This is a genomic window from Bradyrhizobium sp. 25ACV (genome assembly GCF_054863005.1).
Genome location: NZ_JAVAYO010000003.1, coordinates 1 through 55,792 on the forward strand (window position 1 = coordinate 1; position 55,792 = coordinate 55,792).

Sequence of the window (55,792 nt, forward strand, 5' to 3'; positions counted from 1 at the left end):
TGACTCTCCGGGGGTTCGAGTGTGGAAACCCAAACCTACCGGAAAGGCCACGCTCACCACCCCATGGAATCTACGGGCTGTCGAAGTCGGAGCCTAATCCCCCGCCTTCAACCGGTACCCGATCCCCGTCTCGGTCAGCACAAATTGCGGCCGTTCCGGATCGGCTTCGATCTTCTGGCGGAGCTGGCGAACATAGACCCGCAAATATTGCGCATCGGTCAATTCGTCCCAGAGCTCCCTCAGCAGGAAGCGGTGGGTGAGCACCTTGCCGGCGTGCTGCACCAGCACGCGCAGCAGGTCGTATTCCTTCGGCGACAGTTTCACATCACGTTCGCCGACCTTGACGATGCGGCGGACGAGATCGACCGAGAGATCGCCGGTGCGGAACACCGGGCGTTCGCCCTGGACCTGAAGCTGGTGCCGCAGCGCCGCGCGCAGGCGGGCCAGGAGCTCGTCCATGCCGAACGGCTTGGTGAGATAATCGTCGGCGCCGAGATCGAGCGCCTGTACCTTGCCGGCTTCGTCGCCGCGGCTCGACAGCACCACGATCGGCACGCCTTCATTGCGGGCGCGGATGGTGCGCAGCAGCTCGTGTCCCTGAACGTCGGGCAGGCCGAGATCGAGGATGATCAGCGCCGGCTCCTCAACGAGTTTCTCCAGCGCGATCTTGCCGTTCGACGCTTCCAGGATCTCATAGCCTTGCGTCGTCAGCCCCATCCGCAGCAATTTGCGGATCGGCGGCTCGTCGTCGATGACCAGGACCTTGATCGGCGCAGCGCTCATGCGGCGGTATCCAATGCGCGGCTCTCTGCCGGAACGGGAAGACGGATGGTGAGGACGGCGCCGCTGCGGTCGCCGCGGTTGGCGGCCGAGATCGTGCCCCGCATCGCCTCGACGAAGCCGCGCGAGATGGCGAGCCCGAGCCCCGTGCCGGGTCGGACATGATCGCCTTTCTGCACGCGGTAGAACTTGTCGAACACGCTCTCGAGCTCGTCAGGCGGGATGCCGGCGCCCTCGTCCGCGATCTCGAGCACAACATGATCGCTGTCGCGCCGGCTGCGGATCGAGATGATGGTCTCGGGCGGCGAATATTTGGCGGCGTTGTCGAGCAGGTTGAACAGCACCTGCTCGAACAGCACCGCATCGAGCTGCAGCATCGGCAGATCGGCGGCCAGCACCAGCTCGACCTCGTGGGCGGTGAGAATTTTGGCTGCGCGCCGCAGCGCGCTGCCCACGATCTCACTGAGATCGTGCAGCGCCGCATTGGGCACGACGGCACCCGACTCGAGCTTGGTCATGTCGAGCAGATTGGCGATGAAGCGGTTCAGCCGCTCGGATTCGTCGATCACGGTCGCGAGCAGGTCGCGCTTCTCGGTGTCTGAGAGGGCGCTGGCGAGATCGCGCATGGTGGAGGCCGCTCCCAGCACCGAGGCGAGCGGCGTCTTCAAATCGTGCGAGATCGAGGTCAGGAGCGCGGAGCGCAAGCGCTCGGACTCGACGGTGCGCTTGACACGGTCCATGTCCTCGACCAGCAGCACGCGCTCGATCGCCAGCGCGCCTTGGTCGACCAGCGCATCGAGCAGGCGGCGCTGGTCCGGTGTCAGCAGCGGACCGGTGCGGTCGTCGTCAATGCCGATGACGCCGATCGGGCCGCGCCCGGTGCGCATCGGCAGGAACAGTCGTTTTGCACCCGGCAGCGTATCCGAGCCGCGGCCGGCGGGGCGGTCGTTGCTCCAGGCCCAGTTGGCGGCGGCAAGATCGGCCTGATCGAGTTCGTCCTCCGGCGGATAGCCGGATTTCACTGTGAGCAGACCTTCTTCCGGCAGCAGCAACACCACCCGGACTTTCAGCATCAACGCGATCTGGTAGGCCGTCGCCCACAGCACGTCGTCGAGCGTCGCGGTGCCGGCGAGCTTGCGGCTGAAGGCGTAGAGCTGCTCGCTCATCCTGATCCGGCCGATGGCGGCATCGGCCTGGGTGCGCACGCGCGCCGCGACATTGGAGACAATCATCGCCACCACCATGAACAGCACGAAGGCGGCGACGTTGGTCGGGTCGGTGATCGTGAAGGTGTGGATCGGCGGCAGGAAGAAGAAATTGTAACAGAGCGAGGCCGCGACAGTCGCCAGCAGCGACGGCCATAGTCCGTAGCGGACCGCGACCGCCACCACCGCCGTCAGCAGCACGAGGTCGACGTTCTCGATGCCGAACCGCGGCTGAATCAGCTCGGCGGCGCCAAGGCCGATCAGCACGATGCCGAGAGCCTTCAGATATGGCAACGGATTGAACGGCTCGGACCGCACGGCAGTTTGCACCGCCGTCTTGGGCGCCGCTTCGCCCGGCAGCTCGTCGCCGGCGATGACATGAACCGTGATGTTGCCGGCGCGGCGCACCAAATCGTGCACGACGGAGCCGCGTGTCATCTCGAACCAGCGCGAGCGCGTCGACTTGCCGATCACGATCTGGGTGACGTTGTTGCCTTGCGCAAAACTGACGACGTCATCGGCAATGCGGCGACCGACCGCCGGAATCGTCAACGCCTCGCCGCCGAGCGATTCCGCGAGCCGCAGCGTATCGGCCAGCCGGTCGCGCTGTTCATCGGACAATTGCAGCGAACGCCGCGTTTCGATCGAAACTGCGGTGAATGGCGCATGCAGCCGGTCCGCCAGCCGTTTGGTGTAGCGCACGAGACCGGCCGCGCGCGGATCCTCGCTGACGCAGACGAGGATGCGCTCGCCCGCAGCCCAGGGCCCGGGAATTGCATTGGCCTGCATGTGGTTGAGGAGCTGCTCGTCGACCCGCTCCGCCGTGCGGCGCAAAGCGAGCTCGCGCAACGCCGTCAGGTTCCCCGGCGAGAAATAATGCTCCAGCGCACGCTCGGCCTGCTTGGGCACATAGACCTTCCCCTCCTTGAGGCGCTGGATCAAATCGTCGGGCGTGAGGTCGATCAGCTCGATCGCGTCGGCGCGATCGAACACCGAGTCCGGCACGGTCTCGCGCACCCTGACATGGGTGATCTGCGCGACGACGTCGTTCAGGCTCTCGATGTGCTGGATGTTGACGGCGGTGTAGACGTCGATGCCGTGGGACAGCAACTCCTCGACGTCGAGATAGCGCTTGGGATGGCGGCTGCCGGCCGCGTTGGTGTGGGCGAGCTCGTCGACCAGAGCAATCTGCGGCCGACGCGCGATCACCGCATCGAGGTCCATTTCCTCGACGATCTGCCCGCGATAATCCAGCCGCTTTCGCGGGACCATCTCGAGCCCGCGCACCAACGCCTCGGTCTCGGCGCGGCCATGGGTCTCGACGAAGCCGACCACGACGTCGATGCCGGACTTGCGCTTGGCGTGGGCGCTTTGCAGCATCTCATAGGTCTTGCCGACGCCGGGAGCGGCGCCGACGAAGATCTTCAGCTTGCCGCTCGCGCTCCCTTCCCGCCGCGCTGCTTCCAGCAGCGCCTCGGGCGACGGACGTTGTTCGGGATCGCGGCGCTCTCGGACCATTTTGCCAATATAATCATCTGCCTGACGCGAGCCTAGACCGCTACCTGGCGGCGGCGCGATCCAGCGAGAGATTCAGTGCCAGAACGTTAACCCTGGGTTCGCCAATCAGGCCGAGCAAGGGGCCTTCGGTGTTGGCGGTCACGATCTGCTTGACCTGATCCTCCGACATATTCCGCGCCTTGGCCACGCGCGGCACCTGGAATTGCGCCGCTTCCGGCGAGATATCAGGATCGAGGCCGCTGGCCGACGTCGTCACCAGGTCGACCGGCACGGCAGCGTTCGGATTCTCAGCCTTGAGCTTGTCTACATCTTCCCTGAGCCGGTCGGCCAGCGCCTTGCTGGTCGGGCCGAGATTGGAGCCACCGGAATTGGCGGCGTTGTAGGGCGCGGGCACCGTCTTGGTCGAATCATTGGGGTCCGGCGCAACCGTCGCCGAGGGACGGCCGTGGAAGTATTTGTCGTCCCTGAACTCCTGCCCGACCAGGGCGGAGCCGATCACCTTGCCGTCCTTCTCGATCAGGCTGCCTTGGGCCTGCGCAGGGAAGAGCGCGCCGGCGATGGCCGTCATCGCCAGCGGATAGGCAAGGCCGGTGATGGCAGTGAGCACCAGCAAGAGGACGATGGCGGGGCGGATTTCTCTGAGCATGTTGGTCTCCTAAGTCTTCGTCATGGCGCGCGGCGCCTTGCGCCGCGCCAGGACGGTCAAGCCAGGTGCAAGGCGGTGACGACGAGGTCGATTGCCTTGATACCGATGAAGGGAATGACGATGCCGCCGAGGCCGTAGATCAGAAGGTTGCGCCGGAGCAGCGCGCCGGCACCGACCGCGCGGTAGGCGACGCCCTTCAGCGCCAGCGGAATCAGCGCAATGATGATGAGTGCGTTGAAGATGATCGCCGACAGGATGGCGCTCTGCGGGCTCGACAAGTTCATGACGTTGAGGACATTGAGCTGGGGATAGAATGCCAAAAACATCGCCGGGATGATCGCAAAGTACTTGGCGACGTCGTTGGCGATCGAGAACGTCGTCAGCGCACCGCGCGTCATCAAGAGCTGCTTGCCGATCTCGACGACCTCGATCAGCTTGGTCGGGTTGGAATCGAGGTCGACCATGTTGCCGGCCTCGCGGGCGGCTTGCGTGCCGGTGTTCATGGCGACACCGACGTCGGCCTGCGCCAGCGCCGGGGCATCGTTGGTGCCGTCGCCGCACATCGCAACCAGCTTGCCCTTGGCCTGCTCGTCGCGGATCAGCTTGAGCTTGTCCTCAGGGGTCGCCTGCGCCAGGAAATCATCGACGCCGGCTTCGGCCGCGATGGCGGCTGCCGTCATCGGGTTGTCGCCGGTGATCATGATGGTGCGGATGCCCATGCGGCGCAGCTCGGCAAAACGCTCGCGGATACCGCCCTTGACGATGTCCTTGAGCTGGATGACGCCGAGCAGCTTGCCGTCCTTAGCGACCGCAAGCGGCGTGCCGCCGGCCTTCGAGATATCGTCCGCGATGGTCTGGATCTCGCGGCCGAGGTCCGACAGTGCCGCCGGCTGGATCGCCCGCGCCGCGTTGCCCGAAGCAACCGCCAGCGGCGCGCCGCCGCCGACATAGTTCAGCATCGCATCGACCGCGCCCTTGCGCACCGACGAGCCACCGGCGTCGACCCCGCTCATGCGGGTCTGCGCCGTGAACGGGATGAAGGTCGCGCCAAGCTCCGCCATGTCGCGGCCGCGGATGCCGTATTTCTCCTTTGCCAGCACCACGATGGAACGGCCCTCCGGCGTCTCGTCGGCGAGCGAGGCGAGCTGGGCCGCGTCCGCGAGCTCCTGCTCGGTCACGCCGCGCACCGGTCGGAACGCGGTGGCCTGCCGGTTGCCGAGCGTGATGGTGCCGGTCTTGTCGAGCAGCAGCGTGTCGACGTCGCCGGCGGCCTCGACGGCGCGGCCGGACATTGCCAGCACGTTAAAGCGCACCAGGCGGTCCATGCCGGCAATGCCGATCGCCGACAACAGCGCGCCGATCGTGGTCGGGATCAGCGTCACGAACAGCGCGACCAGCACGATCACCGAGATCGAGCCGCCGGCATAGGCCGCATAGCTCGGAATGGTGACGGTTGCGAATACGAAGATGATGGTGAGGCCGGCGAGCAGGATGTTGAGCGCGATCTCGTTCGGCGTCTTCTGCCGCTCGGCGCCCTCGACCAGCTTGATCATGCGGTCGATGAACGTCGAGCCCTGCGCTGCCGTGATGCGGACGCGGATCCAGTCCGACAGCACCTGCGTGCCGCCTGTTACCGCCGATCGGTCGCCGCCGGATTCGCGAATGACGGGCGCGGACTCACCGGTGATGGCGGCCTCGTTGACGGAGGCGACACCCTCGATCACCTCGCCATCGGAGGGAATGGTGTCACCGGCCTCGACCAGCACGATGTCACCCACCTTGAGGCTCGTACCCGGCACCGTCTTGAAGGCCCGGCCCGCACCGGTCAGGAGCTTGGCCTGGCTCTCGGTGCGGGTCTTGCGCAGCGATTCGGCCTGCGCCTTGCCGCGGCCTTCGGCCACCGCTTCGGCGAAATTGGCGAACAACACCGTGAACCAGAGCCAGACGATGATCTGGAAGGTGAAGCCGAGGCCAGCGCCGCCGGTGACGACGTCGCGCAGGAAGATCACCGTCGTCAGCGCGGCTACGACCTCGACCACGAACATCACGGGGTTCTTCACCATCAGCCGCGGATCGAGCTTGGTGAAGGAGGCGCGGATCGCGGGCATCACGATCCCTGGGTCGAGCATTGCCGAGACGGCAGCACGTTTTTGCAGTTTCATCGTATCCATGGAGGTCACTCCAGACAATCAGAAGAGGTTGCCGGCGTTCATCGCCAGATGTTCGACGATCGGGCCGAGCGCGAGCGCCGGGAAGAAGGTCAGGCCGCCCATGATCAGGATGACGCCGACGACGAGGCCGACGAACAGGCCCCCCGTGGTCGGGAACGTGCCCGTGGACGGCGGGATCGACTTCTTCTCCGCGAGCGATCCCGCGATGGCCATGGCCGGGACGATCATGAAGAAGCGGCCGACGAACATCGCGCTTGCGAGCGTCAGGTTGTAGAAGAAGGTGTTGCCGGTGAGGCCTGCGAAGGCCGAGCCGTTGTTGCCGGCCGCCGAGGTGAAGGCATAGAGCACTTCGGTGAAGCCGTGCGGTCCGGCATTCGCCATCGAGGCGACGGCCGCCGGATAGACCACGCCGACGGCGGTCCAGCCGAGGATCATCAGCGGCAGCACCAGGATGGCCAGCATCGCCATCTTGACCTCGCGCGCCTCGATCTTCTTGCCGACATATTCCGGGGTGCGGCCGACCATCAGTCCGGCGACGAAGATCGCGAGGATGACGAACAGCAGCATGCCGTACATGCCGGCGCCGACGCCGCCGACGATGATTTCGCCGAGCTCGATGTTGATCAGCGGGATCATGCCGCCGAGCGCGGTGAAGCTGTCATGCATGGCGTTCACCGCGCCGCACGACGCAGCCGTCGTGACGACGGCGAACAGCGAGGACGCGACGATGCCGAAGCGGATCTCCTTGCCTTCCATGTTGCCGCCGGTCAGGCCCAGCGCATGCAGCATCGAGGTTCCGTTCGCTTCCGCCCAATAGGTTATGGCGACGCCTGCGACGAACAGCACGCCCATCACGGACAGGATCGCCCAGCCCTGGCGCTGGTTGCCGACCATACGGCCGAACACGTTGGTCATCGCGGCGCCGAGCGCGAAGATCGAAAGCATCTGCACGAAATTCGACAACGCAGTTGGATTTTCGAACGGGTGCGCCGCATTGGCGTTGAAGAAGCCGCCGCCATTGGTGCCGAGCATCTTGATCGCCACCTGGGAAGCGACCGGGCCGACCGCGATGGTCTGCCTGGCGCCCTCGAGCGTGGTCGCCTCGATATACGGGCCGAGCGTCTGCGGCATGCCCTGCCAGACCAGGAACAGCGTGTAGACCACGCAGATCGGCAGCAGCACGTAGAGCGTGCAGCGGGTGACGTCGACCCAGAAATTGCCGACCGTGCGCATCGAGGCGCGCGAGAAGCCGCGGATTAGGGCCATCGCCAGCGCGATGCCGGTTGCCGCCGAGAGGAAGTTCTGGGGCGTCAGGCCGAGCATCTGGACGAGATAGGACAGCGTGCTTTCGCCGCCGTAGTTCTGCCAGTTGGTGTTGGTGATGAAGGAGACCGCGGTGTTGAAGGAGAGATACTCGGCGACCGCGCCCTGCCCGGCCGGATTGAAGGGCAATACGGCCTGAAGCCGCATCACGCCGTAGATGACGAGGAAGCCGCCGACATGGAACAGCAACATGGCGACCGTGTAGGTCAGCCAATGCTGCTCGCGCTTCTCGTCGACGCCGGAGATCCAGTACACGCCGGCCTCGATCGGGCGCAGCACCGGCGACAGGAACGTCCGCTCGCCGTTGAATACGCGCGTCATGTACCAGCCGAGCGGCTTGGTCAGCGCAACAATAATGGCGCAAAACAGAATGATCTGGAGCCAACCGATCACAGTCATGGAATCAACCCTTCAGGCTTGGTGTCCGGCGCAACAGCGGCAGGAGCACCGTCAGCAGGCAGGCGACAAGCACGGCGTCCGCCAGCAGCAATTCGACGAGCAGCAGCACGGGTCAGAACCGCTCGGGCCGCAGCAGCGCATAGGTGAGGTAGACCAGCAGACCGAACGAGACGGCAGCGGCGAGCGCATAATCGAAGATCATGGTTTGCTCCGTCACAGCCGTTCGCAGGCATAGGTGTAGCCGATCGCGAGGGCGAAGAAGCCGAAGCCCAGCGCCAGCATCAGAATGTCCATCATGGCGATACTCCTCATTGCGCCGTCAAATCCGGCGCAACTTTCTCTCGGTGCCCCGGCGGCTCGCGAAGGAAATGATTTCCACGGGCGACAGCCGGGACTTTTGACCGTGCTGAAGTGCCACCCCGCTCATAGGTTTTCGAGATGAGGCCTATGGCGAAGATATAGGAATCTCATAAAGGCGGCGGTGCTGCTCGCCCAACCCTCCAGCCCCACACTTATGAAATCCCTATATCTCCCCCCTCTTCCCCATCTCGTTTTCAAATGCCTTTGAGGCCCATCCTGGCAACGCCGGCCGACTGACCGACGCCACTCCAGGAGGCCTGACATGACCGCCGCTCTCCGACGCCTCGATCCACCTTCCCTCGACCAGCAGCTTCGCGCGGCACCGGCGATGACCCGGCCGTTGATGCTCGACATCGTCGCGCACGCCTGCCGGCGCGTCGCCACGCTCGGCCAAGGCGAACGCACCGCACGCATCATGCGCCTGATCGACGTTGAAGCCTGGGCCGATGCGGCGCTGGCGCTGATCGAGCTCGAGCTGCCGATGTGGCAGGTCCGGCGCATCGGCTATGACGAGGGCGAGTGGCATTGTGCACTGTCGCGCGAACGAGAGCTGCCGGATTGGCTGGATGCCGCGGTCGAGGCGCGCCATTCCGACCTCGCGCTGGCTCTGCTGTCGGCCTTCGTCGAGGTTCGGGCGTTGGCCACAGACGTGCCGCGGCCAAGCGTTCCTTCCGTTCGTCCCGTGCCGGATCCGCTTTACGAGCCGCTCGCTTGCGACAATTTCGGCTAGGGGCAAGCCGGGCCCGCCGCGCGGTGGCGATGCCCGGTTGACGCCGCCATTCCCGCGGAAAAGACCCGGCCGATCTGGCGCAATTCTAGGGAAACGTGTAGAGCGGTTGCATGAGCACTGGCAATGTCAACGTCGTCGCCCACCCCCTGGTCCAGCACAAGCTTTCGCTGATGCGGGAGAAGGATCGCTCGACCAAGAGCTTTCGCGAGATCCTGAACGAGATCGGGATGCTGCTTGGCTATGAGGTGACGCGCGATTTGCCGCTGGAGCTGGTCGAGATCGAGACGCCGATCGCGCCGATGCAGGCGCCCAAGATCGCCGGCAAGAAGCTCACGCTGGCGCCGATCCTGCGCGCCGGCGTCGGCTTCCTCGACGGCATGCTGGCGCTGATGCCGTCGGCGCGCATCGCCCATATCGGGCTCTACCGCGACCCCGAGACGTTGCAAGCCGTGGAATATTACTTCAAGGCGCCGCAGGACCTCTCCGACCGCACCGTGATCCTGATGGACCCGATGCTGGCGACCGGCAACTCGGCCTGCGCCGGCGCCTCCCTGCTCAAGGCCCGCGGCGCCCGCGACATCCGCTTCGTGTGCCTTCTGGCCGCGCCCGAGGGCATCGCGCAATTCCAGAGCGAGCATCCTGACGTGCCGGTCTGGACCGCCGCGATCGACGAGCGGCTCAACGACCACGGCTACATCGTGCCGGGCCTGGGTGATGCCGGCGACCGGATGTTCGGCACCAAGTAGACAGGTTGGCGCGATCGGGTTACTCCCCTTGCCATGAGTGCCAACGCGTTTTCGCTGCAATCGCTGATCCGAACCGAGGCCGCCGCCGATCCCGCCTTCGTATTCGACGGCACGCGGGTCTCGCGAGCTGAGTTCTCCGAAAGGATCGAGCAGACCGCGGCCTGGCTTGCGGCGCAAGGCATCGGCAAGGGCGACGTGGTCGCTGTCTGGCTGGTCAATCGGATCGAATGGCTCACGCTGCTGTTCGGCGCCGCCCGCCTTGGCGCGATCGTCGCGGCCGTCAATACCCGCTACCGCAGCGCGGAAGTCGCGCATCTGCTTCGTTTGTCCGGCGCCAGGCTGATGGTGGTCGAGGCCGCATTCCGCTCGGTGGATTTTGCCGCGATCCTCGCGGATGTCGCCAAGGACGAAGTGCCGGCGCTGCAACGGCTTGCGGTGATCGGCGCGGATGCGATCAAGGCCAATTGGCCCTGTGTCCGCTTCGACGCTTTCGAAAAGCCCTATCCGGCCGCCTCTCCGATACGGGACGACGTCGACCTGCCCGTGCTGCTCTACACGACATCCGGCACCACCAAGGGGCCAAAGCTCGTCGCGCATTCGCAGCGGACGCTGGCGGGCCACGCCGTCTCCGTCGCCAAGGCGCTTCGGCTTGATCCGCTGCGTCATTCGCTGCTGGCCATGCTGCCGTTCTGCGGCACGTTCGGCATGACGAGCCTGCTCGGCTTCGTCGCGGCGGGCGCGACCGTCCATGTGCTCGACGCCTTCGAGGCGGCACCGGCACTGGAGATCCTCAGCACGCAGGGGATCACGCACGCCTTCGGCTCCGACGAGATGTTCCGGCGCATTCTCGCCTTCAGCGATGCGCCACGCCCATTTCCGCATCTCGAACTCTGCGGCTTCGCCGCGTTCCAGCCTGGCTGGCGCGAGCTTGCCGCGGAGGCCGAGGCGCGCGGCCTGCCGCTGTTCGGCCTCTACGGGTCGAGCGAGGTTCAGGCCCTGTTCTCGATCGCCCGCACCAGCGACACCTTTTCCGACCGCATCGAGGGCGGCGGCTGGCCGATGTCACCGGACACAAGAGTGCGCGTGCGCGACACCGAGACCGGCGAGCCGGCGACCGAAGGCATCTCAGGCGAGATCGAAATCAGCGCGCCGTCACTCTTCCTCGGCTATTTCAACAATCCGGATGCGACGCGCGATGCGCTCACCGCGGACGGGTTCTTCCGCACCGGCGACATCGGCCGGTTGCGCGGCGACGGTTCCTTCGTCTACGAGACCCGCGCGGGCGACGCCATGCGGCTCGGCGGCTTCCTCGTCGCGCCCGGCGAGATCGAGGACGAGCTCAAATCCTGTGCCGGCGTGGCCGACGCCCAGGTGGTTGCAGTCGATCTCAAGGGTCAGGCGCGCTGCGTCGCCTTCGTGATCCCGGCGAAGGAGCCGCCAATGCAGGAGACGCTGGTCGCGCGCCTGCGCGAGCGGCTCGCCGGCTACAAGGTCCCGGCGCGGATCTATGTCGTGGAGGCCTTCCCCGTCACCGATAGCGCCAACGGCGTGAAGATTCAGCGCGCCAGGCTTCGCGCCATGGCGATGGAGCGGATCGCCGCCGAATAGGCGGGCCCATTTGGTTTGCGCACAAGGCTCGTTCAGTACGACTTCGCGAGCCCCAGCACCTTCTCCGCGATGAAGCTGAGCGCGAGTTGCGGGCTGACCGGCGCGATGCGCGGGATCAGCACTTCTCGCAAGTAGCGCTCGACATGGAATTCCTTGGCGTAGCCGAAGCCGCCATGGGTCATCACGGCCTGCTCGCAGGCCGAGAAGCCCGCTTCGCCCGCAAGGTATTTTGCGGCATTGGCCGCAGCGCCGCACGGCATTCCCTTGTCGTATTGCCACGCCGCCGACATCACCATCAGCCAGGCCGCCTCGAGCTCGACCCAATTCGCCGCGAGCGGATGCTGAATGCCCTGGTTCTTGCCGATCGGACGGTTGAACACCACGCGCGTCTTGGCATATTCCGTGGCCCGCGCCAGCGCCAGCTTGCCAAGGCCGACCGCCTCCGCCGCGATCAGGATACGCTCGGGGTTCATTCCCTCGAGAATGTACTGAAAACCCTTGCCCTCTTCGCCGATGCGGTCCTCCATCGGGATCTCGAAATCTTCGAAGAACAGCTCGTTGGAATCGACGATCTTGCGGCCCATCTTCTCGATCTCGTGGACCTTGATCTTGGTGCGGTCGAAATCGGTGTAGAACAGGCTGAGGCCGTGGGTCGGCGAACGCACGTCCTCGAGCGGCGTGGTGCGGGCCAGCAGCAGGATCTTGTGCGCGACCTGCGCGGTCGAGATCCACACCTTCTGGCCGTTGACGATGTAGCGGTCGTTCTTGGCGACCGCGCGGGTCTTCAGCTGCGTGGTGTTGAGGCCGGTGTTGGGCTCGGTGACGGCAAAGCACGCCTTCTCGCGACCCTCGACCATCGGCGGCAGCATGCGCTTGCGCTGCTCCTCGGTGCCGAACACGACGACGGGATTGAGTCCGAACACGTTGATGTGCACGGCGGATGCGCCGGACATGCCGGCGCCGGATTCTGCGATCGTGCGCATCATGATCGCAGCTTCGGTGATGCCGAGGCCCGAGCCGCCATATTCCTCCGGCACGCAGATGCCGAGCCAGCCGGCGTCGGCAAGTGCTTTATGAAAATCGTGCGGGAAGCCGCCGTCGTGGTCCTTCTTCAGCCAGTAGGCATCCGGAAAGCCTTCGCAGATCTTGGCGATGGCATCGCGAATGGCTTCCTGCTGGTCGGTGAGCGCGAAATCCATGTTCTGATCTCCTTGTCGGAGAGCCGCGACCGCGCCATCTCCCGTCTCTTCGCGTTCCCCGCTCAAAGGCCGTGGCCGCTTGCTTCGCGCCCTGACGTGCCCCTGCCTGGGTTCTTAGCTCGAAAAACCGCGTACAGATACGTGAATTTGTCTATCAAGTGTGTCTACCATGCATAGGGTCATGCGACGTAAAGCTATGAGCGCGCCGTTATTTCGCAGGGAGGAAACCGCGATGGCCGGACTTTATTTCGAAGACTTTTCCGTAGGCCAGGAGTTCAGGCATCCGCTGACCCGGACCGTCACGGAGATGGACAACACCATGTTCAGCCTGCTGACGCTCAATCCGCAGCCGCTGCACATCGATGCGCATTTCGCCGAAAAGACCGAGTTCGGCCAGCGCATTTTCAACAGCCTTTACACCCTCGGCATCATGATCGGCATGACGGTCTATGATACGACCATGGGGACCACCGTTGCCAATCTCGGCATGACCGACGTGACCTTTCCAAAACCGGTCTTCCATGGCGACACGTTGCGGGCGACGACAAAGGTGCTCTCGATGCGGGAATCCAAGTCGCGGCCCAAGGCCGGCATCGTCGAGTTCGAGCACCATGCCTTGAACCAGAACGACGAGATCGTCGGCAAATGCCGTCGCATGGCGATGATGCACAAGAGGCCGGTCTGATGCGTTCGATGCTGTTCGTGCCGGGCGATTCCCCGCGCAAATTCGAGAAGGCGAGCGAAGGCAAGGCCGACGCGCTGATCATCGACCTCGAGGATTCCGTCGTCACCGAGAAGAAGGCGGAGGCGCGCGGGTTGACGCTGACGATGCTCAAGGGCCAACGCGGCTCGCACCAGCTCTATGTCCGCGTCAACGCGCTCGACACCGGCATGACACTCGCCGATCTCGCCGCGGTGATGCCGGGCAAGCCCGACGGCATCGTGCTGCCGAAATCGCAGGGCGGTGACGACGTAAGGCACGTCGCAACCTGGCTCGAAGCCTTGGAAGCCGCGGCCGGCACGGAGGTGGGCTCAACTCGCATCGTCTGCGTGGCGACAGAAACCGCGGGTTCGATCTTCGGCCTCGGCAGCTACAAGAGCTGCTCCCCTCGCCTCGCCGGCCTGATGTGGGGCGCTGAAGATCTCTCGGCTTCGCTCGGCGCCACCGAGAAGGCCTCCGGCGGCGTGTTCCACAGCCCCTATCGCCTCGCGCGCGATCTCTGCCTGATGGCGGCTGCCGCAGCCGAGGTCGCGCCGATCGACACCGTCTATACCGACATCGACAATCTCGCGGGCCTCGAAGCCGAAACCCGCGCGGCGCGGCGGGACGGTTTTTCCGCCAAGGCGCTGATCCATCCCAAGCACGTCGATGTCGTCAACGCGGCGTTCGAGCCGACCGAAGCCGAACAGACCTGGGCGCAAAAAGTGATCGCGGCGTTCGCCAGCAATCCCAATTCCGGCACGCTGCGGCTCGACGGCCAGATGATCGACAAGCCGCATCTTCGCGCCGCGAAGAAAATCCTCGGCCAGCCCTAGGATCGGCTATGGCCGAACGTGTCGGCATGAAGCTGCGGCCTCAGTCGAATCCCTGAACCGGCGGCGCCGAGGCTTGCGCCGGAACGGCGGGCGCGGCCTGAACCGGCGGAGCCGGATTGCCGGCAGTTCGCATCTGACCGTTGGCTGCCATCGCCTCGCGGGTGCGCGTCGGGCTCCTGGTCGCAGCCGCGCGGCGCGGCGGCGGCCGATGTCCTGCCGAGTGCGAACCTCTCATGCCCCAAGACCGAGCGATTGACGGTCCAGCGGTGTAGCCGATCAAGGCTCCGGCAACCGCACCGACTGGCCCCAGCACGACCGCGCCGGAGACGGCACCCAGCGCCGCATCGCCCGCGCGCTCTTGCGCAACCGCGCTCACGGGCACACACGCAAGCATTGCGACAGCAGTGATCAGAGCCTTGGTCATCGGAGCGCCTCCCTCGCGGGAAATCACTCGTTCCCAAATATGGCCACAGGAGGTTCGCTTGCCGGCCAACAAATGGCAATCGGCGGGTGGAACTCCCCTGGCGCAGGGCTGCCGCCGCCAACCGGCGGTTGCGACGGCGGCGTGGAGCTACACGATCTTGATCGACATATCAGGCAAGCCCTCGAGCTTGCACAGCAGCACGTCGCCCTTCACGACGGGACCGACATTCTCCGGCGTGCCGGAATAGATGATGTCGCCGGCTTTCAATTCGAAGGCTTCCGACAGCTTTGCAATCTGCTCGGCCACGTTCCAGATCATCTTGCTGAGATCCGAGTTCTGCTTCACCGTGCCGTTGATCGCCAGCGAAATGGCGCCCTTCTCGAAATGGCCGGTCATGCTGGCCGGATGAATCGGGCCGATCACCGCGGCGTGGTCAAAACTCTTGCCGATCTCCCAGGGCTTCTTCTCCGCGGCCATGCCGTTCTGGAGGTCGCGCCGGGTCATGTCGAGGCCGAGCGCGTAGCCATAGACGTGCTCGAGTGCCTTATCGACCGGGATATTGGTGCCGCCTGATTTCAGCGCGGCGACCAGCTCGACCTCGTGATGATAGTTCTTGGTCAATGACGGATAGGGATGATCGGCGACCTCGCCGACCGCGACGTTCTGGATCGCGTCGGTCGGCTTCTGGAAGAAGAACGGCGGCTCGCGGTTCGGATCCGAGCCGCGCTCGATGGCGTGCGCGGCGTAGTTGCGCCCGATGCAGTAGATGCGGCGGACCTGAAACACCTGGCTCTCGCCGACGATCGGGATCGTCACCATCGGCACTGGAAAGATGGGCTTCGGTCCAGCCTGCGCTGCGGCCGGCGCCGCTTCGGCGATGCCCGCCGCGGTCATCGCGGCTGCGGCAGTGAGCACGTCACGTCGAGACGTCTTCGTCATGGTTCTGTTCCCTGGCTTGGGGGAAGTTTCCTCAAGGGCGTTCTTAGAACCAAACGGTTCGCAGGCCAATGGCCCGTCTGCTACATCTTGAGTCGCGAGACGATCGACATCAGGATTTCAGCGAACTCTGCGCCGTCTCCGGCGCCATCAGCGTCGCGACGATCGTGATGATCGAGAGTGCGATGATGTAGACGGACACAGCCCAGTACGAGCCGGCCCACGCCAGCAGCCCGGCGGCAATCAGCGGCGAGAAGCCGCCGCTCAGCGCCGCCGCGACATTGGCGCCGAGCGAGGCTCCGCTGTAGCGCACCTGGGTGCGGAACAGCTCCGGCATGAACGCGGCCTTCGGCCCGAACAGCAGCGCATGGGTCAGCGTCATCGTGACGACAAGTGCCAGCGTGATCAGCGCCGGCTCCTTCGTATCGAGGAACCAGAACAACGGAAACGCCAACGCCACCGAGAACACGCCGCCAGCAAGGTATAGAGCCTTGCGGCCGAAGATGTCGGACAGCCAGCCGGCGAGCGGCAAGGTCGCGAACTCGACGAGGGCTGCATAGACCACGGCATCCAGGATCACCTGGCGCGGCAGCCCGAGTTTCGTCGTGGCATAGACCACGGTGAAGACGGTGAGGAGATAAGCAAGCCCGACCTCCGACACCGTGATGCCGATCGCCAGCAGGAAGCTGCGCCAGTCGCGGCGGAGCACTTCCAGCACCGGCTGCGCCAGCACCTCCTTGCGCTCGACCACCTCCTTGAAGTGCGGCGTCTCCGCAAGCTTGAGCCGCACGATGAAGCCGACACCGACGAGCAGGATGCTGATCAGGAACGGCACGCGCCAGCCCCAGCTCAGGAAATCGGCTTCGGGCAGCTTGGTCATCAAGCCGAAAATGCCGGTCGAAGCGGCAACACCGACGGGAAAGCCGATCTGCACCAGGCTGCCATAGAAGCCGCGGCGATTGCCGGCATGCTCGATCACCATGACGACCGCGCCGCTCCATTCGCCGCCCAGGCCGATGCCCTGGACGAAGCGCAGCACGATGAGCAGGATCGGCGCCCACACGCCGATCTGGCTGTAGGTCGGCAGGCAGCCGATCAGGAAGGTGCCGAGCCCCATCGCGATCATGGTCGCGACCAGCATGGTCTTGCGGCCGAGCCGGTCGCCGTAATGCCCGATGATGGCGCCGCCGATCGGCCGCGCCACGAAACCGACCGCATAGGTCGAGAACGCCGCCAGCGTGCCGACGAAGGGATCGAAGCTCGGGAAGAACAGCTTGTTGAAGACCAGCGCCGCCGCCGTGCCGTAGATCAGGAAGTCGTACCATTCGATGGCGGTGCCGAGCGCGCTCGCCCACACCACGTGCGCCGTCGTCGATTTCTCCGCCGCTACGGAGACTCCCGTTGCTGCCGTCATGCCCTGCCCCAGAGATTCCCGAGAGCATCATGGCCAATCGTGCCGAGGGTTGCAACCTGCAGGGGTGATGGCTCTCACAGGATAACAACGCGGGATTTTGTGCGCAGGTGTCGCAACATTCTTCGTTGCGAGGAGCTCTTGCGACGAAGCAACCAGGCTGCCTCCGTGGAGAAAGTCTGGATTGCTTCCGCCTTCGCCAAGGCTTCGGCGGACAAGTCGCTGCGCTCGCAATGACGGGTGCTGAAGCAGCGGTGCCCCTGTCGTCCGACCCGCCGAGAGGAACTCATCTCGACGCTGAATTCACGATTGACAAACTTATTTGCTTATATCTAATTTATCTCAAGAACAGCCAGCCGCGCCATGCGGCCAATAAAAGAGAGGAAATGACGATGAGAGGGCTTCTGGCCTGCGCCATGCTCGCGGCCATGACTTCGGCAGCCATGACCACAGTCGCCACCGCGCAAGTCTCCGACGACGCAGTGCGGATCGGCGTGCTGACGGATCTGTCGAGCTGGGGCCGCGACAACTCAGGGCCGGGCTCGGTCGAGGCCGCGAAAATGGCGGTGGAAGAATTCGGGCCGACAGTGCTCGGCAAGCCGATCGAGATCATCAGCGCCGATCACCAGATGAAGACCGACGTCGGCGTGCAGATCGTGCGCGGCTGGTTCGACAACGGCAAGGTCGACGCCGTCGTCGACATCCCCAATTCCGGCATCGCGATTGCCGTCCACAACATGGTGCGCGAGCGGGGCAAGGTCGCGCTGGTCTCCGGCCCCGGCGCAAGCTCGCTGACCGACGAGCTGTGCAGCCCGAACACCGTGCACTTCACCTACGATACCTATGCGCTGTCGAAGGTGACGGCCTCCGCCGTGATCAAGGAGGGTGGTAAGTCCTGGTACTTCATCACCGCGGACTACGCCTTCGGCCAGCAGCTCGAGAAGGACGCCACGCGCTTCGTCAACGAGATGGGCGGAAAGGTCCTGGGCGGCGTCAAGCATCCGACCAACACCGCGGACTTCTCCTCCTTCGCGCTCCAGGCGCAAAGCTCGAAATCCGACGTCGTCGCCTTCGCCAATGCCGGCCAGGACACCGACAACGCGATCAAGCAGTCAGGCGAGTTCGGCCTCGTCCAGGGCGGCCAGAAGCTCGTCGGCCTCTTGATGTTCGACACCGACGTGCACGCGATCGGCCTCAAGGCCGCGCAGGGCACCTACATGACCACGGCCTCGTACTGGGCCATGGACGAGGCAACCCGCGCCTGGTCGAAGAAGTTCTACGAGCGCACCAAGGTGATGCCGACCATGATCCAGACCGGCGTCTACGGCTCGGTGCTGCATTATCTCAAGGCCATCAAGGCGGCCGGCACCGACGATTCCGCCAAGGTGATGGCCAAGATGCGCGAGCTACCGATCGAGGATACATTCGTCCATGGCGGCAAGTTGCGCGAGGACGGCCGCGTCATCCGCGACATGTATCTCGCCAAGGTGAAGAAGCCCGAGCAGTCGAAGGAGCCGTGGGACTATCTGGACATCGTCAAGACCGTGAAGGGCGAGGACGCCTTCCGCCCGGTCTCCGAGTCCAAATGTCCGCTCCTGAAGAAGTGAGGCCAAGATGACCGGCAGCGAGCATAGCGCAATTGAAACTTACGAGTGCGATGTGCTCGTGGCCGGATCAGGCTGCTCCGGCATGTCGGCCGCGATCACCGCGCGCCATCGCGGCCTCGACGTGCTGATCGTCGAGAAGGAGCCGCGCTTTGGCGGCACCACCGCCCGCTCCGGCGGCTGGCTCTGGATTCCCGGCACCTCGCTGGCAAAGGCCTATGGCATCGCCGAGACGCCGGAGCAGGCCCGCACCTATTTGCGGCACGAGGCCGGCAACAATTACGACGCCGCGCGCGTCGATGCATTTCTCTCGGCCGGTCCCGAGGCCGTCGATTTCTTCACCACCAAGACCGCGCTCCGCTTCGACATGCCGCTGGTGTTTCCCGACTACCACGCCGAAGCACCCGGCGGCGCGCAAGGCGGGCGCTCCATGGTGACGCGCCCGTTCGACGGCCGCGAGCTCGGCGACCTCATCAAGACGCTGGGCATGCCGCTCCCCGAGCTGACCGTGTTCGGCATGATGCTCGGAAGCGGCAAGGAGATCATCCACTTCATGCGGGTGACGAAATCGCTGACCTCCGCGGTCTACGTCGCCAAGCGCTTGTCGCGTCACCTGATGGACGTGCTGCGCTACGGCCGCGGCATGACGTTGACCAACGGCAATGCGCTGGCCGGACGGCTGGCGAAATCCGCGCAGGATCTGAAGATTCCGATGTGGCTGTCCTCGCCGGTGCGCGAGCTGACGGTCGAGAACGGCGCGGTCACCGGCGCGATCGTTTCGCGCGAGGGACGCGAGGTGCGCGTCCGCGCGAGGCAAGGCGTCGTGCTGGCCTGCGGCGGCTTCCCGCATGACGTCGAACGGCGCAGAAAAATGTTTCCGCACGCACCGACCGGCAACGAGCATTTCTCGCCGGGGCCATCAGGCAATACCGGCGATGGATTGCGTCTTGCGGAGCGCGCCGGCGGACATGTCGAGGATCGTCTGCCGAACGCAGCGGCCTGGGTGCCGGTGTCGCTGACCACGCGCAAGGACGGCTCGAAAGGCGTGATGCCGCATTTCATCGACCGGGCCAAGCCGGGCGTAATCGCGGTGATGCGCGACGGCAAGCGCTTTGCCAACGAAGGCAATTCCTATCACGACTTCGTTCAGGCCATGATCAAGGCCGCCAAGCCCGGCGAGGAGATCGCCGCCTTCCTGGTCTGCGACCACCAAACGCTGCGCGAATACGGCCTCGGTTGCGTGCCGCCCTTCCCGATGCCGCTGGGTCATCACCTCGATACCGGCTATCTCATGCGCGGCGACACGCTGGAGGCGCTGGCGGCGAAGGCCGGCATCGATGCCAAGGCATTCGTCGAGACCGTCAGGCAGTTCAATGCCACCGCGCCGCAAGGCCACGATGTCGCTTTCGGCAAGGGCTCGAAGGCCTATAACCGCTACCAGGGCGATGCGCTGCACGGCCCGAACCCTTGCGTCGCGCCAATCGAGAACGGGCCGTTCTATGCCATCAAGATGGTGGTCGGCGACCTCGGCACCTATGCCGGCATCGTCACCGACGCGAACGCGCGGGCGCTCGATGCCGAGGGCCGGGTCATTCCCGGGCTCTATGCCGCCGGCAACGACATGGCGAGCATCATGGGCGGCAATTACCCGGGGGCCGGCATCACGCTTGGGCCGGCGCTGACCTTCGGCTACATTGCCGGCCGTCATCTCGCCGACAGCGCCGCCAAGCGCGACGCGGCGTAAGCCACGCCAGGAGGCGCATGAAGAGGGAAAGCCGCGGCATCCAGTCCATCGAGGTCGGCGGGGAGCTGCTCCGCGCGCTCGCAAGGTGCGGCGAGCCGATGATGCTGCGCGATCTCGCGCGCGAGGCCGGCATGTCGCCGGCCAAGGCGCACCCTTACCTCGCCAGCTTCTCCCGCATCGGGCTGATCGAGCAGGACGAGACCACCGGCCGCTACGAGATCGGCGCGCTGGCGCTGGAGCTGGGCCTGATCAGCCTGCGCCGCCTCTCCGGCGTGCGCATCGCAAGGCCGAAGATCGCCGCGCTCGCGAGCCAGATCGGACATGCGGTCTCACTGGCAGTCTGGGGAACGTACGGCCCGACCGTCGTCCAGCTCGAAGAGCCGGCCCAGCCGGTCCACATCGTGATGCGCGCGGGGTCGGTGATGGCGCTACTGGAGACGGCCACGGGCCGCGCCTTTGCGGCGTTCCTGCCGGAGAAGACCATCAACGCCGCGCTCGAAAGCGGCCTTGATCGTCACGGCGTCGGCTACAATCCGAAGCGGACCGTGAAGGGCGCGAAGATCGCCGAGATGCTGACGGAGGTCCGCAAGCACGGCCTCGCCCGCGCGCTCGGCGATCCCCTGCCCGGCGTCAATGCGTTCTCGGCGCCGGTGTTCGATCATTCCGGTCACGTCGCGCTGGTCATCACGGCGATGGGACCGGAAGGCACGTTCGATGCGCGCTGGGACAGCCCGATCGCGCATGCGTTGCGGGATTGTGCCGGCGGCATTTCGAAGCGGCTCGGCTATGGGATGACGGTTGCGGCGGAGTGAGGGCCTATTTCTCCTTCACCGGCACCGTGTAATTCAGGACCAGCCTTCCGCCATCCGGATAGATCGTCTGCCCCGTGATGTAGGACGCATCGTCGCTGGCGAGGAACGCGACGACAGAAGCCACCTCGCTCGGCTCGCCGCCGCGGCCGGCTGGCGTGCGGGACATCACGGTCTTGCGCGCGTCCTCGGAGGTGTAGATGGATGATGCCACCATGTCGGTCAGGATCGTGCCCGGTCCGACCGCGACGACGCGGATGTTGTGCGGGGCGAGCGCGACGGCGGCAACCGAGGTCAGCTGCTTCATACCGCCCTTGGACATCGCGTAGGTCGCCAGCGCCGGGATCGCCAGCAACGCGTTCACCGAGGACATGTTGATGATGACCCCGCCGCCGCCTTGCGCGATCATCTGCTTCGCCGCGGCCTGGACGCCGAAGAACGCGCCCTTCAGATTAATGCCGATGATCTCGTCGAATTCCTCCTCGGATATCTCCAAGATGTCCCGGTTGCGGGCGACGCCGGCATTGTTGACCATGATGTCGAGCCGGCCGAATTCCTTCACGGCGGTGGCGACGAGCTGGTCGACATCGGCGCGCTTGGCGACGTTGCCGACAACGGTGCGCAAGGCATCCGGATGTCCGAGCTCGGCCGCCGTCGCGGCGAGGCCCTCGGCATCGACATCCGAGATCACGACCTTGACGCCGTCATCCAAAAATCTCTTCGCGCAGGCCTTGCCGATGCCGCGCGCTGCGCCAGTGATGGCGGCGACCTTACCGGATAGCTTCATGGTCTCACTCCAGATAAGAGAACCTCAATTCGCCGCCGACTGCGTCGTCGCCGGCATGTAAATCTGCGCGTAGCCTTCCTTGATCGCGGCGGTGATGCGGTCGAGGCGGCGGTCGATGTGCTTTTCCAGCACGGAGACGCAAATCCCCTCGTCGCGCGCCTTGAGGCCTTCGACCACGGCGCGGTGCTCGCCTTGCGTGTTGGAGCGGTTGACGCGGTCCATGTCGATCCAGCGCACGAAGCGGATGCGGGCGTTGACGTTGCGCAGCACGCGCAGCATCTCGGCATTTTCAGACATCGCCATCAGCCGCTCGTGAAAGGTCTCGTCGAGCTCGACCTGCTCCAGCGAGGAGCGCTCGCCGGGATCGGGGCCGGTGGCTTCGAGGAACGTCAAGAGCGAGTCGATGTCTTCGTCCCTGGCGCGCTTGATGGCGAGGCGGATCGAGGCGATCTCGATCGACTTGCGCAGCTCGTAGAGATCGAAGATCTCGCGCGCGTCGAGCTCGCGGCAGAAGAAACCCTTGCCCGGCGTGAAGCGCAGGAAACCCTCGGTGTTGAGACGGTTCAGCGCCTCGCGCAGCGGGGTGCGGCTGACGCCGAGGCGTTTGGCCAGCTCGCCTTCGTTGAGCCGCTCGCCCGGTTTGAACGCGTAGCTCACGGCCATCGCCTTGAGTTGTTCATAGACACGATCAACGATGCTGTCGGAAGCCAGTTCCACGTTGCTCTTCATAGGTTGCATTTGCGCTCGAACACAGCCGAATATAGGGGGGACGCGGGCGCGATGGCAATGCGCGGGAGCAGAGCTAGCAGAAGTTGTTCAAGCCTTTGCGACGATCGGAATCACGCAAAGACGCGCGGGCGCAGTCCGGCGTGAAACCAGCTGATCATGGAATAGATGTCGTAGACCGGCAGGCCGACCTCGGCCTGAAGCGCTGCCGCATAAGGCGGCATGTTGGTGCATTCGAGCACGATCGCGCCGACATCGGGATTCTCAGCGACGAGCTCTTTGCCGGCCTCGACCACGTCGCGCTCGGCTTGCGCGATGTCCATGTCGTCCTTCTCGGCCTTGATCAGGACGCGGAAGAATTCCTTGCCGTTCTCGGTGCCGACCAGCGGCGTGTCGAGCGGTACCCCCGCGCCTTCGAGATGGGCCGGCGTCAAGGTCGAGCCCGACACCGTGACGAGGCCGACGCGCTTGCCCGGCGGCAGGGTCGCCTGCACCCACGGCACCTGCATCAGTGATGAGGTCGCAACGGGAACGCCGACCGCGGCGGCGATCTCCTTCTGGAACAGCGAGAGAAAGCCGCAATTGGTGGTGATGGCCTCGGCGCCGAGCCGGACCAGATCCTTGGCGGCATCGATGAAGTCGGGCAGCAGGCCCGCCGCGCCCTTCAGCACCACCTTCTCCGGCGAAGCCCCGCTCACCACGCGATAGAGCACGGGGAATGGCCAGGTCGTGCCGTTCCCCATGTCTCCGGGAATGCGGGGGAAGCGCGCCTCCAGCATCAAGATGCCGAGCGGCGCGCCATAGATGGCCTTGCCGCCACGAGCGATGCGGGAGGACGAGTTGGCTGAATGGGTCATGCTGCGACCTCAGAGGAAACGTTCAGGCGCAAACGGCGCCAGCGGAATCTCTGGCGCCTTGCCGCTGAGCAGCTGCGCGACCAGCCGCCCGGTACGGGCCGAACCAACCAGGCCGACATGGCCGTGGCCGAAGGCATAGACGATGTCGCGCGAGGCGCGCGCATAGCCGATGCAGGGACGCCCGTCGGGCATGCTCGGCCGATGCCCGAACCAGGTCTTGATGCGAGAGGCCGGAATATCCTTCGGCAGCTTTGGAAACATACTGATGAGGTGATTGCGCAAGATCTCGGCGCGCTTCCAGTTCGGCGCGGCCTCGAGGCCCGCGATCTCGACCGTGCCGGCGGCGCGCAGGCCCTTGTTGGTCCAGTTCACCACCATCTTGGCGTCGGATGCCATCATCGAGCTGCGCGGACCTGACTCCGGGTTCTCTATCATGACATGGTAGCCGCGCTCGGTCTCGAGCGGCAAGGGATCTCCGACCGATGCGGTGAGCTGCTTTGATCGGGCGCCGGCCGCGACGACGGCAGCATCACAGGCGATCTCGCCGGTCTCGGTAAGGACGGCCATGAGCTTGTCGCCATTCAACTTCAAGCCGGTCGCCTTGGCCCGCACATGCGTGACGCCGCTGGCGATCGCATGATTGGCAAGCGCCGCGACATAAGCACCGGGATCGCGGCAGCGCCCGGCCTCCTCCACCACCACGCCAAAGGTGTAGCGCGGATGCAGCTCAGGCTCGCGCTGACGCATCTCGTCGGCGTTGAGCTCCAGCCATTCGACGCCGACCTTCTTGCGCAGGCGCCAGCCGAGATCGTTGTCGAAATTGCCGCGCGACGGAAACACATGCATCACGCCGTTGCGCTCGATCAGTTCGGGCACGCCGGCCTCCTCCGCCAGCTTCCGGTGCAGCAGCGGCGCGTCCTTCAACAGGTCGCGCAGGGCAAACGCCGTTGTCTCGACGCGCGCCTCGGTCCAGCCCGAGAGCAGATATTTGATCAGCCAGGGCAGCGCCTTCGGCAAATACGACCAGCGGATCGCGAGCGGCCCGAGCGGGTCCATTAGATAGCCCGGCACCTTCTTCCAGATGCCCGGCTCCGCCGGCGGGATCACCGAATGCGACGACAGCCAGCCGGCATTGCCATAGCTCGCCGCCTGTTCGCCGCCGGGCTCGCCCGGATCGATCAGCGTGACGCGATGGCCCTCGCGCAGCGCCTCGATGGCGCTGATGACACCGACCGCGCCGGCTCCGATGATCGCAACATGGCGACCGGTCGTCATCGCCTAAGCCTTCACCGCGGGCGCAAAGTCCTTGCCGACCGAGATCGCGCGCGGGTCGATGATGCAGTGGAGGATCGACGGCTTGCCGGAGGCCAGCGCACGCTCGAACGCCGGCGCGAACTCTTCGGTGCGCTCAACGCGCTCGCCATGGCCGCCGAATGCCTTCGCGTACATTGCGAAATCAGGGTTCTTGAGCTGGGTGCCGACCACGCGGCCGGGATAGTCACGCTCCTGGTGCATGCGGATGGTGCCGTATTGCGAATTGTCGACCACGATCACGACCAGCGGCGCGTCATACTGCACGGCGGTCGCGAATTCCTGACCGTTCATCAGGAAGCAGCCGTCGCCGGCAAAGGCGACGACGGTGCGATCCGGATATTGCCGCTTGGCGAGAACTGCCGCCGGGACGCCGTAGCCCATCGAGCCCGAGGTCGGCGCCAGCTGCGCCGCAAAGCTGTGGAAGCGGTGATGGCGGTGGATCCAGCCGGCATAATTGCCGGCGCCGTTGCAGACGATCGCGTCCTTCGGCAGCCGGTCGCGCAGCCAGGTCATGACCTGGCCGTACTGGAACGTGCCCGGCAGCTCGCGGGCGTTCTCGGTCCAGGCGAGATAATCGGCGTGCGCCTTGGCGGCCTCGCCCTTCCAGGCCACCGCGCCTGATGGCTTGAGCGTCTCGACCGCGGCGGCGAACGCGGCGGGCGTCGCCTGGACCGCGAGCGCCGGCTGATAGACCCGGCCGAGCTCTTCGGAGCCCGGATGCACATGGATCAGCTTCTGCTGCGGGTTCGGGATATCGAGCAGTGTGTAGGACGAGGACGGCATCTCCGACATGCGGCCGCCGACGAGAAGGACGACATCGGCTTTGTCGATGCGCGCCTTCAGGCCCGGGCTCGGCCCGATGCCTAGATCGCCGGCATAGTGCGAATGGTCGGCATCGATCAGCGAGGCCCGGCGGAACGAGGTCGCGACCGGGAGGTCGAAGCGCTCGGCAAAGCGGGCGATGCTCTTGGTGGCCTCATCAGTCCAGCGCGAGCCGCCGAGGATGACGAGCGGCGCCTTGGCGCCGGCGAGCATGGCACCGAGCTTCTCGATATCCGCGGGCGCGGGCCAGCTCACGGCAGGCTCGATGCGCATGGCATCCGCAACGGCCGCGGTCTCGGTCAGCATGTTCTCCGGTAGCGAGATCACGACGGGACCGGGACGGCCCTGCATGGCGACGCGGAAGGCACGCGCCACCAGCTCCGGAATGCGATCGGGACGATCGATCTCGACCGCCCATTTCGCCATGGTACCGAACACCGCCTTGTAGTCGAGCTCCTGGAACGCCTCGCGCTCGCGCATGCCGGTGTCGACCTGGCCGACGAACAGGATCATCGGCGTCGAATCCTGCATCGCGATGTGGACGCCGTGGCTGGCGTTGGTGGCGCCGGGGCCGCGGGTGACGAAGCAGATGCCGGGCCGGCCCGTGAGCTTGCCATAGGCCTCCGCCATCATCGCCGCGCCGCCCTCGGCGCGGCAGATCATGACGTCGATCGGGCTGTCGTGCAGCGCATCGAGCGCGGCGAGATAGCTCTCGCCCGGCACGCAGGTGACGCGCTCGACGCCCTGGGCGACGAGCTGATCGATCAGGATCTGGCCCCCGGTGCGGGTGTTGCGGATGGTCATGACGGCTCCCTCAAGGCTCTGACGATCAAGGTTTGGGCGATGCGCCTCACCGCCTCTCGATCATTTGGTTCGACGCTGGCGTAGGACAGGCAGGTAGAGCGCGCAAGATCGAAAGGCTTTTCGCCCCCTGCGCAGGCGTCATGCCCGCCTTTGCCGTTTGCACGACCGCCCATTTGTCGGGCTTGGTGGAAGGATTGCGGTCGACATACTGGCGCCTGGGTGTCCCGGACGCGCCGCAACGCGCATAGCGCGTCGAAGGCGCGCGTGAACGCGCTTATGGCGTTGCTGCGCAGAGCCGGGACCCAGGGGCGGCACGGCGCGCGGCGACATGGGCCCCGGCTCTGCAGCGCACCACCCCGGACGATGCTGCGCATCGTCGGGCCGCTGCGCTGCGTCCGGGGCACGAGAGTTGCGAGTTTGGCGCGCTCTCTCCGCGTCATTGCGAGGAGCTCTTGCGACGAAGCAATCCAGAATCCCTTCGCGGAACGACTCTGGATTGCTTCCGCCTTCGCCGCCAGGCTTCGGCGGACAAGTCGCTGCGCTCGCAATGACGGAGCAAGGAGCGCCATCACGCTCCTTCGGAATCGCATCTCGATTCGCAGACATGCCTTCACCTTCTCGCGGCGCCTTTCGCCCGAGTTTTGCTGTCCGCTTCACGCCCTCTCCGAAGAAAAGGGCGCAGGGAAGGCCGGGTGCCGGCTGGCACCCGCAAGACCCCCGTGCGAAGACATTGCACACGCAATGCACGAGGGACACACAGGGCAGCCGATCATCCGGCCTTCCCTGCGCGATGGTCTGACGGCGTATGGCGCGCTCTCCCCGGAGACGAGTTCCTGCTTGCCTCCGTCACCCCGCGAATTGGCGGCGCGCTTCGCCCGGTCGGGCTCGGCGCACCTCCGCAAGGCTTGGCTGTAGCAACGACAGCCAGGACCACGCGATTTGGCCGTACGCATCAGCGCCGCTCGTCCGCACGAAGCCTGAACCTCACGGGGTTCATCCCGCCCTGCTCCCGCCTCTCGTGCACGACGCTGCTTGCGTCCACCGCTCCCCGATCCGCGGTTCGTGACGACGTACGACCGCCCCTTGTGCCGGATCAGGATAGGCGACACATACGCCGAACCCGAATTTCGGTAAAGTGGAATATTTTTGCGAGCGGCGATTGACAGAGGGCGACACAGGACGATGGCGTGGCCCGGATGGAGCGCCAGCGTAATCCGGGATGGTGTGAGATGCCGGGCGAAGGCCCCGGGTTACGCTAACGCTCCATCAGGGCTACGAGCGCTGAAATAATTAGGCCTGACGGTGCATTAAGCCGCAATCAAGCGATGGCTACCGCGCTTCGACGTCTTCGTTTACGATCCGGCCGAACCACATCGTCGAGGACACCGGAATGCAAACCATCGGTCTGATCGGGGGCATGAGCTGGGAGAGCACGGCGCTCTACTACAAGCTCATCAATGAGCGGGTCCGCGACCGCATCGGCAAGCTGCATTCGGCTCCACTGTTGCTGTATTCCTACGATTTCGAAGAGATCAAGCAGATGCAATACGCGGGTCGCTGGAGCGAGGCGGCGGCCAGCCTGGCGGAGGTCGCGCGGCGCCTTGAGGGCGCCGGCGCGCGGGCGATCGTGCTGTGCACGAACACGATGCACAAGCTGGCGCCCGACATCATCTCCAGCGTGACCGTTCCGTTCATCCATCTTGGCGACGCGACGGCCAAGCGGATCCGGGCGAAAGGATATCGGCGGGTCGGGCCGCTCGGCACCAAGTTCACGATGGAGGAGGACTTCTACATCGACCGGCTGCGCGCGCATGATCTCGAAGTGCTGGTTCCTCCCACTGAGGCCCGCGCCGACGTGAACCGCATCATCTACGATGAGCTGTGCCTTGGGGTTGTCGCCGATCCCTCGCGCCGCCGCTACCAGGAGGTGATGGCAGCGCTGGTCGCCGCCGGCGCCGAGTGCATCATCCTCGGCTGCACCGAGATCACGATGCTGGTCGGCCCTGACGACACATCAGTGGAGACGTTCGACACCACGGCCATTCACGCCGAGACGGCGGCAGATTTCGCCATCGGGTGATGCGATGTCGGCCGTCGCCGAGCCCGCCTCTATCACCGATGCTCGATCGCGCGGATCGCGCCGCGAAGCTCGGCGAGACCGCGCAGGCGGCCGATCGCGGTGTAGCCGGGATTGGTGCGTTTGGTCGCCGCGAGATCGTCGAGCATGCGGTGACCATGGTCGGGACGGAACACGATCTGCTTGTCGGGCGAACGCTTGGCGTTCTCCTTGAGCAACGCCTTGAGCACCGCGACCATGTCGACGTCACCGTCGAGATGATCGGATTCGTAGAACGACAGCCCGTCGGCCTCGCGCTTGGTGGCGCGGAGATGCGCGAACGCAATACGCGGGCCGAAGCGTTCGGCCATTTCGGGCAGATTGTTCTCAGCCCGCACGCCGAGCGAGCCCGTGCACAGGCAGATGCCGTTGGCCTTCGACGGTACGGCGTCGAATAGCGCCTGATAATCGTCGGCTGAGGAGGCAATGCGCGGCAGGCCGAACAGCGGCCTCGGCGGATCGTCCGGATGCAGCGTCAAGGATACCCCGAGTTGCTCGGCCACCGGCGTCACACGCCCGAGGAATTCGGCGAGATGCTGCCGCAGGATTTTTGGCGTGATGTCGCGATAGGTCTCCAGCCGGTCGCGGAATTGCGGGATCGTCATCGGCTCGGTGGTCGAGCCCGGCAGCGCGCTGGCGATGACCATAGCGAGATAGTCGATATCGGCCGGGCTCATCTTCTCGAACAGCGTTTTCGCACGCGCCTGCTGCTCGGGCGAATACTCCTGCACCGCGGCCGGCCGCTTGAGGATATGCAGCTCGAAGGCGGCAAAGCGGTCCTGGTCGAAGCGCATGGCGCGGGCGCCGTTCGGCAGCCCCCATTCCAGGTCAGTGCGGCACCAGTCGACCACAGGCATGAAATTGTAGCAGATGATCTTGATGCCAGAGGCCGCGACAGCTTCGAGGCTCGCGATCCAGGCCTCGATCGACTTGGTCGCCTTGCCGCCGAGCCGCTTGACGTCGTCGGGGATCGGAATTGATTCAACCACCGACCAGGTCAGCTGCGAGCGGCCGGGCTGGCCGCGCTCGATGAAGTTCTTGCGCTCCTCGACCGCCTTGCGCGTCCAGGCTTCGCCGATCGGCACCTGATGCAGCGCCGAGACGATGTCGGTCGCCCCGGCCTGCCTGACATCGTCGAGCGAGACCGGGTCATCCGGCCCGTACCAGCGCCAACCTTCGAGCATCATGTGCAATCTCCGATCAGTTCGCGGTCAGCACGACCTTGACGCTCTGCGAGCGGTCGAGCGCCAGCCTGAGCGCATCGGGCGCGGTCGACAGGGGACGCTCGGCGGTGACCAGCGACAGCACGTCGACGCTGCCATTGGAGATCAGTTCCACCGCAGTCATGAATTCGAAGCCGAAGCGGAACGAGCCGCGCAGGTCGATCTCCTTCGCCATCACCGCATTCGACGGCGTCGGGATCTGGCCGCCCGGCAGATTGCCGATCTGCACCACCACGCCGCCGCGCCTGACGATGCCAATGGCGCTCACAAGGCCCGCCGCCGTGCCTGAGACTTCAAACGCAACGTCGTAGGGACGCGACGCGGCCTGCGCCTTCAGACCCTCCTCGCCGGCCGAGACGTTCTCGACATGCGAAGCGCCGAGCTTGGTCGCAAAAGCCAGCGGTGCCGGCGCGATGTCGGCGACCGTCACATCGGCCATGCCGGCGCGGCGCGCGGCGAGCATGGTCAGAAGCCCGATCGGGCCGGCACCGAAGATGATGCCGCGCTTGCCCTCGATATTGCCGGCGCGCGCAACCGCGTGCAGGCAGACCGAAAGCGGCTCCGCCAGCGCTGCGGCCTGGTAGGACACATGGTCGGGAATCTTCACGCACTGCGCCGGGATCGCGTCGAAGTAATTGGCGAAACCGCCCTGCATGTGCGGCGTCTTCGAGGCCGAGCCCATGAAGTAGATGTTCTCGCACAGGTTCGGCCGGCCTTCGCGGCAGGCAACGCAATGGCCGCACCAGCGCGACGGATTGACGGCGACGCGGTCGCCGACCTTCAGGTTCACGGCAGGACCTGCGATCTCCACGACCTCGCCCGAGATCTCGTGGCCGAGCACCAGCGGCGACTTCACCACGAAATCGCCGGTGCGGGCATGGCGGAAATAGTGCATGTCCGAGCCGCAGATGCCGCCGGCGCCGAAGCGGATGCGCACCATGCCGTCCGCGAGCTTGTCGAGCGGATGCTCGACCATGCGCAGATCTTCGGGCCCGAACAGGGTAGCGGCGAGAGCGGTCGAGGTCATTTGGAAAGTCCCATGTATTTTGGCAGCCAGAGGGTCAGTTCGGGGATGTAGGTGATCGCGATCAGCGCGAGCATCAGCGGCACCAGCCAGGGCAGAATCGCGACCGTGGTGCGCTCGACCGAGAGTTTTGCCACGCGGGCGAGCACGAACAGCACCATGCCGAGCGGCGGATGCAACAGGCCGATCATCAGGTTCAGCGTCATGATCAGGCCGAAATGGATCGGGTCGATGCCGAGCTTGAGCACGATCGGCAGCAGGATCGGCACCAGGATGGTGATCGCCGCCGTGGTGTCGATGAAGCAGCCGACGAACAGGATCAGGATATTGGCGAGCGCCAAAAACACCCATTTGTTGTGGGTGACGCTGAGCATCCAGTCCGACAGCGTCTGCGCCGCCTGCGACACCGTCAGCAGCCAGGCGAAGATCGAGGCTGCGGTGACGATGAACAGCACCGAGGCCGTGGTCTCGATGGTGTCGAACGTCGCCTTCGCCACCGTCTGCAGCGTCATGGTGCGGTAGCGGACGAGACCGAGGAACAGCGACCAGATCACGGCGGCGACCGCGGCTTCCGTCGGCGTGAACCAGCCGAGCGTCATGCCGCCGATCAGGATCACCGGCGCCATCAACGCCATCACCGCCGAGAAGTCGAAGTACCAGTCGATCGCCAGCAACGTGCCGAGGCCGATCACCACGGCGACGTTGACCGAGAGGCCGGCCAGCACCATCAGCCAGATCGCCATCGGGAAAGACAGCACGATGAGGATCTCGAGCCCGGCCGAGCCGAGCTGCGGCCAGGAGAACGGCGTGTCGCTGCCCCATTTGTTCTTGTGCGCGAAATAGGTGACCGTCGCCATCATGAACAGCGTCAACACGACGCCCGGAACGACGCCGCCGAGGAACAGCGCGCCGATCGAGACGTTCGCCATCATGCCGTAGATCACGAAGGGCAGCGACGGCGGGATGATCGGCCCGAGCGTCGCCGAAGCCGCGGTGACGCCGACCGAGAACTCGGTGGAGTAGCCGTGGTCCTTCATCGCCTTGATCTCGATGGTGCCGAGACCGGCGGCGTCCGCGATCGCGGTGCCGGACATTCCGGAGAAGATCACCGAGCCGATGATGTTGACGTGGCCGAGGCCGCCGCGCATCCAGCCGACCAGGGCCACCGCGAACTTATAGATGCGGCCGGTGACGCCGGCGATGTTCATGAGATTGCCGGCCAGGATGAAGAACGGCACGGCGAGCAGCGGAAAGCTCTCGACGCCGGCGATCATGCGCTGCGCCAGCGTGACGTCGGGCGTCACGCCGCTGACCAGGATGTAGAGCAGCGACGACGCGGCCATGGCGATCGCCACGGGAACGCCGAGCAGCATCAGGATGAGAAAGCCTCCGAGCAACAGCAGCATGATGTCAAATCTCCGATCCGTCGTAGGCGCCGGGTCGTTCGAGGACCGAGTAGCCTTGCCGCCAGTGTTGCAGCGCCGCCTGCACCGAGCGCAGGAACATCAGCACGAAGCCGAGCAGCACGGCGTAATAGACGTAGTTCTTGGGAAAATTGATCGTCGTCATCTGCTCGTCGCCGATGATCTGGATGTAGACCCAGACCAGCTTGATGGCGTAGCCGAAGAAGGCGATCCGGATCAGGTCGATCACCGTCGACAGCGCGCGCGCCACGAGGTGCGGCAGATAGCGGTAGACGAGGTCGACCTGGATGTGCCGCGACAGCCGCACGCACATCGAGGCGCCGATGAAGACCACGCCGATCAGGCAATAGGTCGCGATCTCCTCGGTCCAGGCGTAGCTGTCGTTGAGCACGTAGCGGGTGAAGAACTGGAGGAAGACGGCGAGCGCCATCACCCAGAAGATCGCGAGCGCCACCCAGTCCTCGAACGCGTAGATGCCGAGGTCGACCTTCGGCGTCGCCTCCTCCTCGAAGGTATGGGCGATCTCGTCCGCGGTGATCTGCCGGTGTATTTCGGCGGTGGACATGGGTTGCTCCTCAAATCTCTCGATCGTCATTCCGGGGCGGCTCGAAGAGCCGAACCCGGAATCTCGAGGTTCCGGATTCGACGCTTACGCGTCGCTCCGGAACGACTTGGCATCGATTACTTGACCGCCTGGATCTTTTCCCAGTCGGCCTTGCGATAGCCGAAGGTCTCGAACGCGACGTTCTTCAGCACGGTGTCGCGGAACTCGTTCTTGTCGACCTCGGTCACGCTCAAGCCCTTCTCCTTGAAGAAGGCGACCAGCTTGGCCTCGTTCTGCTTGATCTCCGCGGTCGCCTTGGCGGCGGCCTCCTGGGCGACGTCGGTGAAGATCTTCTTGTCCTCGTCGGAGAGCTTCTTCCACAGCGCGCCCGCGACCACCGTGTTGAGGTGGTCGACGATATGGCCGGTCAGCACGATGTGCTTCTGCACCTCGTAGAACTTCTTGGCCTCGATCGTGGTCAGCGGGTTCTCCTGCGCCTCGACGGTGCCGTTCTGGAGCGCGAGGTAGACTTCGGCGAAGGCGATCGGCGCGGTGTTGGCGCCGCAGGCGCGCGGCATCGCGAGATAGGCCGGAACGTCGGGCACGCGCATCTTCAGGCCCTTCATGTCGGCGCAGGTCTTGATCGGCTTGTTCGACGAGGTCTGGCGCACGCCGTAATAGGTCACCGCGACGATGTGGTGGCCGCTCTTGTCCTCATAGCCCTTGGCGAGCTCCTTGAAGATGTCGCTCTTGGTGTAGGCGAGCAGATGATCGGCATCGCGGAACGTATAGGGATAATAGGTCACGCCGATCGGCGGGAAGCTCTTGGCCGCGAAGCTCGAGCCGGAGATGATGATGTCGACCGAGCCGAGCGACAGGCCCTGGTTGATGTCGGCTTCCTTGCCGAGCTGCGAGGCCGGATAGACGTCGATCGCATAGCGCCCGTTGGTGCGCTTGCCGATCTCCTGCGCGGCCCAGACCGAAGCGGTGTGGAACGGCTCCGAGGTCTCGTAGACATGGGCCCATTTGAGCTTGGTCTGCGCCATGCTGGCCTCGGTGGCCGCCAACAGCGTGGCGGCGGACATCACTGCTGCAATCGTCATTTTCTTCAACATCGACTTTTCCTCCATCGTTCAAGTCTGCTTCTTGTTCGCCCGCCCCGGCACGGATGCAGGCCGTACAATCTCATCGCCGGCGTGCGCTGCCGCTCTTGGCCTGCTTCTTCGGTGGTCGCTTTGGTGTCGCCGGCTTCGCCGGGGATCGCACGGTGCGGCCCCGCCCCGAAGACGTTCCTGCTGCTTTCTCGGCGCCGAAATTCTGCGCAAAGCGCTCCTGCGACCGCGCCAGATGCGCGCGCATCGCCTCGCGTGCAGCTTGCGGATCATGCGCCGCGATTGCCTCGCGCACGGCGCGATGCTCGTCGAGCGCGGTGCGCCAGGTGCCCGGGCTCTCGAAATAATGCGCGAGCTGCGCGAAATAGGGGTTGAGGCGCTGGTCGAACAGCTCGCCGACCACGCGCACCAGAACGGCATTGCCGAGGCTTCCGGCGATCGCGACGTGAAACGCGCGGTCATGCACCATCGAGGCTTCGCCGGGATGCTCGACATTCTCCATTGCGAGGAGCGAGGCGTCGATGCGGGCGATATCGTCCCTGGTCGCGACGCGCGCGGCCTGTTCGGCGATGGCGCTTTCGAGGAACTCGCGGGCGCGCAGCAGCTCGAACGGGCCCTCGATGACGGACGCGGCTGCGGGCGCGGCGATTGCGGCGGGCTCGATCACATAGATGCCGGAGCCGACGCGGATGCGCAGGCGGCCCTCGACCTCGAGCGCGATCAGGGCTTCGCGCACGGTCGGCCGCGACACCCTGAGCTGCTCGGCGAGCTCGCGCTCGGTCGGCAAGCGGCTGCCGACCGCGTACTCGCCGCTGTCGATCAGGCTTCGCAATTGATCGGCGACCTGGCGGTAAAGCCGTCTCGCCTCCACAGCTTCCAGCGGCACGCTGGTCCTCCCGAAAGGGTCGCGCGGGGCACCTGAAATGTCCACGGCCCGCCAATTTTGGAAAATTGGTCTTACCAATTGACCGAAGCATTGACCCGATACGGGCGCCATGTCAAGCAGCGGCAAAGCAAAGGGGAGACGTCCATGCGCCCAGGTTCAACGCGCCTTGGCTGCGCCAATCTCGACCGGCTGGCAGCTGGCGTTCGCCGTCCGGCCTACGACCGGTCGCGCATCACGCCCGGCATCGTGCATCTCGGCCTCGGCGCGTTTCATCGGGCGCATCAGGCCGTCGTCATCGACGATTGCCTTGCAGCCGGGGCCGCGTCATGGGGCATCGTCGGCGCCAGCCTGCGCAGCCCGGATACGCGCGACGCCCTCGCCCCGCAGGATCATCTTTACACCGTTGCCAAACGCGCCGCCGAAGGCACCGAACATCGCGTCATCGGCGCGCTGCTCGACAGCGTCGTCGCACGCCAAAATCCGGCTGCGCTGGTCGAGCGGATGGCCGATCCCGCCATTCGCATCGTCTCGCTGACGGTCACCGAGAAAGGCTATTGCCACACGCCGCAGACTGGCGATCTCGACGAGCGGCATCCTGACATCGTGCACGATCTCAACAATTTCGACGCGCCGCGCTCGACGCCCGGCTTCATCGTCGCTGCGCTGGCGCGGCGGCGCGCACTGGGCGCCCCGCCCTTCACCGTGCTGTGCTGCGACAACCTCGCCGCCAACGGCCACACCGTGCAGCGCATCGTGACGCAGTTCGCCGCGCTCCGCTCCAGGGAACTCGGCAAGTGGATCGTGGATAATGCCGCTTTCCCCTCAACCATGGTCGACCGCATCGTCCCCGAGACGAATGATGCCGACCGCGATGCGGTGGCGAACGCGCTCGGCATGCGCGACGCCTGGCCCGTGATGACCGAGCCGTTCACGCAATGGGTGGTCGAAGATCGTTTCACCGCGGGCCGGCCCGATCTTGCTGCAGCGGGCGTCGAGATCGTCACCGACGTCAAGCCGTTCGAGCTGATGAAGCTGCGGCTGCTCAACGCCAGCCACTCGGCGCTGGCCTATCTCGGCTATCTCTCGGGCTACGAGACCATCGCCGACACCATGCAGGATCCGCATTTCGCGCGGCTTGCCGCGCAAGTGATGGAGGAGGCCGCGGTGACGCTGACGATGCCTGTCGGCACCGACCTTGCAGCCTATCGCGCCTCGCTGCTCAAGCGCTTTTCCAATCCGGCGCTGCATCACCGCACCTGGCAGATCGCAATGGACGGCTCGCAGAAGCTGCCGCAGCGGCTGCTCGGCGCGATGCAGGATCGCCTCGCGAGGGGCCTGCCGATCGCAACGCATGCGCTCGCGGTGGCTGGCTGGATGCGTTACGTCAGCGGCGTCGACGAGCAGGGCCGCACCATCGACGTGCGCGATCCCCTCGCCGCCGAATTCGCCGCGCTGGCGCGCGAGGCGGGACCTGTTGCCGAGCGGCTCGCGTCTGCACTGCTCGGGGTCGAGAAGGTGTTCGGGCCGCTGGGCACTGATCCGCGCCTGCGCGAGGCCGTGACCGCGGCGCTCGGCCGGCTCTACAAGGATGGCGCGCGGCGTGCCGTAGAGACACACGTCTCCGTGTGACTACAAAGCGGGCAATGCTGCACTGCGTTCAAAGTCGACGGAAGTCGCGCTTGATTTTTGCCTGTCCTTGCCCCACCCGAGAGCGATGGCAAAGGACAGCAAGATCATCGCCGCCAACGCGGCCTTTTACGCCGCATTCTCGACCGGCGACTTCGACGGCATGGAACGGATGTGGGCGGACGACGACGGCATCTCCTGCATCCATCCCGGTTGGCCGGCCATCATCGGGCGCGCCACGGTGATCGGAAGCTGGCGCGACATCCTGCAAAACCCGGAGCGGCCGCAGATCGTCTGCGCCGAGCCGCAGGTCATCGTCGACGGCGACAGCGCCCGCGTGCTCTGCATCGAGATCGTCGACGGCACCGCTCTGGCCGCCGCCAACCATTTTCGCCGCGTCGGCGATGAGTGGCGCCTGGTGCACCACCAGTCGAGCCCTATCGCGCAGATTGTCGAGCAGGCTGAAGACGATAGAACAAGCCACCGGGTCCACTGAACGCGGCGGACACGCCGGCGTGATCTACTGTGCATGGGGTTGTTTTTCAGTTTTTTGTTTGCCCAGTTCCGACAGGTCATCCAGCACGGCCCGCGCCGTGGAAAAATCATCATCCGCAAAGAACATGCTCCGGGTGATCAGAACCGGGATGCCGGCGCGTGACGCTGCGATCAGCCCATTGGCAGAATCCTCTATTGCCACGCAGTCGGCCGCGCCGAGCTGCAGCCGGGCCAGCGTTTCCAGATAGACGTCCGGCGCGGGTTTCTTGTGCCTGACGTCGTCACCGGCGACGATCGCGTCGAACTCTGCAGCCCAATCCGCCCCCAGCGCCTGCGACAGCAGCGCATCGATGTTGCCATGGGAGGTCGTGGTCGCAATCGCAAGCCGCTGGCCGCGCGCCTTCGCCGCAGCGAGCAGCTCGATCACGCCCGGCCTTAGGGAACAGCAACCGGTTTCAACCAGCCCGGCGTAATGCGCGGTCTTGATGCGGTGAAGCGCGGCGATGTCCGCACCCGACAGAGCCGGCGCGATCCCTAGCCTTTCCTGGTAGGCGCGCATGCGCTCCTTGCCGCCGGTCACCCGCAGCAGGTCCTTGTAGACGGCGCGGTCCCACTGCCAGTCGAGACCGTGGCGCGCGAAGGCATGGTTGAAGGCCTGCCGATGCAGCTCCTCGGTCTCGGCCAGGGTGCCGTCGACGTCGAAGATCAGCGCGGCCGCGCGCCGGACCAGCTCATTGGCATCCGGCGGCACCAAGGCGAGCGCTTCTGCCTGCATGATCGATGCCTCCCTGTGACAGGCGAACATCGCCCGAGGCAGGAAACGAGACAAATCGCAATATCTTTTGCCGGACCCAAAAATCTCTTATGAGCAAACGACGCGCGACGGCGCGGACGGGAACTTTCGACCTGCACAGGAGACGCATGCGGCTGTTCATCCTTGGGCTCGGCTATAGTGCCCGGCATTTCGCCCGCAAACATGGCGGCAGCTTCTCGCATATCGCCGGCACTGTGCGCGATCCCGCGCAGCGGAACGACCTCGCCGGCATCGAGGTCCATGCCTTTTCCGGCAAGCCGTCGCGCGAGACGGTCGAGCAGGCTCGCGAAACCGATGTCCTTCTCATATCGATCCCGCCCGGTAGCAGCGGCGACCCCGCCATCGCCGCGTTCGGCGACGTGCTGGCGGCGGGCTGCCGCAAGATCGTCTATCTCTCCACTATCGGCGTCTACGGCGATCACGCCGGCGGCTGGGTCGACGAAAACACCCCGCCGCAGGCGACGCTCGACCGCGCCCGCATGCGGGTTGCCGCCGAGCAGGCCTGGATGGACATTGCGCACGGCGATGCCGCGATCCTGCGGCTTGCGGGCATCTACGGCCCCGGCCGCAACGCGCTGGCGACACTGCGGGCCGGGACAGCCCGCCGCGTCATCAAGCCCGGCCAGGTCTTCAACCGCATCCACGTCGACGACATCGCGAGCGCGATCATGGCCGCGATTCAGAACAAGTGCGGCGGGACGTGGAACGTCTGCGACGACGAGCCGGCGCCGCCGCAGGACGTGATCGCCTATGCGGCGAAACTGATGGGCGTTGCGCCGCCGCCCGAAGAGGATTTCGCGACGGCCGAGATGTCGGCGATGGCTCGCAGCTTCTATGCCAGCAGCGCCCGCGTCTCCAACGCAAGACTGAAGCGCGAGCTCGGCGTCACGCTTGTCCACCCGACCTATCGGCACGGCCTTGATGCGCTGTGGCATGCAGGCGAAGCACGATAAGGCACCGCCGCGTCCGGCACGTCCCAGACATGCCCTGCCCGCGCTTGACTTCGCGCCGGTGCAGTCGTGATCTAGGCGTGCAACGAGCCACTCACACAACGAGCTCGTGCGGGAGGACATAATGAACAAGACGATCGCTATGATCGCGGCGGCGGCTGCCGTCATCACATTCGGCACGGCTATCGCCGCGCCGCTGCCCGAAGCCAAACCCGACGACGTCGGCTTCTCCAGTCAGGGCCTTGCGCGCCTCGACAATTTCTTCGCCCGCGAGATCGCCGCCAAGCGCGTGCCCGGCGCGGTGGTCGCCGTCGCACGGGAGGGCAAGCTCGTGCACTACAAGGCTTACGGCATGCTCGATCCGGACAAGGGCACGCCGATGCCGATCGATGCGATCTTCGCGCTGGCCTCGATGACCAAGCCGATGGCCGCGGTCGCAGGGCTGACGCTGATGGAGCAGGGACGGCTGGCGCTCCAGGCCAAGCTGTCCGATTACTATCCCGGCTTTGCCGACATGAAGGTCGGCGTGACCGAGGCCAACGGTTCGCTCAAGCTGGAGCCGCAGGCCTCGCCGATCTTCATCCACGATCTCTACCGGCACACCTCCGGATTGATGTATGGCGGCCGGCCAGACAGTTCGAGCCCGGTGGCCCGGCAATATCCTGACGGCGTCGCGCCCGCGATCGAAGGCGACACCCAGGCGTTCATCGACCGCATCACCAAACTGCCGCTGGCGCATCAGCCCTCGACCGAGTTCGAATACGGTTTTTCGATCGACGTGCTCGGCGCCGTCGTCGAGAAAGTGAGCGAGCAGAAGCTCGGCGAGTATCTCGCCGCCAATGTCTGGCAGCCGCTCGGCATGAAGGACGCGACCTTCCACCCGACCGACGCGCAGCGCCCTCGCCTCGCCCGCCCGTTTGCCAATGATCCGCTGACGGGCAAGCCGCAGGCGATCAAGCTGCTCGACACCCCGACCAAGTTCGACTGCGGCGGCGCCTGCTCGTTCGCGACGGTCGGCGACTACGCCCGCTTCGGGCAGATGCTGCTCAACGGCGGCGAGCTCGACGGCCAGCGCATCCTCGGTCCGAAGACCGTGCATCACATGACGACCAACCACCTTGGCCCCGAGATCAAGAACAACGTGGCCAATGTCGAGCCGCATCGCGGCGGCTTCGGCTTCGGCCTTTCGGTCGCGGTTCGCACCAGCGAAGGGCTGTCGTCGGTTCCCGGCAATCCCGGGGAGTTCACCTGGAACGGCGCCTACGGAACGCAGTTCTTCTGCGACCCGAAGGAGCGCCTCGTCGTCGTGGTGGGAACGGCTGCGCCCGGCGAGCTCAGGAAGTATTATCGCGAGCAGGTTCAGGACATCGTCTATGGCGCGATGGTGAAGTAAGATCGGCACGCACTGAAAGAAAAAGGGCGGCCGATCGGGCCGCCCTTTTGTTTTGACCCAGCGTCAGCTCAACACGCCGTACTTCTTGAACCAGGCCTGCGCCTGCTTCCAGGCATCTTCCGCGGCGTCCTTGCGGTAGCTGCCGCGGTAGTCGGCATGGAAGCCGTGCGGCGCTTCGGGGTAGATCTTGAATTCGGCCGTCTTCTTGCTCTGCTCGAGCGCGGCCTTCATCTGCTCGACCTGAGCGACGGGAATGCCGGTATCGGCGCCGCCATAGAGGCCGAGCACCGGCGCCTTCATCTCGGGGGCGAGCTGCATCGGGCTCTTCGGCAGCAGCGGATTTTCGGGGTCGACCAAGGTGCCATAGAAGGCGACGCCGGCCTTGAGCGCGCCGCTGTGGGCGGCATATTCCCAGACCGTGCGACCGCCCCGGCAGAAGCCGATGATGCCGAGCTTGGCCGTGTCACCGCCCTGCGATCCCGCCCATGCCACCGTCGCGTCGAGATCGGACATGAGCTCGGCGTCAGGCTTGGCGTTGACGACCGGCAGCAGATCCTTGATGTCGGTGATCTTGGTGAGGTCGACCCCTTTGCGGAAGTAATAGTCGGGCGCGATTGCGAACGCACCGAGCTTGGCGAGGCGCCGCGTCACGTCCTTGATGTATTCGTGCAGGCCGAAGATCTCCATCGCCACGATGATCACCGGAGCCTTGGTATTGCCGGCAGGACGGGCGAAATAGACGGGCATCTCTTGGGAGCCGACCTTGACCTTGGCCTCGCCGGTCTGGAGGCCATGGGTGTCGGTCGTGATCACTTCGGCGCGCACGGGCCCGGCCGCCAGTGTATAGCCGGCCGCCACGGCCGCGGTGGCGCTCATGAATCCGCGGCGCGAGATCGGCGCGACTTTCGTCAACCCGACGACGTCGGATGTCATGGTGGTTTCGAAGCTCATCGGTCTATCCCTTGCTGCTGCCTATGCTGGTGCCCCGGGGGCGACGCATTCGCCGATAGTTGCCGGCGAGATGCAAATCACCAGCCTGCGAGCACGCGCGCTTTCAGGCCAGACCGTGCCGTTTCTGCACCGGCGCAGTCTCGGGCATCGGGCTCATCGCGCCAAAGTTCGACGACTGCGGCACGCAAGAGGCGACCGTGGCTGCCAACGCTGCACGACGTTGAACAACGCTGACTGTTTCGAGTCCCAACGGCACTCTGACATTCGCATCGCTCGCGCGCGGACTTAACCGTCTAGCTGCACTGCATCGCAACATCCATTAACCGAAAAAGACGGTTCTCCCACGGCCGGCCGAACCGCCAGGCGCTGCAGGTGATGCGCATGTGCGCGCATTCGAGACGCACACCCGCAACAAATGGGCACCGCAGTGGCCACGATGACACATCATGTTGCTCGCGCATCGCATATCACCGTTCAATCACGCGCGAGCCGTCGTCATTTGATTGAAATTTTCGGAAGACTTGAGCCGTGCGATTTACTCGAACTTTCTTTGTGACGCCCTAGTTCCACGGCCGGAAGTTCCATCTCTGCAACAGAGAGCTTCTTCCCCACGCGCGGTCCGCCGTCCGGCAACGGACGAAGGATCACGCGAGGACTTCATTCTCGTCCACACAGATTGCGCACCCCAAGGCTCAATTGAATAAAGCTTTATCCGATCTGGAACTGAAATGAATTTGGCTCGCGAATCGATTGAACTGTTGGAGCAGGTCGCACGAATCCTGTGGTTCGAAGGCACCAAGCACGGCTTGCGCGACCGCGAGTGGATGGCGCTGCGCTTCCTTTCCCGCGCCAACCGTTTTTCCCGGACGCCTTCGGCGCTCGCGAGTTACGTCGGCACCACGCGCGGCACCGCCTCGTTCATCATCGGGGAGCTCGAGCGGCTGGGCTATATCGAGCGAAAACGCTCGGCCACCGACAAGCGCTCGGTGATGCTGAGCGTGACGCAGCAGGGCAAGAAGTTCCTGGTGCGCGACCCCGTCAGCGTTCTCATCGAGGCGATTGCCGTTCTCGACGACGAGGTCAAGATCCGCTTCCGCGACACGTTCCGGCACGTGCTGGATCAGTCGGACGCGGCCGAGCAGCGGCACCACACCGACGTCTGCAAACGATGCATCTTCCTCCGGGAGGAGCGCACCACCAACGATAGCAAGGCAGCGGCCGAGTTCAGCTGCCGTCTGTTCCGCTCGCCGATCGCGGAGGCGGAGGTCGAGCTGCTATGCACCAGCTTCGAGCATCACCGCCAGTAGAGGACAGCCCTCGATCAGGGCGTCGCCTTACGTGACGAATAGATGACACCGCCGCTCGCCTCCACCACCAGGCGCCCGTTCTCGCTCCTGATCTCCTCGATGCGACCAAGACCTGGCACCTGCTGTCCCAGCACGGCCTCGAAGACGCCGTTCGGACCCTGCAGGATCGCGATGCCTTCATAGGCCTGGCGGACCGACCAACCCTTGATCACCTTCCGCGGCGCCGGCGCGCGCTCGGACGGGGACACCGAGCCCGTGAACTCGGGCGCTGCGACCGAGGCCAGCATCGATCCTTGCTGTGGCGAGGGCTGCGATTGCACCATGGCCGGCGCCGGAGCCGGCGTCTGAACCTGCGCTTGAGCGAGCTTGTCGAGCTTCACCGTCGAGGACGAGCTCACCCGCTCGATACGGTCCAAATTCTCGGCGAACCTGCCGAAACGGTCATTGGTCGCCTTGCTCGACTGATCCACCGCGGTGCGCAGGCCGTCGAGATTCTCCGACACGCCCGATACCTGCTTGCGCAGATGCGCGACGGTCTCGCGCAGATTCCTGATCTCCGTATTGGCTGCAACGTTGTTCTGGGCGGGCTGCGTGGTGAGATAGGCGATCACGCCGGTGCAGGCGCAGACCACCAAGGTGGCGGCGACCGCCAATGTCGCGAGCGGCGCGACCCACGTCGGACGCGGCGGCGGGGGCTTGGCGACGATCACGGCCGGCTTGATCACGGTCGGCGCAGGCTTGGGGATCGCCATCTTGTCGAGACGCGCCTTGGCGCGAATACGTTTCAGCCCCTCGAGTGCCTCCTTCGCCAGAGCTTCATCGCTTGCCGCGGCCGACGCTCGCTTTGCGCCCGCAGCAGGCCTGGGCGCTCGCGCCGTATCGTCCTTTGTATCGCGTGCTTCGGGAGCCGGCTTCGTCGTTGCGGAAACATCAGCGGTCGCGTTGGGACGAGCTTGTCCATCGGACAACATGTAAAAATGCTCCGTTCGGTTCGATCTGTCGAACGGTGACGTTATTTGCCGAAGCTTGCCTGAAACGTGCGCATCGAAAACTTTTCCATCGCGCGCGATGCGACGTCACATGAGTCAATCGCGTCATGGACGTGGCGAGAGTGCGACTCGAAAGACACACACTCGCCAAGATTTCGCCAAGCTGGAGTCTCGCCGCCACACGTGAGTCGAATTGTCGCACGGGGAAACACGCCCACGAGAGTCAATCCCGGGTTGAAAACCCCTCGATATGCCTGATCCACCACACACCTAAAACAGCTGTGATTGTACGGGGATGCGGAACCTTAGACCCATCACGATGCAAAACTAGTTTATTTTCCAAATCAACTGATGCGTTTGAACATATCAAGAAACAACCCGAAACAAACCAACAGCATCAAGCACTCGTAGCAATCGCTTCGTTACGCACGCTTGATCGGAAATCGGCAATTGTTACGGTCCTACTCAAGTGATTCTCGCCAGTTGGCGAGGAGATCGACACAGATTCAGTGGCGTTCGGACGCGATGAGCAACTTGGCGCAACTGTTCTAGGTCGTTTCTCAATCCGCCCCGCGAGGTGATCCGTAAGACACCCGCCGGGCCTCACGCAGTAAGCGTTCAGTATCGAGTTGAAGTACCAGGCCTGCGAGACGCAGGCACTGAATGCGTAGGGCTGCCCGCGAATATCGAAACCATAACAACGGTTCGCGGGAAGGAATGTCGTCAAACAGCATCGTTGCCGAGCCGGGCATCACAACAACCTACCGGCCGCGACAAGTGCGAAACAGGGGCGAAAGACTAATGTATATTATCGTTGATGATCGCGAGAGCGTCGCGAACAGCTATGTCGGAGGGCTCGTTCGCGAAGGCGTATCGTCGATCGGCTTCTCCTCCGGAGAATTCTGGGACTGGCTACAATCCGCGAGTGAATCGGATCTGGCAGCGGTGGACGCCTTCCTCCTCGGGGATTGCGATGCCCGCGGAAGCCTGCCGCGGGCGATGCGCAAGCGTTCCTCGGCTCCCATCATCGCCATGAGCGGCCAGAAGATGCTCAAGAACACGCTGGAGCTGTTCGAATCGGGTGTCGACGACGTCGTGCACGTGCCAATCCACCTGCGCGAGATCCTCGCCCGAACGGCCGCGATCGCGCGCCGCCGGGTGGGCGAGCTGCCGAGGCCCTGCGAGAGCAGGATCCAGGTCTTCTTCAACGGCCGTGACCCCGAGATCGCGGGCCACGCCCTCACCCTGCCCCGCCGCGAACTGCGCATTCTCGAATATATGGTCAGCAATCACGGCAAGTGGATCACCAAGACGCAGATCTTCAATGCGGTCTACGGCATCTTCGAGTCCACCTTCGACGAGAGCGTGATCGAGAGCCACGTCAGCAAGCTGCGCAAGAAGCTCCGCGACCGCCTCGGCTTCGACGCGATCGTGGCCCGGCGTTACGTCGGCTACCGCCTCGACATCCCCGCCGGCGAGACCCTCGACGTGCCGATGCAGGAGCTCGACGAGGTCGGCATCATCCTGAACAGGGCGCATGCCGTCCCGGCCACCTATCCAGTCAACAACTGACACGGCGCAAGCCTGCGGGCGAAACCAACAACGGCCTCTGCGAAGCACCTTCGCAGAGGCCGTTGCACGTTCGGGGGCGGGAGACGGATGGGATGAGCCCTACGAGTGCCCCGATGGAGCTGCGTTCCCCTCCCCCTGGTGAGCAGGGCAATCGCATATGGGCGCGATTTCGCCTGTGGCCATCCTTCGAGACGCCCGCCGTTGGCGGGCTCAGGATGAGGACCGAGAGCGTTGCGCCAGTTTTGACGAGTATCGATGCCCGCTTAGCCTCATCCTGAGGAGACCGCGAAGCGGTCGTCTCGAAGGACGAGGCGCGCGCTCAGCTCGCGCAAAGCGCCAAATGCGATAGCCCCTGCGTCACACTCTACGGCTTCTGCTGGAATTCTTCCTTGGAGACGTAATTGAAATCCTCGACCAGGACGTCCTGGACGACGTCAGCCTGCATCCGCTCGTTGACGCGCTGCTTGATGGCGGCCGTCAGGATGGAGAGGTCGTAGCGGGCGAGCTTCCTGAAGTCGAGACGGTCGTCGGCATAGATCCTGCGAAAGGCCTCATCGACGACGAACGGCTCCGGCGGAACGTTGAGCTGGTGCATCGTCCGCGCCTCCACGGTGTAGACGAAGCGCGCGACGATATAGCCCTGCACATTGCCGTTCTCGACCATGGGCACGCTCAATGCCCGGGTCTTCTGGTATTGCAGCCCGTCGAGAAATTCGTCCTTCGCCGGCAGCAGGCTGCCGTTCTCCTTCCAATAGGCCACGCCATAGCTCGTGCCCGCGGTGAGGATGCATACCCAGAGCCCGGCCAGCACCAGTCTGATCATTTTCCGTCCTGCGCTGCGCGGCCGGTATAGGTGCCGTCCGACTCGGCCTCCTTGATCGCTTTGACGATGATGCCCGCGACCTCGCGCACCGCGTCGTAGTGCATTTCGAGGATCGAGCGATTCCGCTCGAGCTTCTCGCGCAGCCGCCGAATTACCTCGGTGACCTCGACGTCGCCGCCGAGATGCATCCGCGCCCGCATCAGGCGGACGAATTCGAGCATGCTCCGGCTCTTCCGGGCGCTGAAGTCGTCGAAATCGATCTTCTGGCGCGTCGTGAGCGCGACCGTCTCCTCCTCGACGATGCTCTCGAGCCGGCGGATCGCTGCCAGCAGGCCGCGCACTTCATCCGATCTCGCCGCATCCGCGCCGTCGACCACGGCCTCGCCGCTCATGATCGGCAGCAGCACCGGCAGCAGCGCATCGGCTTCTGCTGCTTCCGTCGCCGTCACCCCGGTGTCCACGACCGGCTGCTCGATCACCATGGCCGCCGCGCTGTCTTGTGCCTGCATAGGAAATTCACCCTTCAACTTCTGTCACCCGTTCGCGGATCATCATCCGGCCTTGCCGGCACCGTTCGGCCCCGCCGGATTGGCGGCGGCCAGCTGCTTGGCGATGCCAATGCCGTTGCCCTTTGCCAGCTGGCTGCCAAGCTGCTCCGCCAGCATCGACTTCCAGACGCCGCCGGCCGTGCCCTTGCCAAAGACCTGCTCGGATTCCTTCGGCAACATCGTCTCGACGAAGGTCTGGAGGATGAACGCTTCGAACTTCCGGTACACCTCGCCGGATGCCGGCGCCTTGATCATCCGCACCGGGGCCCCGTTCACTGCATCCGACTGCGCCTCGGAAACCTTGGTGGCGGGCTGCTCGGCAGCTGCCGCCGCCTTGCCGGCCTCCGCGTCCATCGTGGCGGCGAAGTCGGCATCGGAGGATTTCAGCGCATCGAGTTTCGCGATCGCCGCGCGCTGGGTCGCGGGATCGGCGGCCTCGAGGACGTCGAGAACGAGGTCGGGTGTCGCGGTCACGATCATGGCTTGTTCCGATTGGCTGGCCGTGGCGTCCACGCGCGCACGGCTGGGCTTATTCCCGTCATCTCCTCGAGGGAGCGCTTCTCGGCGTCACGGAGCTTGTCGGCCAGCGCCGCCTTCGCGACCTGCTCGAGCTGCTTCACGCGGCGGCTCTCGGCGCGGACCTGGTCGAGCTGCTGCGCGGCCTGCGTCCGGATCTCGCGCGCACCGACGCTCGTCCTGTTCAAGCGCCGCGCGATCGATTCGCTCGACGATCCCGCGGGCGGCTTGCCATCATTCAGGGCTCCCACCAGCCATTCCTGCTCGTCCTGCAGGCTTCGCTCCTGCTGCCGCAGCTGCGCGAGCTGCCATTCGGACAGCCGGAGCTGGAGCTTCACCAACGAAACCATCCGGCCGAGCTTGTCCGCGCGCGACGTCATCAAAGGCTCACTCCGCCAGCCAGGACGAGAGGCCGAGCATGAATTGCGTCAGCAGCTCGTCGCTCGTGAGGTAGAGCAGCAGGAAGCCGCCGAACAGCACGAAGGGCACGGAGATGAAATAGACCGGAATTGCCGGCGTCAGCTTGTTGATCAGGCTGACCGCCAGGTTGACGATCACCGAATAGACGATGAACGGGCTGGCGATCCGCAGCGTCAGCACGAATGCTTCCGACAGGCGGCCGACGAGCAGGTCGAGTGCCATGCCGCCGCCGAGCCTGTCGCCGGGACGCCAGACGTCGTAGGAGTTCATCAGCCCGCGCAGGACCTGCCAATGCTGGTCCGTCATGAAGAACAGCGTGGTGACTGACACCATGATCAGCGGCACCAGCGCCGGCGCCGGATCGCTGTCGGCGACCGGCGTTCCCGGGATGTTGCTGAGCCCGATCGCACTGGCCGTCACCGTCGCCATGGTCTGGAGCGCCAGAAAGAACACCCGCCCGCCGAGCCCGATGACGCTGCCGACCACGAGCTCGGAGCAGATCAGGAGGGCCAGCGTCAGCGGCGCGGCGTTGTCCGTGAGCGGCTTCAGCACCGCGATCAGGATCGGCGTCAGTGCAAAGGTCGTGACGAGCGCGACGAACAGGCGGACCTGGGCCGGAACGTTGACGCTGGAAAAGCCGGGCACCAGCATCAGGCAGGCGCCGATGCGGCAGAACACGATGAACGTCACCAGCACGCTGTCGGCAAGGCCACTGATCACGACACGGCTCCGAGCGCCCTGATCTCGGCGCTGCGCGCGACTTCGACATGCGACAGGATCGGCAAGGTCGGGAACACCCGCTCCAGGATCATCCGGACATAGGGTCGGGCTTCCGGCGTCACCGCCAGCACGACGCTGGTGCCGTTCTCGGTGAACTTGCGGATCGCGGCGCTGGCCTCGGTCGCGAACTGCTCGATCAGGCGCGGATCGGCGTCGAACTCGACGACGTCGCCCTTGGCGTCGCGCTTCAAGCTCTGGTGGAACGCGAGGTCCCAGCGGTTGCCGAGACGGACGACGTTGAGCACGCCGTTGTCGGAGAGGTCGCCGCAGATCTGCTGGGCAAGCCGGGTCCGCACGTGCTCTGCGACCTGCTCGGAGCGGCGCACGTGAGGCGCGATCTCGGCGATCGCCTCGAGGATGAGGTGAAGATTGCGGATGGAGACGCGCTCGGCCAGCAGAATCTTCAGGATCGCCAGCAGGCCGGAATAGGAGATTTGCGACGGGCAGAGATCCTCGACGAGGCGCTTGTACTCGGGATCGAGCCGGTCGAGCAGCGCGCGCATGTCCTTGTAGGACAGGAGCTGGGCGAGGTTCGCCCGGATCACTTCGCTCAAATGCGTGAGCAGCACCGACAGATTGTCGACCGGCTTGCAGCCCTGCCGCTTGACTTCGTCCGTGAAGGCTTCCGTCACCCACAGCGCCTTCATGCCGAAAGCGGGTTCGACCACCTCTTCGCCGGGCACGTCGGGCTTGCCGTCCTTGTCGACCAGCACCAGCACCTCGCCGAGCCTGAGCTCGCCATGGGCGACGCGGGTGTCGTGGATCCGGATCTGGTACCCCTTGGGGTCGATCGACAGATTGTCGCTGAGCTTGATCTCGGGAATGACGAAGCCGTACTGCTTGGCGAACTTCTTGCGGATCTTGGCCACGCGGTGGGCCAGCTCGGTGCGCGAGCCTAGCAGATGGACCGACAAATGGCCGCCGAGCGCCAGTTCGATCTCGGCGGTCTTGAGCTGGTCCTTGACGGATTCCTTGGCCTCAGCCTGGGCGCGCTCGTCGGCCTTGCGCGCATCCTCCTTCTGCTTCAAGGCCGCCTGCTGCTTCGGCAGCGAGTAGCCGACGAAGGCCATGACGCCGCCGAGCAGCACGAAGGGCGCCAACGGCAGCCCTGGCATCAAGGCGAGCACAAACATCATCAGTGCGGCGGCCGACACAGCACGGGGATAGCCGCCGAGCTGGCGCAGCACGGCCTGCTCGGCCGATCCTCTCGTGCCGCCCTTGGAGACCAGCAGGCCGGCCGACAGCGATACGATGAGGGCCGGCATCTGCGACACCAGACCGTCGCCGACGGAGAGCTTCGTGTAGACGTCGGCGGCGCGCGACAGCGTCAGCCCGTGATGGGTGACGCCGATGATGATGCCGCCGAAAATGTTGATCGCGGTGATGAGCAGGCCGGCGATGGCATCGCCCCGAACGAACTTCGAGGCACCGTCCATGGCGCCGAAGAACGCGCTTTCTTCTTCGAGCTCGCGGCGCCGGCGCTGGGCTTCCTTGTCGTCGATCAGGCCCGCCGACAGATCGGCATCGATCGCCATCTGCTTGCCGGGGATGGCGTCGAGGGTGAAACGGGCGCCGACTTCGGCGATACGCGTCGCACCCTTGGTGATCACGACGAAATTCACGGTGACCAGGATGGCGAAGATGATCAGGCCGATGACGAAGTCGCCGCCCATGACGAACTTGGAGAAGCCGGCGACGACGTGGCCGGCGGCCTGCTCGCCCTCCCCGCCGCGCGACAGGATCAGGCGGGTGGTCGCGACGTTCAGCGCCAGCCGCAAGATGGTCGCGATCAGCAGCACGGTCGGGAAGGCCGAGAAGTCGAGCGGTCGCTGGATCCACAGCGCGACCATCAGGATCAGCGCCGACAGCGCGATCGAGAACGCAAGGCCGAGATCGATCAGGATCGGCGGGATCGGCAGGAACAGGATCGTGAGCATGGCCACGATACCGCCGGCGAAAAAGGCGTCGGCCCCCAATCGTCGTGGGGTCGGCAGGCTAGCAGCTAACGTATCGGCCATGGGTCACCGGCAGAGGGTCCACCCCTAATCTGCCCGGCAAAGCTTACGCGGGGATGGTGGCAGATCGCCCGCGCGGATCAGAAGCCGCGCTCGATCCGCGAATAGACCATCTCGGTGAAGGTGGAGAGGTGCGCGCCGATGAAGGAGCCGGAGACGGCAACGACCAGGAGAATGACGATGATCTTCGGGACAAAGGTCAGCGTCACCTCCTGGATCTGGGTCAGGGCCTGGATCAGCGCAATGATGGTGCCAACCAGCATCGCGGCGCCGACCGCGGGCCCGGAGGCGACGATGATGGTCCAGATCGCCGCCTGGACGATGTCGAGAGCGTCGCGTTCGTTCATGACTGGCTGATCGTGAGTCCGGGCCCGACCGCGACCTTGGTGCCGTTCTCGAGGGTCGCGATGGAGCCGTCGGCGTTGATGGAGACCGAGACGACCTTGCCGCTGAAGCTGGCGCCGGTGGCGTCGGTGAAGCTGACGGTCTTGCCGATCAGGCCGTTGGCCTGCGACAACGACTGCGAGGACAGCAGCGCATCCAGCTTCGAGTTGGTCTGCATGGCCTGCTCGACCGTCGAGAGCTGCGCGAACTGGCTCATATATTGCGAGGTATCCATCGGATTGGTCGGATCCTGGTTCTTCATCTCGGCGACGAGAAGCTGAAGAAACGTGTTGTAGTCGACGCTGTTGCTCGAGGTCGAATTGGTGGAGCCGGTCGAACTGGACGACTTGCTCGTGCTGTCGGTCGCACTGTTGACGTTCATGTGCCTCTCCGCTGTCAGGCAGCCTGGAATGGGGACTCGGTGATGGCGCCGGCCAGGATGGCCTGCTCCACCGGGAACAGGGCCCGGATCCGCTTGAGCGCCTCGAAGTAGCGGGTCGCCTCGACCAGCTCGTCGACCGCGCCCAGTCCGTCCAGCATCTCGCGGCTCTCGCACACGGCGAACAGGGCCGCGTGATGCTGGGCATAGAGCGCCGCGGCGTCGCGGATGTCGGTCGGGTTCATCAGCATGAGCTGGACGATGAAGTAGAGCTGCCGCAGCGCCGTGGTGGCGTCGGACGCCTGCATGACCTGCCCTTCGAGCAGGAACATCACGTCGTTGACGAGCTCGACGGAGACCTTGCGGTCCACGCGTAGCACCGCGCCGTTGATGTAGATCCGTTCGCCCGCCCGCAAGGAGATCTTCATTAAAGAGCGTCTCGGATCAGGCGGTTGATTTCGATGAGCTGCATCACGTCGTTCGACCTCTCCTCGCGAAGCCGATCGGCCTCCTTGACGACCCACAGGCCAATCGAGATGATGTCGGCGCGCAGCTTGTCCGGGAGCCCGTTCTCGGGGTGCGAGAGATCCTCGATGAAGATCGTCCACAGCCGCCGCACATAGAGCAGGCTTTCGACCAGATCCTCGAGGCGAAACACGCCTCGCTGAATCCGCTCAAGCCGGTCGATGCCGAGGCTGAGCGCCTGCCGCTCGCGGCCCCGCGCTTCGTAACCGCTCTCGTCGACGACCGATTCATAGGCTTCAAACGTCATCAGCATCACTCTGCGCAGGAGACCGGGTAACAAGACGAGGTTGCGAGCCTCGGCTCTAGAGATAGTTGATGAGGCTGATCTGCTGGAGCTGCGAGGTCAGCGCGAGCGCCGTCTTGATCTGGGTCTGCAGGGTGTTGACGCGGACCGAGGCCTCGGTCGGGTCGACCGCCTCCAGCTTGACGATCTGGTCGTTGAGGATGTCCTTCTGGATCTTCAGCTTCTCGGTCGCGCCGGTGACCCGTTGCTGGATCGAGCCGACGGTCCCGCCGAGCACGGCGAGATCGTTGATCGCGCCGCTGACCAGACCGATCGCCTTGTCGACGACGACCTGAAACGTGTCCTTGCTCAGGCTCGTGTTCCCGAGATCAGTGAGCATGGTGTAGGCCTCGGCCAGCTTGCGGAAGCCGGGCTGGTTGGCGCTGACCGAGCTGTCGACGACCTCGGTCGTGGAGATGCGGCTCGACAGCGTCTGGTCCGTGGCCGACGACCAGTTGGTGTTCCAGGCCGGGCTTGCGAACTCGGTGTCAAAGGCATTGTCGAGGAAATTCTGCATCTGCGCCGGTGTGATTGTGCTCACTCCGGGTGCAGACTGCGAGAAGCCGAAGCCCGCAGGCGGTGCCGCCGCGAAATCCGCATCGACCTTGTTCTTGCTGGCCGAGCCGGCCGTGTAGTTCGTGATGGGCACGGTCTGCGTATTGATTCCGCCGAACAGATACGACCCGTTGTAGGAAACGTTGAGCGCGCCGATGACGTCCTGAAGGTTTGCGGACGCGCTCGGCAGGATGATCTTCGCGCCGCTCTCGGCGTCGCGGGCCGCGATCAGGTTCTTGAGGAATTCCGACGCGGTCTTGCCGAGCTGCGTGATCCGGTTCTGGGTCACGTCGAGGCGCCCCGCAACCAGCTCATTGGTGTCGACGAGCTGATCGGCGAAATTGAAATCGGCGCGCAGCGCCACGTCGCGGCCCGTTCCCGTGCCGAGCTCGAGACCGACATCGGCGAAACGGCCGGTGGTCGCCTCCTTCGAGGCCTTGGTCAGCGCGCTCTGGTTGTTCGTGATCGACGACCTCAACGACGAAGACAGCATCAGGGTCGAGATGTAGTTCGCGCTCATCATGACTTAATTCCCCACGGCAGCCAGCAGGCTCTGCAGCATCTCATCGACGGTGGAAATGATCTTCGACGACGCCGAATAGGTGCGCTCGACCTGGAGCATCAACGACATCTCGTCATCCATATTGACGCCGCTGACGTTGGACAGCGCCGCGGTGCTGCGGTCGAGCAGCGTATTCTGGTACTGGACGTTGTCGTCGGCGGTCTTGCGCTGGCTCTCGATCCAGCTCGCCGAGGAGGACGCGAACTCGATCACGCTGCCGCTCGGCTTGCCCTGGGCCGTGGCATCGAACGGCTGCGGCGCTTCCATCTTGTTGATGAGCTGCTGCAGCCGCGCCGAGAAGCCGGCGTTGCCGGTCGTGTTGTAATTATAGGCGGCAACGCCGCTGATCGCGCCGTCGCGCAGCAGGTTCGGGTTCCCGCCCACGGCCGGATCGACCGAAGCGGCAACCGAGATCCTCCCGGCGAGGCCCACAGAGATCGTGGCGCTCGCGGGCATCGCGGGCGCGCCGGGATAAGTGAACAGGCCGGGCCGGTCCGCCAGCGTCGGGACAGCCGACTGGTCGCTTTCCTTGAAGGCGTCGATCAGGCCGCGCGCGATCTCGTCGAGCTGGCTCTGATACGTGACCGTGTCCTTGTCGCGCAGCTGGGCCAGGCCGGCGAGCTTGCCGGACTTGAGCGGCATGACGGAATTGGCACCGGTCACGGGAACGCCGTCGATGAAGACGGCATTGCCCGTGGTGCCGGCGGTATAGGCGTTGGTCGGCGCAAAGCTCACGGCCCGCGCCGTCTTGTCGAACAGCACGACGCCGCTGTCGGTATAAAGCGCGGCATCTCCATTGGTCCGGATCGACATCGAGACGCCGACCTCCTGCGACAACCTGGAGACGATGCTGTCGCGCTGGTCGAGATAGTCGGTGACGTCGTCGCCGGAGATCGTGCCCTTCACGATGGCGGTGTTGACCGTCTGGAACTGGGACAGGAGCTGGTTGATGTTGGCGACCGAATTCGCCATGTCGGCGTCGGCCCCCTCGCGGACCGACTGCACCGCCTTGGTGGCCTGGTTGAGCCCGGTCACCATGTCCTTGGCGGACGTTACGGCGGCCTGCGCCAGGGTCGCGTTGTCGGTCGAGTTGGCGTATTGCTGCAACGCCTGCTTCAGCTTGTTGAGCTGGGCGGTCGGCGACTGCTCGAGCTCGGGATCGTCCACCGTCGCGGCCGCGATCTTCTGCAAGCCGTCATAGATCACGCTCTGCTTGGCCGAAGACGAGGTCGCGGTCAGCACGTTCGAATAGAGACCCGAACTGGCGGCGCGCTGGATCGCCGCGACATAGACGCCGGTGCCGGGGAGGTTGTCCAGCACGGCGATCTTGCGCGAATAGCCGGTGGCGCTGGCACCGGCGATGTTGCGCGAGATCGTCGACGACTGGATGCCCGACGCCATGAGAGAGGCGCGAGCGGAGTCGAGAGCGGCGGTAAGGGACATGATCTGCTCTTGCCGGGGGTGAGCGCTGGGGAATTCAGCGCTTCAGGTTGACGACGACGTCGAGCAGATCGGCGCCCGTCTGGAACGATTTCGAGTTGGCGGTGAAGCCGCGCTGCGCCTCGATCATCCCGGTGAGCTCGTCCGCGAGATCGACGTTGGAGTCCTCCAGCGCACCGGACTGGACCGTGCCGAGCCCGCCGGTGCCGGCATTCCCGGCCTGCGCATTGCCGGAATTCATGTTGGTCGAATAGACGTTACCCGGCTCGGGCGTCAGATTGTCGGGGCTCGCGACGTCGGCGAGCATGATCGTGTAGAGCGTCAACTGCTGCCCGTTCTTGAGGATCGCCGTCACATGGCCCGCCTCGTCGACATCGACCTTGTCGATCGCCGCGGGCACGCTGCCGTTGACGGTGGCCTTGAAGCTGAAGTCGGCTCCAACCTGCGTCATGTTCGACAGGTCCATGGTCATCGCCGCGCCGCCCGGGACCGTGAACGTAAGGCCCGTCGGGCTCGCCGCGGCCAGCGCGCCCTTTCCGGTCGCGGTGGTGTCGAAGGTGAAAGTGGTCGCGGCGGCGAGCGAGGTGCCCGTCGCGGAGTTGTAGACCTGAACCTGCCAGGTATCCGAGCCGGCCGCCGTCGCGGTGTGGGACATATAGACGTCGAGCGTAACGGCCTGACCGATATTGTTGTAGGCGACGATCGAGCTTTTCGACGAATATGACGCCGGACCGGGCGGACCGGCAATGACAGCCGCCTTCGGATCGAGATTGCCGGTCGTTAAGGTGCCCGCAGTTGACGGCACCGGCACCTGCGAGACCTGGGCGATGTTCACGATCTGCATCCCAGCCAGGCTGTTCTGCGAAAAATTGGTCACTTTACCGGGCTGGCCCAGAAGGTAGTAGCCGGCCGCGTTGACGAGGTTGCCCTGAGCGTCCGGCACGAAGGAGCCGGCGCGCGTCAGATATTGCTGCGTGTTGGTGGCGTTCGAGACCACGAAGAAGCCGTTGCCCTGCACGGCAAGGTCCGTGGACGACGTCGTGAACTGCGTATGCCCGGCGTCGCTGATGGCGTAACGGACGGTCGTCTCGACAGCGCCGGAGTCGTAATTGCCAGAGCCGCTCTTCAGGATCAGCGAGGAGAATTCGGTCGAAGCCCGCTTGTAACCGGTGGTGTTGACGTTCGCGATGTTGTCCGAAACCGTCGACAGCTTGTTGGACTGCGCGCTCATACCGGAAACGCCGGTGCGCATAACACCATACAGGCTCATGAAGTGGGCTCCTTTGGTAGGTTGCAGTTACAATGGGGGATCTTGCTTGCGCGGGGCTGATGGTTCGGAACCATGCACAACTTCACGTCGTCATGTCGTTTTCGGCTGACAAAACGAGCGTGCCTTGTCGGTCCAGGCGCCGAATCCGCTCGACACGAGGTGAGCCACGATGTGACAGACATAGCGCTTCTGCGCCGGCTGGTTGTTGGGGCCGGCATTGTAGCGAGCCACCGCCATGGTCCAGCTGCCCTCGCGCTGCTTGAGCTCTTTCAGGAAGCGCGCGGCATATTCGACGTTCTTCGCGGGATCGAACATCGCGCGCACCGAGGCGAACTTGTCGCCGTGATAGTAGTGATTGATCTGCATACAGCCGAGATCGATCAGCTTGATGCCCTTGCCGCGCATGG

General features: G+C 64.9%; 53 protein-coding genes (1 of these 53 cut by a window edge). 15 read left to right on the top strand and 38 right to left on the bottom strand.

Translation table 11 applies throughout. The annotated features are described in order from the left end of the window. Nucleotides 1–93: 93 nt before the first annotated feature. The 6 genes from RAD04_RS07060 to RAD04_RS07085 all read right to left on the bottom strand — a co-directional run bounded on the left by RAD04_RS07060 (nt 94) and on the right by RAD04_RS07085 (nt 8,244). Nucleotides 94–783 carry a response regulator gene (locus RAD04_RS07060; RefSeq protein ID WP_461623194.1) on the bottom strand — a complete coding sequence of 230 codons (690 nt, stop codon included), beginning with the start codon at nt 781–783 and terminating at the stop codon, nt 94–96. Then, on the bottom strand, nt 780–3,503 hold the full coding sequence (locus RAD04_RS07065) for a DUF4118 domain-containing protein (RefSeq protein ID WP_461623195.1): 2,724 nt from the start codon (nt 3,501–3,503) through the stop codon (nt 780–782). Before RAD04_RS07065 ends, RAD04_RS07060 begins: the two co-directional genes overlap by 4 nt. Before the next feature lie 40 nt (nt 3,504–3,543). Beyond that, the gene (locus RAD04_RS07070) at nt 3,544–4,149 is read right to left on the bottom strand and encodes a K(+)-transporting ATPase subunit C (RefSeq protein ID WP_461623196.1); all 606 of its coding nucleotides are present in this window, start codon (nt 4,147–4,149) and stop codon (nt 3,544–3,546) included. 56 nt (nt 4,150–4,205) lie between these two features. After that, on the bottom strand, nt 4,206–6,320 hold the full coding sequence (kdpB, locus tag RAD04_RS07075) for a potassium-transporting ATPase subunit KdpB (protein WP_461623197.1): 2,115 nt from the start codon (nt 6,318–6,320) through the stop codon (nt 4,206–4,208). A gap of 18 nt (nt 6,321–6,338) precedes the next feature. Beyond that, nucleotides 6,339–8,042, bottom strand: a complete 1,704-nt coding sequence (gene kdpA, locus RAD04_RS07080) for a potassium-transporting ATPase subunit KdpA (RefSeq protein WP_461623198.1) — start codon at nt 8,040–8,042, stop codon at nt 6,339–6,341. A 112-nt stretch (nt 8,043–8,154) separates the two neighbouring features. Continuing rightward, nucleotides 8,155–8,244: a K(+)-transporting ATPase subunit F gene (locus RAD04_RS07085; RefSeq protein WP_461623199.1), complete on the bottom strand. Its 90-nt coding sequence runs from the start codon at nt 8,242–8,244 to the stop codon at nt 8,155–8,157. A 420-nt stretch (nt 8,245–8,664) separates the two neighbouring features. Here RAD04_RS07085 and RAD04_RS07090 point away from each other — a divergent pair, with 420 nt between their 5' ends. The 3 genes from RAD04_RS07090 (at nt 8,665) to RAD04_RS07100 (ending at nt 11,486) form a co-directional block, all read left to right on the top strand. Beyond that, nucleotides 8,665–9,132, top strand: coding sequence for a hypothetical protein (locus tag RAD04_RS07090; RefSeq protein WP_461623200.1), 468 nt, complete (start codon nt 8,665–8,667; stop codon nt 9,130–9,132). 110 nt (nt 9,133–9,242) lie between these two features. Continuing rightward, nucleotides 9,243–9,878, top strand: a complete 636-nt coding sequence (gene upp, locus RAD04_RS07095; RefSeq protein ID WP_461623201.1) for a uracil phosphoribosyltransferase — start codon at nt 9,243–9,245, stop codon at nt 9,876–9,878. A 33-nt stretch (nt 9,879–9,911) separates the two neighbouring features. Then, nucleotides 9,912–11,486 (top strand): AMP-binding protein, encoded by a 1,575-nt coding sequence (locus tag RAD04_RS07100; protein WP_461623202.1) that lies wholly within the window; start codon nt 9,912–9,914, stop codon nt 11,484–11,486. A gap of 32 nt (nt 11,487–11,518) precedes the next feature. Here RAD04_RS07100 and RAD04_RS07105 read toward each other — a convergent pair whose 3' ends face one another. Beyond that, entirely contained in the window at nt 11,519–12,685 is a 1,167-nt protein-coding gene (locus tag RAD04_RS07105; RefSeq protein ID WP_461623203.1) for an acyl-CoA dehydrogenase family protein, read from the bottom strand. 181 nt (nt 12,686–12,866) lie between these two features. On the opposite strand from RAD04_RS07105, the gene RAD04_RS07110 reads away from it, so the two are divergent. Then, entirely contained in the window at nt 12,867–13,370 is a 504-nt protein-coding gene (locus RAD04_RS07110; protein ID WP_461623204.1) for a MaoC family dehydratase, read from the top strand. Further along, nucleotides 13,370–14,221: an HpcH/HpaI aldolase/citrate lyase family protein gene (locus RAD04_RS07115; RefSeq protein WP_461623205.1), complete on the top strand. Its 852-nt coding sequence runs from the start codon at nt 13,370–13,372 to the stop codon at nt 14,219–14,221. The genes RAD04_RS07110 and RAD04_RS07115 overlap by 1 nt, the downstream gene beginning before the upstream one ends. A gap of 40 nt (nt 14,222–14,261) precedes the next feature. Here RAD04_RS07115 and RAD04_RS07120 read toward each other — a convergent pair whose 3' ends face one another. From RAD04_RS07120 to RAD04_RS07130, 3 genes are all read right to left on the bottom strand, one after another. Then, entirely contained in the window at nt 14,262–14,645 is a 384-nt protein-coding gene (locus RAD04_RS07120; RefSeq protein ID WP_461623206.1) for a hypothetical protein, read from the bottom strand. Between the two features lie 147 nt (nt 14,646–14,792). Next, nucleotides 14,793–15,584: a fumarylacetoacetate hydrolase family protein gene (locus RAD04_RS07125; RefSeq protein ID WP_461623207.1), complete on the bottom strand. Its 792-nt coding sequence runs from the start codon at nt 15,582–15,584 to the stop codon at nt 14,793–14,795. A gap of 109 nt (nt 15,585–15,693) precedes the next feature. Next, complete coding sequence (locus RAD04_RS07130) at nt 15,694–16,995, bottom strand: MFS transporter (protein WP_461623208.1); 1,302 nt, start codon at nt 16,993–16,995, stop codon at nt 15,694–15,696. Between the two features lie 389 nt (nt 16,996–17,384). Here RAD04_RS07130 and RAD04_RS07135 point away from each other — a divergent pair, with 389 nt between their 5' ends. From RAD04_RS07135 to RAD04_RS07145, 3 genes are read left to right on the top strand one after another with little or no spacing between them, the layout of a single operon-like run. Continuing rightward, the gene (locus tag RAD04_RS07135; protein WP_461623209.1) at nt 17,385–18,599 is read left to right on the top strand and encodes an ABC transporter substrate-binding protein; all 1,215 of its coding nucleotides are present in this window, start codon (nt 17,385–17,387) and stop codon (nt 18,597–18,599) included. A 7-nt stretch (nt 18,600–18,606) separates the two neighbouring features. Then, a complete protein-coding gene (locus RAD04_RS07140) occupies nt 18,607–20,340 on the top strand; it encodes an FAD-dependent oxidoreductase (RefSeq protein ID WP_461623210.1) in 1,734 nt (577 codons plus the stop codon). Nucleotides 20,341–20,357: 17 nt separating this feature from the next. Further along, entirely contained in the window at nt 20,358–21,152 is a 795-nt protein-coding gene (locus RAD04_RS07145; protein ID WP_461623211.1) for an IclR family transcriptional regulator, read from the top strand. A gap of 4 nt (nt 21,153–21,156) precedes the next feature. Here RAD04_RS07145 and RAD04_RS07150 read toward each other — a convergent pair whose 3' ends face one another. From RAD04_RS07150 to RAD04_RS07170, 5 genes are all read right to left on the bottom strand, one after another. Beyond that, a complete protein-coding gene (locus RAD04_RS07150) occupies nt 21,157–21,936 on the bottom strand; it encodes an SDR family NAD(P)-dependent oxidoreductase (protein WP_461623212.1) in 780 nt (259 codons plus the stop codon). A 24-nt stretch (nt 21,937–21,960) separates the two neighbouring features. Continuing rightward, entirely contained in the window at nt 21,961–22,653 is a 693-nt protein-coding gene (locus RAD04_RS07155; RefSeq protein ID WP_461623213.1) for a GntR family transcriptional regulator, read from the bottom strand. 122 nt (nt 22,654–22,775) lie between these two features. Beyond that, nucleotides 22,776–23,519, bottom strand: a complete 744-nt coding sequence (locus RAD04_RS07160; RefSeq protein WP_461623214.1) for an aspartate/glutamate racemase family protein — start codon at nt 23,517–23,519, stop codon at nt 22,776–22,778. Nucleotides 23,520–23,528: 9 nt separating this feature from the next. After that, on the bottom strand, nt 23,529–24,794 hold the full coding sequence (locus tag RAD04_RS07165; protein WP_461623215.1) for an NAD(P)/FAD-dependent oxidoreductase: 1,266 nt from the start codon (nt 24,792–24,794) through the stop codon (nt 23,529–23,531). Nucleotides 24,795–24,797: 3 nt separating this feature from the next. Beyond that, the gene (locus RAD04_RS07170) at nt 24,798–26,459 is read right to left on the bottom strand and encodes a thiamine pyrophosphate-binding protein (RefSeq protein WP_461623216.1); all 1,662 of its coding nucleotides are present in this window, start codon (nt 26,457–26,459) and stop codon (nt 24,798–24,800) included. A gap of 1,390 nt (nt 26,460–27,849) precedes the next feature. Between RAD04_RS07170 and RAD04_RS07175 the strand changes: the two genes are divergently transcribed. Next, nucleotides 27,850–28,539, top strand: a complete 690-nt coding sequence (locus RAD04_RS07175; protein ID WP_461623217.1) for an aspartate/glutamate racemase family protein — start codon at nt 27,850–27,852, stop codon at nt 28,537–28,539. A gap of 32 nt (nt 28,540–28,571) precedes the next feature. Here the strand turns inward: RAD04_RS07175 and uxuA are convergent, their stop codons facing one another. From uxuA to RAD04_RS07205, 6 genes are all read right to left on the bottom strand, one after another. After that, entirely contained in the window at nt 28,572–29,759 is a 1,188-nt protein-coding gene (gene uxuA, locus RAD04_RS07180) for a mannonate dehydratase (RefSeq protein WP_461623653.1), read from the bottom strand. A 16-nt stretch (nt 29,760–29,775) separates the two neighbouring features. Further along, nucleotides 29,776–30,825: an L-idonate 5-dehydrogenase gene (locus tag RAD04_RS07185; RefSeq protein WP_461623218.1), complete on the bottom strand. Its 1,050-nt coding sequence runs from the start codon at nt 30,823–30,825 to the stop codon at nt 29,776–29,778. Beyond that, a complete protein-coding gene (locus RAD04_RS07190) occupies nt 30,822–32,228 on the bottom strand; it encodes a TRAP transporter large permease (RefSeq protein ID WP_461623219.1) in 1,407 nt (468 codons plus the stop codon). Before RAD04_RS07190 ends, RAD04_RS07185 begins: the two co-directional genes overlap by 4 nt. A 4-nt stretch (nt 32,229–32,232) precedes the next feature. Beyond that, a complete protein-coding gene (locus tag RAD04_RS07195; RefSeq protein WP_018318479.1) occupies nt 32,233–32,811 on the bottom strand; it encodes a TRAP transporter small permease in 579 nt (192 codons plus the stop codon). A gap of 116 nt (nt 32,812–32,927) precedes the next feature. Then, a complete protein-coding gene (locus RAD04_RS07200; protein ID WP_461623654.1) occupies nt 32,928–33,893 on the bottom strand; it encodes a sialic acid TRAP transporter substrate-binding protein SiaP in 966 nt (321 codons plus the stop codon). 82 nt (nt 33,894–33,975) lie between these two features. Beyond that, nucleotides 33,976–34,788: a FadR/GntR family transcriptional regulator gene (locus RAD04_RS07205; protein ID WP_461623220.1), complete on the bottom strand. Its 813-nt coding sequence runs from the start codon at nt 34,786–34,788 to the stop codon at nt 33,976–33,978. A 144-nt stretch (nt 34,789–34,932) separates the two neighbouring features. Here RAD04_RS07205 and RAD04_RS07210 point away from each other — a divergent pair, with 144 nt between their 5' ends. Further along, nucleotides 34,933–36,417, top strand: coding sequence for a mannitol dehydrogenase family protein (locus tag RAD04_RS07210; protein WP_461623221.1), 1,485 nt, complete (start codon nt 34,933–34,935; stop codon nt 36,415–36,417). Nucleotides 36,418–36,502: 85 nt separating this feature from the next. After that, nucleotides 36,503–36,910 carry a nuclear transport factor 2 family protein gene (locus RAD04_RS07215; protein ID WP_461623222.1) on the top strand — a complete coding sequence of 136 codons (408 nt, stop codon included), beginning with the start codon at nt 36,503–36,505 and terminating at the stop codon, nt 36,908–36,910. A 24-nt stretch (nt 36,911–36,934) separates the two neighbouring features. On the opposite strand, the gene RAD04_RS07220 is transcribed toward RAD04_RS07215, so the two are convergent. Beyond that, nucleotides 36,935–37,684, bottom strand: coding sequence for an HAD family hydrolase (locus RAD04_RS07220; RefSeq protein ID WP_461623223.1), 750 nt, complete (start codon nt 37,682–37,684; stop codon nt 36,935–36,937). A gap of 146 nt (nt 37,685–37,830) precedes the next feature. Between RAD04_RS07220 and RAD04_RS07225 the strand changes: the two genes are divergently transcribed. Together RAD04_RS07225 and RAD04_RS07230 are read left to right on the top strand one after the other, a co-directional pair. After that, nucleotides 37,831–38,676 (top strand): SDR family oxidoreductase, encoded by an 846-nt coding sequence (locus RAD04_RS07225; protein ID WP_461623224.1) that lies wholly within the window; start codon nt 37,831–37,833, stop codon nt 38,674–38,676. 121 nt (nt 38,677–38,797) lie between these two features. Then, entirely contained in the window at nt 38,798–40,066 is a 1,269-nt protein-coding gene (locus RAD04_RS07230) for a serine hydrolase domain-containing protein (RefSeq protein ID WP_461623225.1), read from the top strand. 63 nt (nt 40,067–40,129) lie between these two features. Here the strand turns inward: RAD04_RS07230 and RAD04_RS07235 are convergent, their stop codons facing one another. Beyond that, entirely contained in the window at nt 40,130–41,017 is an 888-nt protein-coding gene (locus RAD04_RS07235) for a dienelactone hydrolase family protein (RefSeq protein ID WP_461623226.1), read from the bottom strand. A 728-nt stretch (nt 41,018–41,745) separates the two neighbouring features. Between RAD04_RS07235 and RAD04_RS07240 the strand changes: the two genes are divergently transcribed. Next, nucleotides 41,746–42,324 carry a MarR family winged helix-turn-helix transcriptional regulator gene (locus tag RAD04_RS07240; protein WP_461623227.1) on the top strand — a complete coding sequence of 193 codons (579 nt, stop codon included), beginning with the start codon at nt 41,746–41,748 and terminating at the stop codon, nt 42,322–42,324. 14 nt (nt 42,325–42,338) lie between these two features. On the opposite strand, the gene RAD04_RS07245 is transcribed toward RAD04_RS07240, so the two are convergent. Further along, nucleotides 42,339–43,295: a hypothetical protein gene (locus RAD04_RS07245; protein WP_461623228.1), complete on the bottom strand. Its 957-nt coding sequence runs from the start codon at nt 43,293–43,295 to the stop codon at nt 42,339–42,341. Nucleotides 43,296–44,114: 819 nt separating this feature from the next. Between RAD04_RS07245 and RAD04_RS07250 the strand changes: the two genes are divergently transcribed. Next, nucleotides 44,115–44,885, top strand: coding sequence for a response regulator transcription factor (locus tag RAD04_RS07250; protein ID WP_461623229.1), 771 nt, complete (start codon nt 44,115–44,117; stop codon nt 44,883–44,885). A gap of 364 nt (nt 44,886–45,249) precedes the next feature. Here the strand turns inward: RAD04_RS07250 and RAD04_RS07255 are convergent, their stop codons facing one another. The 14 genes from RAD04_RS07255 to RAD04_RS07320 form a co-directional block, all read right to left on the bottom strand. Continuing rightward, nucleotides 45,250–45,708, bottom strand: coding sequence for a hypothetical protein (locus tag RAD04_RS07255; protein ID WP_461623230.1), 459 nt, complete (start codon nt 45,706–45,708; stop codon nt 45,250–45,252). After that, nucleotides 45,705–46,217, bottom strand: coding sequence for a flagellar biosynthesis protein FlgN (locus RAD04_RS07260; protein WP_461623231.1), 513 nt, complete (start codon nt 46,215–46,217; stop codon nt 45,705–45,707). The genes RAD04_RS07255 and RAD04_RS07260 overlap by 4 nt, the downstream gene beginning before the upstream one ends. A 42-nt stretch (nt 46,218–46,259) precedes the next feature. After that, the gene (locus RAD04_RS07265) at nt 46,260–46,736 is read right to left on the bottom strand and encodes a rod-binding protein (RefSeq protein ID WP_461623232.1); all 477 of its coding nucleotides are present in this window, start codon (nt 46,734–46,736) and stop codon (nt 46,260–46,262) included. Next, on the bottom strand, nt 46,733–47,152 hold the full coding sequence (locus RAD04_RS07270; RefSeq protein ID WP_028145725.1) for a hypothetical protein: 420 nt from the start codon (nt 47,150–47,152) through the stop codon (nt 46,733–46,735). Before RAD04_RS07270 ends, RAD04_RS07265 begins: the two co-directional genes overlap by 4 nt. Before the next feature lie 7 nt (nt 47,153–47,159). Then, a complete protein-coding gene (gene fliR / locus RAD04_RS07275; protein WP_461623233.1) occupies nt 47,160–47,912 on the bottom strand; it encodes a flagellar biosynthesis protein FliR in 753 nt (250 codons plus the stop codon). Further along, nucleotides 47,909–49,990 carry a flagellar biosynthesis protein FlhA gene (flhA, locus tag RAD04_RS07280; RefSeq protein WP_091960878.1) on the bottom strand — a complete coding sequence of 694 codons (2,082 nt, stop codon included), beginning with the start codon at nt 49,988–49,990 and terminating at the stop codon, nt 47,909–47,911. The genes fliR and flhA overlap by 4 nt, the downstream gene beginning before the upstream one ends. A gap of 77 nt (nt 49,991–50,067) precedes the next feature. Beyond that, on the bottom strand, nt 50,068–50,334 hold the full coding sequence (gene fliQ, locus RAD04_RS07285; RefSeq protein WP_018318462.1) for a flagellar biosynthesis protein FliQ: 267 nt from the start codon (nt 50,332–50,334) through the stop codon (nt 50,068–50,070). Then, the gene (flgD, locus tag RAD04_RS07290; RefSeq protein WP_018318461.1) at nt 50,331–50,753 is read right to left on the bottom strand and encodes a flagellar hook assembly protein FlgD; all 423 of its coding nucleotides are present in this window, start codon (nt 50,751–50,753) and stop codon (nt 50,331–50,333) included. Before flgD ends, fliQ begins: the two co-directional genes overlap by 4 nt. Nucleotides 50,754–50,767: 14 nt before the next feature. Then, entirely contained in the window at nt 50,768–51,178 is a 411-nt protein-coding gene (flbT, locus tag RAD04_RS07295) for a flagellar biosynthesis repressor FlbT (protein ID WP_461623234.1), read from the bottom strand. Beyond that, on the bottom strand, nt 51,178–51,522 hold the full coding sequence (gene flaF / locus RAD04_RS07300; RefSeq protein ID WP_028145728.1) for a flagellar biosynthesis regulator FlaF: 345 nt from the start codon (nt 51,520–51,522) through the stop codon (nt 51,178–51,180). Before flaF ends, flbT begins: the two co-directional genes overlap by 1 nt. Nucleotides 51,523–51,577: 55 nt before the next feature. Continuing rightward, nucleotides 51,578–52,636, bottom strand: coding sequence for a flagellar hook-associated family protein (locus tag RAD04_RS07305; protein WP_461617588.1), 1,059 nt, complete (start codon nt 52,634–52,636; stop codon nt 51,578–51,580). Nucleotides 52,637–52,639: 3 nt separating this feature from the next. Beyond that, nucleotides 52,640–54,118 (bottom strand): flagellar hook-associated protein FlgK, encoded by a 1,479-nt coding sequence (gene flgK, locus RAD04_RS07310; RefSeq protein ID WP_461623235.1) that lies wholly within the window; start codon nt 54,116–54,118, stop codon nt 52,640–52,642. 34 nt (nt 54,119–54,152) lie between these two features. Continuing rightward, nucleotides 54,153–55,385 (bottom strand): flagellar hook protein FlgE, encoded by a 1,233-nt coding sequence (locus tag RAD04_RS07315; RefSeq protein WP_018318456.1) that lies wholly within the window; start codon nt 55,383–55,385, stop codon nt 54,153–54,155. 90 nt (nt 55,386–55,475) lie between these two features. Further along, on the bottom strand, nt 55,476–55,792 hold the 3' portion of the coding sequence (locus tag RAD04_RS07320) for a transglycosylase SLT domain-containing protein (protein WP_461623236.1). Its footprint extends 265 nt past the window's final position; the window shows 317 of its 582 coding nt (coding positions 266–582); its start codon lies beyond the right edge, outside the window; its stop codon occupies nt 55,476–55,478.

What these genes read in the sequence shown, in the direction of transcription:
- RAD04_RS07195 (WP_018318479.1), bottom strand. Translation starts at nt 32,811, where the DNA reads ATGTCCACCGCCGAAATACACCGGCAGATCACCGCGGACGAGATCGCC.
- RAD04_RS07190 (WP_461623219.1), bottom strand. Translation starts at nt 32,228, where the DNA reads ATGCTGCTGTTGCTCGGAGGCTTTCTCATCCTGATGCTGCTCGGCGTT.
- RAD04_RS07085 (WP_461623199.1), bottom strand. Translation starts at nt 8,244, where the DNA reads ATGATCTTCGATTATGCGCTCGCCGCTGCCGTCTCGTTCGGTCTGCTG.
- fliQ (WP_018318462.1), bottom strand. Translation starts at nt 50,334, where the DNA reads ATGAACGAACGCGACGCTCTCGACATCGTCCAGGCGGCGATCTGGACC.
- kdpA (WP_461623198.1), bottom strand. Translation starts at nt 8,042, where the DNA reads ATGACTGTGATCGGTTGGCTCCAGATCATTCTGTTTTGCGCCATTATT.
- RAD04_RS07240 (WP_461623227.1), top strand. Translation starts at nt 41,746, where the DNA reads ATGAATTTGGCTCGCGAATCGATTGAACTGTTGGAGCAGGTCGCACGA.
- RAD04_RS07100 (WP_461623202.1), top strand. Translation starts at nt 9,912, where the DNA reads ATGAGTGCCAACGCGTTTTCGCTGCAATCGCTGATCCGAACCGAGGCC.
- flgK (WP_461623235.1), bottom strand. Translation starts at nt 54,118, where the DNA reads ATGTCCCTTACCGCCGCTCTCGACTCCGCTCGCGCCTCTCTCATGGCG.
- RAD04_RS07160 (WP_461623214.1), bottom strand. Translation starts at nt 23,519, where the DNA reads ATGACCCATTCAGCCAACTCGTCCTCCCGCATCGCTCGTGGCGGCAAG.
- RAD04_RS07070 (WP_461623196.1), bottom strand. Translation starts at nt 4,149, where the DNA reads ATGCTCAGAGAAATCCGCCCCGCCATCGTCCTCTTGCTGGTGCTCACT.
- RAD04_RS07305 (WP_461617588.1), bottom strand. Translation starts at nt 52,636, where the DNA reads ATGATGAGCGCGAACTACATCTCGACCCTGATGCTGTCTTCGTCGTTG.
- flaF (WP_028145728.1), bottom strand. Translation starts at nt 51,522, where the DNA reads ATGACGTTTGAAGCCTATGAATCGGTCGTCGACGAGAGCGGTTACGAA.
- RAD04_RS07270 (WP_028145725.1), bottom strand. Translation starts at nt 47,152, where the DNA reads ATGACGTCGCGCGCGGACAAGCTCGGCCGGATGGTTTCGTTGGTGAAG.
- RAD04_RS07235 (WP_461623226.1), bottom strand. Translation starts at nt 41,017, where the DNA reads ATGAGCTTCGAAACCACCATGACATCCGACGTCGTCGGGTTGACGAAA.
- uxuA (WP_461623653.1), bottom strand. Translation starts at nt 29,759, where the DNA reads ATGCTCGAAGGTTGGCGCTGGTACGGGCCGGATGACCCGGTCTCGCTC.
- RAD04_RS07115 (WP_461623205.1), top strand. Translation starts at nt 13,370, where the DNA reads ATGCGTTCGATGCTGTTCGTGCCGGGCGATTCCCCGCGCAAATTCGAG.
- RAD04_RS07145 (WP_461623211.1), top strand. Translation starts at nt 20,358, where the DNA reads ATGAAGAGGGAAAGCCGCGGCATCCAGTCCATCGAGGTCGGCGGGGAG.
- RAD04_RS07175 (WP_461623217.1), top strand. Translation starts at nt 27,850, where the DNA reads ATGCAAACCATCGGTCTGATCGGGGGCATGAGCTGGGAGAGCACGGCG.
- flhA (WP_091960878.1), bottom strand. Translation starts at nt 49,990, where the DNA reads ATGGCCGATACGTTAGCTGCTAGCCTGCCGACCCCACGACGATTGGGG.
- RAD04_RS07265 (WP_461623232.1), bottom strand. Translation starts at nt 46,736, where the DNA reads ATGATCGTGACCGCGACACCCGACCTCGTTCTCGACGTCCTCGAGGCC.
- RAD04_RS07060 (WP_461623194.1), bottom strand. Translation starts at nt 783, where the DNA reads ATGAGCGCTGCGCCGATCAAGGTCCTGGTCATCGACGACGAGCCGCCG.
- RAD04_RS07210 (WP_461623221.1), top strand. Translation starts at nt 34,933, where the DNA reads ATGCGCCCAGGTTCAACGCGCCTTGGCTGCGCCAATCTCGACCGGCTG.
- RAD04_RS07220 (WP_461623223.1), bottom strand. Translation starts at nt 37,684, where the DNA reads ATGCAGGCAGAAGCGCTCGCCTTGGTGCCGCCGGATGCCAATGAGCTG.
- RAD04_RS07185 (WP_461623218.1), bottom strand. Translation starts at nt 30,825, where the DNA reads ATGACCTCGACCGCTCTCGCCGCTACCCTGTTCGGGCCCGAAGATCTG.
- RAD04_RS07230 (WP_461623225.1), top strand. Translation starts at nt 38,798, where the DNA reads ATGAACAAGACGATCGCTATGATCGCGGCGGCGGCTGCCGTCATCACA.
- RAD04_RS07255 (WP_461623230.1), bottom strand. Translation starts at nt 45,708, where the DNA reads ATGATCAGACTGGTGCTGGCCGGGCTCTGGGTATGCATCCTCACCGCG.
- RAD04_RS07170 (WP_461623216.1), bottom strand. Translation starts at nt 26,459, where the DNA reads ATGACCATCCGCAACACCCGCACCGGGGGCCAGATCCTGATCGATCAG.
- RAD04_RS07125 (WP_461623207.1), bottom strand. Translation starts at nt 15,584, where the DNA reads ATGACGAAGACGTCTCGACGTGACGTGCTCACTGCCGCAGCCGCGATG.
- flbT (WP_461623234.1), bottom strand. Translation starts at nt 51,178, where the DNA reads ATGAAGATCTCCTTGCGGGCGGGCGAACGGATCTACATCAACGGCGCG.
- RAD04_RS07225 (WP_461623224.1), top strand. Translation starts at nt 37,831, where the DNA reads ATGCGGCTGTTCATCCTTGGGCTCGGCTATAGTGCCCGGCATTTCGCC.
- RAD04_RS07120 (WP_461623206.1), bottom strand. Translation starts at nt 14,645, where the DNA reads ATGACCAAGGCTCTGATCACTGCTGTCGCAATGCTTGCGTGTGTGCCC.
- RAD04_RS07260 (WP_461623231.1), bottom strand. Translation starts at nt 46,217, where the DNA reads ATGCAGGCACAAGACAGCGCGGCGGCCATGGTGATCGAGCAGCCGGTC.
- RAD04_RS07105 (WP_461623203.1), bottom strand. Translation starts at nt 12,685, where the DNA reads ATGGATTTCGCGCTCACCGACCAGCAGGAAGCCATTCGCGATGCCATC.
- RAD04_RS07150 (WP_461623212.1), bottom strand. Translation starts at nt 21,936, where the DNA reads ATGAAGCTATCCGGTAAGGTCGCCGCCATCACTGGCGCAGCGCGCGGC.
- RAD04_RS07250 (WP_461623229.1), top strand. Translation starts at nt 44,115, where the DNA reads ATGTATATTATCGTTGATGATCGCGAGAGCGTCGCGAACAGCTATGTC.
- RAD04_RS07245 (WP_461623228.1), bottom strand. Translation starts at nt 43,295, where the DNA reads ATGTTGTCCGATGGACAAGCTCGTCCCAACGCGACCGCTGATGTTTCC.
- RAD04_RS07315 (WP_018318456.1), bottom strand. Translation starts at nt 55,385, where the DNA reads ATGAGCCTGTATGGTGTTATGCGCACCGGCGTTTCCGGTATGAGCGCG.
- RAD04_RS07065 (WP_461623195.1), bottom strand. Translation starts at nt 3,503, where the DNA reads ATGGTCCGAGAGCGCCGCGATCCCGAACAACGTCCGTCGCCCGAGGCG.
- RAD04_RS07090 (WP_461623200.1), top strand. Translation starts at nt 8,665, where the DNA reads ATGACCGCCGCTCTCCGACGCCTCGATCCACCTTCCCTCGACCAGCAG.
- RAD04_RS07165 (WP_461623215.1), bottom strand. Translation starts at nt 24,794, where the DNA reads ATGACGACCGGTCGCCATGTTGCGATCATCGGAGCCGGCGCGGTCGGT.
- flgD (WP_018318461.1), bottom strand. Translation starts at nt 50,753, where the DNA reads ATGAACGTCAACAGTGCGACCGACAGCACGAGCAAGTCGTCCAGTTCG.
- RAD04_RS07215 (WP_461623222.1), top strand. Translation starts at nt 36,503, where the DNA reads ATGGCAAAGGACAGCAAGATCATCGCCGCCAACGCGGCCTTTTACGCC.
- kdpB (WP_461623197.1), bottom strand. Translation starts at nt 6,320, where the DNA reads ATGGATACGATGAAACTGCAAAAACGTGCTGCCGTCTCGGCAATGCTC.
- RAD04_RS07200 (WP_461623654.1), bottom strand. Translation starts at nt 33,893, where the DNA reads ATGACGATTGCAGCAGTGATGTCCGCCGCCACGCTGTTGGCGGCCACC.
- RAD04_RS07140 (WP_461623210.1), top strand. Translation starts at nt 18,607, where the DNA reads ATGACCGGCAGCGAGCATAGCGCAATTGAAACTTACGAGTGCGATGTG.
- RAD04_RS07110 (WP_461623204.1), top strand. Translation starts at nt 12,867, where the DNA reads ATGCGACGTAAAGCTATGAGCGCGCCGTTATTTCGCAGGGAGGAAACC.
- RAD04_RS07135 (WP_461623209.1), top strand. Translation starts at nt 17,385, where the DNA reads ATGAGAGGGCTTCTGGCCTGCGCCATGCTCGCGGCCATGACTTCGGCA.
- upp (WP_461623201.1), top strand. Translation starts at nt 9,243, where the DNA reads ATGAGCACTGGCAATGTCAACGTCGTCGCCCACCCCCTGGTCCAGCAC.
- RAD04_RS07130 (WP_461623208.1), bottom strand. Translation starts at nt 16,995, where the DNA reads ATGACGGCAGCAACGGGAGTCTCCGTAGCGGCGGAGAAATCGACGACG.